Origin of the sequence: Collinsella sp. CLA-ER-H2, from assembly GCF_040092405.1 — a bacterium.
In the GTDB taxonomy this organism is placed as follows: Bacteria; Actinomycetota; Coriobacteriia; order Coriobacteriales; family Coriobacteriaceae; genus Collinsella.
This window is the reverse complement of the sequence record NZ_JBBNLO010000016.1, coordinates 1-56,986: the sequence shown is the minus strand read 5'-3', so window position 1 is coordinate 56,986 and position 56,986 is coordinate 1. Positions and strand designations below refer to the sequence as shown.

At 60.0% G+C, this 56,986-nt stretch carries 49 protein-coding genes, 1 pseudogene and 1 riboswitch (1 of these 51 cut by a window edge); of the genes and pseudogenes, 24 read left to right on the top strand and 26 right to left on the bottom strand.

From position 1 onward, the window contains the following. A protein-coding gene (locus tag AAAX59_RS06105; protein WP_349071121.1) for a transporter substrate-binding domain-containing protein crosses the window boundary here: on the bottom strand, positions 1-1,034 show its 5' end (the start). The gene continues 1,771 nt to the left of window position 1, outside the view; 1,034 of the gene's 2,805 nt are visible here — the first part of the coding sequence; it begins with the start codon at positions 1,032-1,034; the stop codon falls past the left edge of the window. A 199-nt stretch (positions 1,035-1,233) separates the two neighbouring features. On the opposite strand from AAAX59_RS06105, the gene AAAX59_RS06100 reads away from it, so the two are divergent. The 3 genes from AAAX59_RS06100 (at position 1,234) to AAAX59_RS06090 (ending at position 3,644) form a co-directional block, all read left to right on the top strand. Then, a complete protein-coding gene (locus tag AAAX59_RS06100) occupies positions 1,234-1,659 on the top strand; it encodes a potassium channel family protein (RefSeq protein ID WP_035136976.1) in 426 nt (141 codons plus the stop codon). Between the two features lie 36 nt (positions 1,660-1,695). Next, positions 1,696-2,229, top strand: a complete 534-nt coding sequence (locus AAAX59_RS06095) for a TIGR00730 family Rossman fold protein (RefSeq protein WP_349071120.1) — start codon at positions 1,696-1,698, stop codon at positions 2,227-2,229. Between the two features lie 125 nt (positions 2,230-2,354). Further along, the gene (locus tag AAAX59_RS06090) at positions 2,355-3,644 is read left to right on the top strand and encodes a chloride channel protein (protein ID WP_349071118.1); all 1,290 of its coding nucleotides are present in this window, start codon (positions 2,355-2,357) and stop codon (positions 3,642-3,644) included. Positions 3,645-3,726: 82 nt separating this feature from the next. Here AAAX59_RS06090 and AAAX59_RS06085 read toward each other — a convergent pair whose 3' ends face one another. The 4 genes from AAAX59_RS06085 to AAAX59_RS06070 form a co-directional block, all read right to left on the bottom strand. Then, complete coding sequence (locus AAAX59_RS06085) at positions 3,727-4,464, bottom strand: class I SAM-dependent methyltransferase (protein ID WP_349071117.1); 738 nt, start codon at positions 4,462-4,464, stop codon at positions 3,727-3,729. Between the two features lie 281 nt (positions 4,465-4,745). Further along, positions 4,746-5,477, bottom strand: a complete 732-nt coding sequence (locus AAAX59_RS06080) for an ABC-2 transporter permease (RefSeq protein ID WP_349071115.1) — start codon at positions 5,475-5,477, stop codon at positions 4,746-4,748. Further along, positions 5,474-6,355, bottom strand: a complete 882-nt coding sequence (locus AAAX59_RS06075) for an ABC transporter ATP-binding protein (protein WP_349071114.1) — start codon at positions 6,353-6,355, stop codon at positions 5,474-5,476. Before AAAX59_RS06075 ends, AAAX59_RS06080 begins: the two co-directional genes overlap by 4 nt. A 23-nt stretch (positions 6,356-6,378) precedes the next feature. Beyond that, positions 6,379-6,759 (bottom strand): GntR family transcriptional regulator, encoded by a 381-nt coding sequence (locus tag AAAX59_RS06070; RefSeq protein WP_349071113.1) that lies wholly within the window; start codon positions 6,757-6,759, stop codon positions 6,379-6,381. A 215-nt stretch (positions 6,760-6,974) separates the two neighbouring features. On the opposite strand from AAAX59_RS06070, the gene AAAX59_RS06065 reads away from it, so the two are divergent. From AAAX59_RS06065 to AAAX59_RS06055, 3 genes are all read left to right on the top strand, one after another. Continuing rightward, positions 6,975-8,588, top strand: coding sequence for a peptide chain release factor 3 (locus AAAX59_RS06065; protein ID WP_055286676.1), 1,614 nt, complete (start codon positions 6,975-6,977; stop codon positions 8,586-8,588). A 156-nt stretch (positions 8,589-8,744) separates the two neighbouring features. Beyond that, positions 8,745-9,467: a VUT family protein gene (locus AAAX59_RS06060; RefSeq protein ID WP_226812554.1), complete on the top strand. Its 723-nt coding sequence runs from the start codon at positions 8,745-8,747 to the stop codon at positions 9,465-9,467. A gap of 9 nt (positions 9,468-9,476) precedes the next feature. After that, positions 9,477-10,157, top strand: coding sequence for an SDR family oxidoreductase (locus AAAX59_RS06055; RefSeq protein ID WP_349071112.1), 681 nt, complete (start codon positions 9,477-9,479; stop codon positions 10,155-10,157). A 50-nt stretch (positions 10,158-10,207) separates the two neighbouring features. On the opposite strand, the gene AAAX59_RS06050 is transcribed toward AAAX59_RS06055, so the two are convergent. After that, positions 10,208-10,933, bottom strand: a complete 726-nt coding sequence (locus AAAX59_RS06050) for a uracil-DNA glycosylase (protein WP_349071111.1) — start codon at positions 10,931-10,933, stop codon at positions 10,208-10,210. A gap of 88 nt (positions 10,934-11,021) precedes the next feature. Next, positions 11,022-11,924 carry a DMT family transporter gene (locus AAAX59_RS06045; RefSeq protein ID WP_349071110.1) on the bottom strand — a complete coding sequence of 301 codons (903 nt, stop codon included), beginning with the start codon at positions 11,922-11,924 and terminating at the stop codon, positions 11,022-11,024. 158 nt (positions 11,925-12,082) lie between these two features. Between AAAX59_RS06045 and AAAX59_RS06040 the strand changes: the two genes are divergently transcribed. Further along, positions 12,083-12,949, top strand: coding sequence for a LysR family transcriptional regulator (locus tag AAAX59_RS06040; protein WP_117766861.1), 867 nt, complete (start codon positions 12,083-12,085; stop codon positions 12,947-12,949). 27 nt (positions 12,950-12,976) lie between these two features. Here the strand turns inward: AAAX59_RS06040 and AAAX59_RS06035 are convergent, their stop codons facing one another. Continuing rightward, positions 12,977-14,359: an MATE family efflux transporter gene (locus AAAX59_RS06035; protein ID WP_349071109.1), complete on the bottom strand. Its 1,383-nt coding sequence runs from the start codon at positions 14,357-14,359 to the stop codon at positions 12,977-12,979. Between the two features lie 203 nt (positions 14,360-14,562). Between AAAX59_RS06035 and AAAX59_RS06030 the strand changes: the two genes are divergently transcribed. Further along, on the top strand, positions 14,563-15,375 hold the full coding sequence (locus tag AAAX59_RS06030; protein WP_349071108.1) for a putative RNA methyltransferase: 813 nt from the start codon (positions 14,563-14,565) through the stop codon (positions 15,373-15,375). Positions 15,376-15,499: 124 nt separating this feature from the next. On the opposite strand, the gene AAAX59_RS06025 is transcribed toward AAAX59_RS06030, so the two are convergent. Beyond that, positions 15,500-15,901, bottom strand: coding sequence for a hypothetical protein (locus AAAX59_RS06025; protein ID WP_349071107.1), 402 nt, complete (start codon positions 15,899-15,901; stop codon positions 15,500-15,502). 435 nt (positions 15,902-16,336) lie between these two features. Between AAAX59_RS06025 and AAAX59_RS06020 the strand changes: the two genes are divergently transcribed. After that, entirely contained in the window at positions 16,337-17,041 is a 705-nt protein-coding gene (locus tag AAAX59_RS06020; protein WP_349071106.1) for a class I SAM-dependent methyltransferase, read from the top strand. 35 nt (positions 17,042-17,076) lie between these two features. Here the strand turns inward: AAAX59_RS06020 and AAAX59_RS06015 are convergent, their stop codons facing one another. Beyond that, positions 17,077-17,373, bottom strand: coding sequence for a hypothetical protein (locus AAAX59_RS06015; RefSeq protein ID WP_349071105.1), 297 nt, complete (start codon positions 17,371-17,373; stop codon positions 17,077-17,079). Between the two features lie 76 nt (positions 17,374-17,449). Between AAAX59_RS06015 and AAAX59_RS06010 the strand changes: the two genes are divergently transcribed. The 4 genes from AAAX59_RS06010 (at position 17,450) to AAAX59_RS05995 (ending at position 24,004) form a co-directional block, all read left to right on the top strand. After that, a complete protein-coding gene (locus tag AAAX59_RS06010) occupies positions 17,450-17,938 on the top strand; it encodes an N-acetyltransferase (protein WP_117757290.1) in 489 nt (162 codons plus the stop codon). Between the two features lie 305 nt (positions 17,939-18,243). Next, complete coding sequence (locus tag AAAX59_RS06005) at positions 18,244-20,247, top strand: translation factor GTPase family protein (RefSeq protein WP_349071104.1); 2,004 nt, start codon at positions 18,244-18,246, stop codon at positions 20,245-20,247. Between the two features lie 93 nt (positions 20,248-20,340). Continuing rightward, positions 20,341-21,459, top strand: a complete 1,119-nt coding sequence (locus AAAX59_RS06000) for an ATP-binding protein (RefSeq protein ID WP_349071102.1) — start codon at positions 20,341-20,343, stop codon at positions 21,457-21,459. 52 nt (positions 21,460-21,511) lie between these two features. Then, on the top strand, positions 21,512-24,004 hold the full coding sequence (locus AAAX59_RS05995; RefSeq protein ID WP_349071101.1) for an excinuclease ABC subunit UvrA: 2,493 nt from the start codon (positions 21,512-21,514) through the stop codon (positions 24,002-24,004). Positions 24,005-24,033: 29 nt separating this feature from the next. Here the strand turns inward: AAAX59_RS05995 and AAAX59_RS05990 are convergent, their stop codons facing one another. The 6 genes from AAAX59_RS05990 to AAAX59_RS05965 all read right to left on the bottom strand — a co-directional run bounded on the left by AAAX59_RS05990 (position 24,034) and on the right by AAAX59_RS05965 (position 31,377). After that, entirely contained in the window at positions 24,034-24,633 is a 600-nt protein-coding gene (locus AAAX59_RS05990) for a tRNA (cytidine(34)-2'-O)-methyltransferase (RefSeq protein ID WP_349071100.1), read from the bottom strand. 101 nt (positions 24,634-24,734) lie between these two features. Continuing rightward, positions 24,735-25,865, bottom strand: coding sequence for a GTP-binding protein (locus AAAX59_RS05985; protein ID WP_117635529.1), 1,131 nt, complete (start codon positions 25,863-25,865; stop codon positions 24,735-24,737). A gap of 86 nt (positions 25,866-25,951) precedes the next feature. Further along, positions 25,952-26,293 (bottom strand): ArsC/Spx/MgsR family protein, encoded by a 342-nt coding sequence (locus tag AAAX59_RS05980; RefSeq protein ID WP_022093957.1) that lies wholly within the window; start codon positions 26,291-26,293, stop codon positions 25,952-25,954. An 11-nt stretch (positions 26,294-26,304) separates the two neighbouring features. After that, positions 26,305-26,928, bottom strand: coding sequence for a flavodoxin family protein (locus AAAX59_RS05975; protein ID WP_349071099.1), 624 nt, complete (start codon positions 26,926-26,928; stop codon positions 26,305-26,307). Between the two features lie 74 nt (positions 26,929-27,002). Further along, positions 27,003-28,532, bottom strand: coding sequence for a diguanylate cyclase (locus AAAX59_RS05970; RefSeq protein WP_089572908.1), 1,530 nt, complete (start codon positions 28,530-28,532; stop codon positions 27,003-27,005). Positions 28,533-28,659: 127 nt separating this feature from the next. Then, entirely contained in the window at positions 28,660-31,377 is a 2,718-nt protein-coding gene (locus AAAX59_RS05965; protein ID WP_349071098.1) for an EAL domain-containing protein, read from the bottom strand. A 319-nt stretch (positions 31,378-31,696) separates the two neighbouring features. Here AAAX59_RS05965 and AAAX59_RS05960 point away from each other — a divergent pair, with 319 nt between their 5' ends. Continuing rightward, a complete protein-coding gene (locus AAAX59_RS05960) occupies positions 31,697-32,566 on the top strand; it encodes a patatin family protein (protein WP_349071097.1) in 870 nt (289 codons plus the stop codon). A gap of 236 nt (positions 32,567-32,802) precedes the next feature. Here the strand turns inward: AAAX59_RS05960 and AAAX59_RS05955 are convergent, their stop codons facing one another. Genes AAAX59_RS05955 through thiM form a run of 3 tightly spaced genes read right to left on the bottom strand, consistent with a single transcriptional unit; the run spans position 32,803 to position 34,679 of the window. Beyond that, positions 32,803-33,498 carry a thiamine phosphate synthase gene (locus AAAX59_RS05955; RefSeq protein WP_349071096.1) on the bottom strand — a complete coding sequence of 232 codons (696 nt, stop codon included), beginning with the start codon at positions 33,496-33,498 and terminating at the stop codon, positions 32,803-32,805. Beyond that, on the bottom strand, positions 33,495-33,836 hold the full coding sequence (locus AAAX59_RS05950) for a thiamine-binding protein (protein WP_229030451.1): 342 nt from the start codon (positions 33,834-33,836) through the stop codon (positions 33,495-33,497). The genes AAAX59_RS05955 and AAAX59_RS05950 overlap by 4 nt, the downstream gene beginning before the upstream one ends. Before the next feature lie 3 nt (positions 33,837-33,839). Then, the gene (gene thiM / locus AAAX59_RS05945) at positions 33,840-34,679 is read right to left on the bottom strand and encodes a hydroxyethylthiazole kinase (protein WP_233543262.1); all 840 of its coding nucleotides are present in this window, start codon (positions 34,677-34,679) and stop codon (positions 33,840-33,842) included. A gap of 51 nt (positions 34,680-34,730) precedes the next feature. After that, positions 34,731-34,841: riboswitch (TPP riboswitch) on the bottom strand. A gap of 163 nt (positions 34,842-35,004) precedes the next feature. Here thiM and AAAX59_RS05940 point away from each other — a divergent pair. The 4 genes from AAAX59_RS05940 (at position 35,005) to AAAX59_RS05925 (ending at position 39,566) form a co-directional block, all read left to right on the top strand. Further along, positions 35,005-35,913, top strand: a complete 909-nt coding sequence (locus AAAX59_RS05940) for an HAD family hydrolase (protein ID WP_349071095.1) — start codon at positions 35,005-35,007, stop codon at positions 35,911-35,913. A gap of 10 nt (positions 35,914-35,923) precedes the next feature. Next, positions 35,924-36,820 carry a LysR family transcriptional regulator gene (locus tag AAAX59_RS05935; RefSeq protein WP_195404287.1) on the top strand — a complete coding sequence of 299 codons (897 nt, stop codon included), beginning with the start codon at positions 35,924-35,926 and terminating at the stop codon, positions 36,818-36,820. Between the two features lie 155 nt (positions 36,821-36,975). Continuing rightward, the gene (locus AAAX59_RS05930) at positions 36,976-38,109 is read left to right on the top strand and encodes a 5-methyltetrahydropteroyltriglutamate--homocysteine S-methyltransferase (protein ID WP_349071094.1); all 1,134 of its coding nucleotides are present in this window, start codon (positions 36,976-36,978) and stop codon (positions 38,107-38,109) included. Between the two features lie 122 nt (positions 38,110-38,231). Next, entirely contained in the window at positions 38,232-39,566 is a 1,335-nt protein-coding gene (locus AAAX59_RS05925; protein ID WP_349071093.1) for a uracil-xanthine permease family protein, read from the top strand. 60 nt (positions 39,567-39,626) lie between these two features. Here the strand turns inward: AAAX59_RS05925 and AAAX59_RS05920 are convergent, their stop codons facing one another. The 4 genes from AAAX59_RS05920 to AAAX59_RS05905 form a co-directional block, all read right to left on the bottom strand. Beyond that, entirely contained in the window at positions 39,627-40,292 is a 666-nt protein-coding gene (locus AAAX59_RS05920; RefSeq protein WP_349071092.1) for an alpha/beta hydrolase-fold protein, read from the bottom strand. 207 nt (positions 40,293-40,499) lie between these two features. Then, on the bottom strand, positions 40,500-42,284 hold the full coding sequence (locus AAAX59_RS05915; protein WP_349071091.1) for a hypothetical protein: 1,785 nt from the start codon (positions 42,282-42,284) through the stop codon (positions 40,500-40,502). A gap of 271 nt (positions 42,285-42,555) precedes the next feature. Then, a complete protein-coding gene (locus AAAX59_RS05910) occupies positions 42,556-44,328 on the bottom strand; it encodes a hypothetical protein (protein ID WP_349071089.1) in 1,773 nt (590 codons plus the stop codon). 207 nt (positions 44,329-44,535) lie between these two features. Continuing rightward, entirely contained in the window at positions 44,536-45,849 is a 1,314-nt protein-coding gene (locus AAAX59_RS05905; RefSeq protein ID WP_128620468.1) for an NCS2 family permease, read from the bottom strand. A 193-nt stretch (positions 45,850-46,042) separates the two neighbouring features. Here AAAX59_RS05905 and AAAX59_RS05900 point away from each other — a divergent pair, with 193 nt between their 5' ends. Both AAAX59_RS05900 and bsh read left to right on the top strand, forming a co-directional pair. Further along, positions 46,043-46,462, top strand: a complete 420-nt coding sequence (locus AAAX59_RS05900; RefSeq protein ID WP_195919495.1) for a peptide deformylase — start codon at positions 46,043-46,045, stop codon at positions 46,460-46,462. A 131-nt stretch (positions 46,463-46,593) separates the two neighbouring features. Then, the gene (bsh, locus tag AAAX59_RS05895) at positions 46,594-47,559 is read left to right on the top strand and encodes a choloylglycine hydrolase (protein ID WP_117629622.1); all 966 of its coding nucleotides are present in this window, start codon (positions 46,594-46,596) and stop codon (positions 47,557-47,559) included. Positions 47,560-47,640: 81 nt separating this feature from the next. Here the strand turns inward: bsh and AAAX59_RS05890 are convergent, their stop codons facing one another. Together AAAX59_RS05890 and AAAX59_RS05885 are read right to left on the bottom strand one after the other, a co-directional pair. Beyond that, on the bottom strand, positions 47,641-49,887 hold the full coding sequence (locus AAAX59_RS05890; RefSeq protein WP_349071088.1) for a KUP/HAK/KT family potassium transporter: 2,247 nt from the start codon (positions 49,885-49,887) through the stop codon (positions 47,641-47,643). 139 nt (positions 49,888-50,026) lie between these two features. Further along, positions 50,027-50,938: a DMT family transporter gene (locus AAAX59_RS05885; RefSeq protein WP_349071087.1), complete on the bottom strand. Its 912-nt coding sequence runs from the start codon at positions 50,936-50,938 to the stop codon at positions 50,027-50,029. Between the two features lie 118 nt (positions 50,939-51,056). Between AAAX59_RS05885 and AAAX59_RS05880 the strand changes: the two genes are divergently transcribed. Beyond that, positions 51,057-51,914 (top strand): LysR family transcriptional regulator, encoded by an 858-nt coding sequence (locus AAAX59_RS05880; RefSeq protein ID WP_349071086.1) that lies wholly within the window; start codon positions 51,057-51,059, stop codon positions 51,912-51,914. Positions 51,915-52,116: 202 nt separating this feature from the next. Continuing rightward, positions 52,117-53,598: an aminotransferase class I/II-fold pyridoxal phosphate-dependent enzyme gene (locus AAAX59_RS05875; RefSeq protein WP_349071123.1), complete on the top strand. Its 1,482-nt coding sequence runs from the start codon at positions 52,117-52,119 to the stop codon at positions 53,596-53,598. Positions 53,599-53,806: 208 nt separating this feature from the next. On the opposite strand, the pseudogene AAAX59_RS05870 reads toward AAAX59_RS05875, so the two are convergent. After that, positions 53,807-54,067: pseudogene (locus AAAX59_RS05870) on the bottom strand (peptide deformylase); the annotation flags it as partial. A gap of 220 nt (positions 54,068-54,287) precedes the next feature. On the opposite strand from AAAX59_RS05870, the gene AAAX59_RS05865 reads away from it, so the two are divergent. Together AAAX59_RS05865 and AAAX59_RS05860 are read left to right on the top strand one after the other, a co-directional pair. Beyond that, entirely contained in the window at positions 54,288-55,703 is a 1,416-nt protein-coding gene (locus AAAX59_RS05865) for an MFS transporter (protein ID WP_349071085.1), read from the top strand. A 152-nt stretch (positions 55,704-55,855) separates the two neighbouring features. Then, positions 55,856-56,716 carry a hypothetical protein gene (locus AAAX59_RS05860; RefSeq protein WP_117655206.1) on the top strand — a complete coding sequence of 287 codons (861 nt, stop codon included), beginning with the start codon at positions 55,856-55,858 and terminating at the stop codon, positions 56,714-56,716. Positions 56,717-56,986 lie beyond the last annotated feature (270 nt).

Genomic DNA, 56,986 nt, shown 5'->3' with positions numbered 1-56,986 from the left:
ATGGTTCCGTTGGAAAGGGCTTTGATCATTTGCTTGTTGTTCGAGAGTGCGATTGTTTTGACCGTAATGCCAAACTTGTCGTGCAACGTCGTTGCAAGCGAGGCGAGCGACCCTTCCATCTCGCCGTCGTCATTTTGCGTACAGTAGGGAAGTTGGTTTTTAAGATAGCCGAGCGTGATGGTATCGCCGTTTTCTTTGAGCCAGGTGGTCTCGGTGCCGGTGAGCGATGACGAGCCACTGTTTTGGGTCGAGTAACTCGATTTGACTTCCTCGTTATAGCGCGGGTTATCGCGAGCGATGGTCGTCATGGCGGCGTTGATGTCGTTCATCAGATCAGGGCGGCTTTTGGGAACGGCAAAATAGTAGTCGCTCGAGCCTACGTAGAACATGGGTGACGCATCGGGCGACGAAATGGTGTCGTTCATGATGACGGCGTCGACCTCGCCGTCTGCAAGCGCCTCAAAGAGGGCACTGCCGGTGTCGATTTCTTTATAGGTGCAGGTGATGCCTTCGTCGGCGAGCCACTGCTGGCCGACGATAGTTTGCATAACGCCAGGGCTGCAGCCGATGGTGAGGCCTTGGAGCGCTCGGGGGTCACCCTTGGCCAGGTCGTCGCGGTCGGGCCTGGCGTAGATGTAGTAGCGCTCGGTGCCCTCGGGGTTCGAGGAAAAGAGCAGCTTCTGCTCGCGTTCTGCCGAATACGAGATGTTGGGCATGAGGTCGATTTCGCCTGCCTCGAGCATGTCCATAAGCTCGGAGAAGGTGCCGCTGACGTATTCGTATTGCCAGCCCTTTGTGTAATACGAGAGGGTCTGGAGGTACTCGTAGCCCCATCCCGAGAGGCGCTCGCCCGGCGTGCCCTCCTGGAAGCCTTTGTTGTTGACGAGCCAACCAACGCGGACCGTCTTGACCTGCTGGTCGGAGTCGGTGGCAAAGGCGGGGGCGGGCATGATGGTGCTCAGTATGGCGAGTGCGGCAAGCGCGACGGCCAGGGTGCGGCGTAGGGCTAAGCGAAGGACGGCGGAAGGTTTCACATGAAATCCTATCGAGTTGAGATAGTTTCGCATAAGGATACCAGCTCAGCATGCTTAGTCGGCAGCTGAGCCGCTAAACGGTTCCGCCCGGCAGTTGGGGAACAGTCCCTTTCTGCCGGCACAAAAGGAACGTCCCTAGCTGTCGGTTGTGGGACAATACCGAGCAAACGTGATTGGGCGTCTGGGAAAAGGGGTCGCGATGAACAAGTTGAGGACGCTTGCCGATGTTTTGCGCCAGGCTGGCTTTGCGCGCATCACGGGCCTGTTCCTTATCTTCTATCTGCTGTGCTCGACGGCTGTCTGGCTGTCCGAGCCCACGACCCTTACGTTTGGCGATGGTCTCTGGTTTAGCTTTGAGACGGTCTCGACCATCGGCTTTGGCGATATCCCGGCCGAAACGCCGGTCGCCCGCGCTATTACCGTCGTCCTGAGCGTCATCAGCATCTTCTACATTGCCATGCTCACGGGCGTGGCGGTGAACTACTGCAATACGCTCATCAAGATGCGCCAAAAGGACACCATGGCGCGCTTTATGGACGATCTTGAGCATTTGGAAGAGCTCGATCGTGACGAGCTTGCCGACCTATCGCGCCGTGTGCGCGAATATCGCCGACGCCAACGCTAGAACGGGCGCTGCGCGTCACGATGAGGGGGACTGAATATGAATATCACGGTATACCTGGGCGCCAGCGTTGGTAGCGACCCGGCGTTTCTGCCTGCGGTGCAAGAGCTGGGCAACTGGATTGGCTCCAACGGGCACGCGCTGGTATACGGCGGCTCCAAGTCGGGCCTGATGGGCGCGCTTGCCGATAGCGTGCTCGATGCTGGCGGACACGTGACGGGTGTTGAACCGAGCTTTTTTATCGAGGCCGAGTTTCAACACGACGGTATCGATGACCTCATCGTGACGAGTGACATGGCCGAGCGTAAGGCCAAGATGATCGAGCTCGGCGACGCGTTCATTGCCTTTCCCGGTGGGACGGGTACGCTCGAGGAGATTGCCGAGGTCATGTCCGCCGTGTCGTTGGGACATCTCGATGCGCCGTGCATCCTGTACAACCTGGATGGGTACTACAACGACCTCAAAGCCCTGCTCAGGCACATGATCGATAAGGGCCTGTCGAGCCCGCAGCGCCAGCAGGGCATCTACTTTGCCGACGATTTGCGCGAGATTGCCTCGATTATCAACGGATAAGTCTTGAGCCTGCCCCACTATGACGCCCAATGGTGCCGTTTGCAGCGCAGACGGTTGGCTCGTTCGGGCAACGCTCGCTCTACAATAAAACGTATCTATGCCGACTTTGACCACGGGAGGCCCCGATGGATAACCTTGCAAAACCGAAAAACCGTGCGCTGTTTTTAGTTAGCGTTGCCGTGACCGGTGCGTTCGCAGGCGCCGCGGTCTGGCTGTTCTTTTTCGCGATGGAGCACGGCATTGATTATTTGTGGACCGAGGTCCCGCATATGCTGGGCGTCGCCTCGCCCGAGCTTGCCAGCGGCCCGTTTGGCTTTCTGCCGTACCCGTTTTTCGTCTGCTTACTGGGCGGCCTGCTGATCGGTCTGTACGAAAAGATTACGGGCACCAAGACCGACGACCTTAACCAGGTGATGGCCAAGGTCAAACAAGACGGACGCTACCCGTATGACAATCTGGGCAAGCTTTCGCTCGCGGCATTGCTGCCGCTGCTGTTTGGCGGAAGTATTGGACCGGAGGCCGGCCTGACCGGCGTTATCGCGGGTCTGTGCAGCTGGGTCGGCGACCGCATGCGTCGCTTTGGCGCCGAGTTTAGGGAGCTCACGCTGCTGGGCACCCAGGCTGCCCTGACGGCGCTCTTTACCGCGCCCGTCTTTGGCTTTGTGGCGCCGCTTGCCGGTGGCGCCGACGGCGACGAGGACCCCGCATCCGACGAGATCACGATCAAGCTTCCCAAGGCGCAAAAGACCGTGGTCTACGGCATTGCGATTGCCGGCGGTCTGGGCACCTACCTGCTGCTTGGCCAGCTTGTGGGCGGCGGCATGGGCATGCCCAGGTTCGAGTCCGCCGAGGTGGGCAACCTGGAACTTGTCTGGCTCATTCCTCTGTCGCTGATCGGAACAATCTGCGGCTGGCTATACTTTGTCTCTGAGCATGCAAGCGAGGCACTGTCCCATGCCATAGGGGAGCGCCCTGTCGTCAAGGCAATGCTGGCTGGTCTGACCCTCGCTATCTGCGGCACGGTTTTGCCCTACACCATGTTTGCCGGCGAGACCCAAGCCGACGTGCTTATGGAGACCTATCTGACCATCCCCGCCGGCGTGCTTATCGCGACCGGTCTTGTTAAGGCCATGCTGACACCCGCCCTCATCAACCTTGGTTGGCGCGGCGGCCACTTCTTCCCGGTTATCTTCTCGGGCGTAAGCTTGGGCTACGGCCTTGCCATCCTCACCGGTGCCGATCCGGTCTTTTGCGTCGCCGTCTGCACGGCATCGACGATGGGCGCGGTCATGCGTCAGCCCGTCATGGTCGTGGGCCTGCTGCTCATGTGCTTCCCGCTCAAGGGTATCGTCTGCATGATCATCGCCGCCGTTATCGCCGCCGGCATTCCGCTGCCCAAGCCGCTGCGCAAGTAGCGTATTGCGCTTTGTGTTTGTTCAGAACTCGTTTTAAAGAAGCCGCGCGAGGCCGTTTGTTTATGGCTCGCGCGGCTATTGTTTAGAGCTTCCTCAGCACAATGGCGATGGTGTTGAGGTATTCGAGCGCGCCGGCTTCAACGGCAGCGCGGTCGCCTGCTGCGTACTCGTTGTCGCAGGCGAGCCAGTCTTTCCACGCTTCGTCCGTGCAGAGCATAGGGTGCATCGAGACAATCTCGACGCCGGGGGTCGGCTCGATCATGGCGCGCCACCAGGCTATGTCGTGCATATAGTCGAGCTGCTCGGATGTCCAGGATTTGAGCAGGCAGGCGGGCAGGTTGTCGTGGCAGTCGCGAACCATGCCGGGGATGCTTACGTAGAGCATCCCGCCTTGCTTTACGTAGGGGAGTAGGCGCTCGCCCAGATAGTGCGGGTCGCGACCGTAGTAGTTGTACGAGTCGATGCTCACGACCGCATCAAAATAGCCGTGCTCAAACGGTAGACCCTGTGAGGCGTCCGCCTTAACAGGGTGAATAGTGTTGCGGGGAATGCCGAGCGAATCGAAGAACGCGCGGTTCTCGACGGGGTCGCTCCACAGATCGACGGCGCAGGTGTCAAACCCGTATTCGCGGGCGAGCAGGGCGCTGGTAATGCCGGTGCCCGACCCAAGGTCGCAGACACGGGCGCCGCGGGGAATGCTCGCATCGCAAAGGAGCTCTTCGCAGAGTTTGAGGGGGTTCGGCCCCATAATCTTAGAGCGTACGAGTGCCGTGTCGAAGCTGGTGGCTTTTGGGAAGGATTGAGATTTCGCAGAGTTCATTGTTCTTTTCTATCAGGTGCATATGTGGCAGATGATGGAGACGGAACGGCGCAACAAACCACGGCCGCAAGACGGCCGTTTTTCGTGGTTCTATGCGATTGACCGTTCCCTAAAGAACAATGACCAAAAAGACATTCCCTTGGATGATCGAAATTGGGCCGAGGCCCGTGACGCTTTGATTATAGAACGTTGCGCACGGGCCGGGGACATGCCATTTGTCACGGATTTACGGATGGGCGATTGCGACCGATTGTGGCCTGCGTGGGCTGAGATCCGCTTGCCTACAGGTCGCGTGCCCGGTAGACCTTGGTGCTGACGATGCAGCTAAGTGCACATAGCACGAGGGCCAATACCGCGATTCCTGTACACAGGCAGCCGAGGACGGCGGGATCGGGATTCGCCCCGGCAATCGACATAAGCCAGTTGCTGATGGGGTTGGAGGAGCTCAGCGCTGCCATGGCAAGGCACCCGAGCAGGGCAAACAGGCCGACGGAAAGGCGCAGCGCCTCCATATGTCCAAATCGAAAGAACAGCGGCTGTGCCAAAAACACCATCATGAGGGAGATGAGCATCGATGCGGTGGAGGCTATTGTGGTCTCAAAGACAACCTGTCCCGTCGAGGGCATGCCCGTGTGATCGAAGAACGGAAGGGCGAGAATGCCCGTGTGATCGAAGAGCGGGATGGAGACGATGCTCAAAAGCGCGGCGGCGCAGGTCATAACGGCCGAGAAGGCAATGATGCTCAGGTAGCGTGCGCAGATGATGTCTTTGCGCGAGAGGGGCAGCGTTGCCCGATAACGCTCCCATCCGTTTTGATTGTCGAAGCCGGCCAGCGAGCTCATGACCATGATGGGTGACATGGCACTGACCGCGCAGGCGCCGGCACTCATGCCAGAGTCACCGTCCGATGCGTTGGCGAGGGTCAACACGACGAATATGAACAGACCGACACCCGCGATGCTCGGGACAAGCGTGCGGACGATGGCGAGCTCAGACATAAAGGCGCGTTTCATTTCGAAGCCCCTTTCAGCATGAGGCGAAGATAGTCATCAATGGTTGCCCGGTCGCAGGGAATCTCGGGGAAGGCCTCGAGCACATCGCGACGGTTGGGCACGAGCACGTCCACGCTATAGGCGTGGTGGGCGGCACGGGCGCCTTCGACGCAAGCCATGAGCTCGGCGGTCTGTGCCTGAGTGCAGTGAGCGATGCCAGCACGGTCAGTAATGTCCTCGCGCGGCAGGTCAAACACAATCGAGCCGTTATCGATGCAGATGACGCGGTCAGCAGTGCGATCGAGGTCGGATGTAATGTGGCTCGAGAGCAGCACGCTGTGCTGGCCGTCGGCGACAAAGGTAAGCAACTCGTCGAGCAGTTCCTCGCGCGCCATGGGATCAAGGCCTGCGGTGGCTTCGTCCAAAACGAGCAGCTTGGCATTGTGGCTGAGCGCACAGGCGAGCTGCAGCTTCATGCCCATGCCGCGGGAGAGGTCCTTGACCTTTGTCTTGGGATCGAGGCCAAATCGGTCGATGAATCCGGCGAACGTTTCGCAGCCCCACGTGGGGTATGCCGGGCCTACGAGCCTCTCGATCTGGCCCACCTTGAGCGTGGAGGGGAAGGGGCATGTGTCCAGGACAAGACCGACGCGGGAGCGCAGATGGCTTTGCGATTCATCGGGCGTGTCGGCGCCATAGCGCTGCCCAAACAGGTGTACCTCGCCGGCATCGAGCTTTATAAGCCCGAGTGCGGCTCGAATCGTCGTTGTCTTGCCGGCACCGTTTGCTCCCACAAAGCCGACAATTTGGCCGGGCTCCACAGCAAGCGTGACGTCGCGCAACGAAAAACGGTCGCTCACGCGGCGCGATACGCCTTTGAGTTCTAGCAAATTTTGCATGGTATAGCCTTTCTTGCAGATGGCTACTGCATGGTTTCGGGGGCTACGAGGTCGAGCATCTCGTGCAGCTTGTCGCGCGTGACGCCCAAGGCTTCGGCTTGGTTCGCCGCTTTCGCAAGCAGCTCTTCGATATGGCAGAGCTGGTTTTCGCGCAAGAGCTCCTGGTTGCCCTCGGCGACAAAACAGCCCTTGCCCTGCACGGTGCAGATAAACCCGAGCTGCTCCAGGTCGGCGTAGGCGCGCTTGGTGGTGATGACGCTCACACCCAAGTCGCTCGCGAGTGCGCGGATGCTGGGGAGTTTGGCTCCCGCAGCGAGCGTGCCCGAAAGGATCTGAGCTTTGACCTGCGAGGATATCTGTTCGTAGATAGGCTTATCGCTCGAATTGGATAGGATGATGTCCACAGCGGCTCCTTAGCTGTTGGGCTACACGTGTATATAACCGGTAAGCACAGTATATATACACTATGCACAGTTACGCAAGAGACAAATTCGGATTGGGCCGGCTGCCCGGGCCTTGACTGATGAATTTGTCCTGATAGGCGCCCTAGATCGGGATTTCGCGGCTACAATAATGCGGTTACAACGACGTAATGCACTCAATGCAAGAAAGGATCCGCATGGCAAGCCTGTCGGATGAAATCTCGTCGCGCCGCACATTCGCGATCATCAGCCACCCGGACGCCGGTAAGACCACGCTTACCGAGAAGCTGCTGCTCTATACCGGCAGCATCCAGACTGCCGGTTCGGTCAAGGGCAAGAGCTCGGCCAAGCACGCCGTCTCGGACTGGATGGACATCGAGAAGGAGCGCGGCATTTCCGTTACCTCCTCGGTGCTGCAGTTCACCTATAATGGCGCCTGCGTCAACATCCTCGATACCCCCGGCCACCAGGACTTCTCGGAGGATACCTACCGTACCCTTATGGCCGCCGACGCCGCAGTCATGGTCATCGACGGCGCTAAGGGCGTCGAGGCCCAGACCAAAAAGCTCTTTAAGGTCTGTACGCTGCGCCATATTCCCATCTTCACCTTTGTGAATAAGCTCGACCACGAGGCTCGCGATCCGTTTGAGCTCATGGAAGAGATCGAGAACGTCCTGGGTATCAATACGTATCCCATGAACTGGCCGATCGGCAGCGGCCGCAACTTCCGCGGCGTGTTCGACCGTCAGACCCGTCGCGTTATCGCCTTTGAGGGCGACGGCCACGCCAACGCCACCAAGAAGGTCGCCGAGGTCGAGGCCGAGCTGGGCGATCCTTCCATGGACGAGCTTATTGGCGAAGAGAACCATAAGAACCTGATGGACGACATCGAGCTGCTCGATGGCGCCGGCGACGAGCTCGACTTGGATGCCGTGGCCTGCGGCAAGCTGAGCCCGGCGTTCTTTGGCTCGGCGCTCACCAACTTTGGCGTGGAGCCCTTCCTCAAGGAGTTCCTGCGTCTGGCCCCGACGCCGCGCGCCTATACCGATACGCTCACCAGCGAACCGGTCGATCCCTGCCGCGATGACTTTAGCGGCTTTGTGTTTAAGATCCAGGCCAATATGGACAAGAACCACCGCGACCGCATCGCCTTTGTGCGCATTTGCTCGGGCAAGTTCGAGCGTGGCATGGACGCCTTCCACGTGCAGGGCAACCGCAAGCTCAAGCTTGCCACGGGCACGTCGATGATGGCCGATGACCGCGCCATCGTGGACGAGGCGTACGCGGGCGATATCGTGGGCCTGTTCGACCCGGGTATCTTTAGCATCGGCGACACCGTGTGCTCCGGCAAGCGCCACGTGCAGTATCCGCAGATCCCGACGTTTGCCCCCGAGATGTTCGCTCGCATTACGCAGGTCGACACGCTCAAGCGCAAGCAGTTCGTCAAGGGTATGGAGGAGCTTGCCCAGGAGGGTGCCATCCAGATCTTCCGCGAGCTGGGTGCCGGCATGGAGAGCGTCATCGTGGGCGTGGTCGGTGTGCTGCAGTTTGAGGTACTCGAGCGCCGCCTCAAGGCCGAGTATCGTGTTGAGGTCCGTCGCCAGCCGCTGCCCTATACGGACATCCGCTGGATTCAGAACGACCCCGATACCATTGATATCCCGGGCCTTTCGCTCACGCGTGACACGCTGCGCGTCGAGGACATGCGCGGCGGTAAGCTGCTGCTGTTCACGAGCCCGTGGAACGTGGATTGGGCAACCGATCACAACCCCGATCTTATCCTGTCGGAGTTTGGCAACGTAGCCTTTTAATGCATCGGCGCGGTGGCCCTGTGGGGCTGCCGCGTCGTTTGCTTGCCTGATGCCGTGTGAGCGGCTATTATACCCATTGTCGTCTCAAGCCCGTGACGTCCGAGCAGTTCGGGTCCGATATCCTGCTCGTTAAACCTAAAACCAAAGGAGTACATAATGATCAAGAAGGTCATGGAGGACTACAAGGTCCTGTTGCGGAGCATTCCCGCGGCAACGGTTTCGCTGTTTTTCGTGAGTGTCATCATGATGAACCTGCTGGCCAACAAAGAGCTTATCAGCCTGCCGTATCTGGCACTCGATTGCGGCTTTGTGGTGAGCTGGGTTTCGTTTTTGTGCCAGGACATGATCTGCAAGCGCTTTGGCGCCAAGGCATCCATCAAAATCTCTATCCTCGCGCTGCTGGTCAATCTGGCCGTGAGTCTGTGCTTTTGGGCATGCTCGCTCACGCCCGGCATGTGGGGCGCCTACTACGACACGGGTATGATCGAGGTCAACACCGCCCTTAACGCCACCATCGGCGGCACCTGGTACGTGGTGCTGGGCTCTTCGCTGGCAATGCTCGTTTCTGCCGTGGTTAACTCCACACTCAACCAGTCGCTCGGTCGTATGCTCAAAAAGAATAACTTTGCGAGCTTTGCCTTCCGCTCTTATGTGTCCACGGGTGTTGGCCAGTTTATCGACAACTTGGTCTTTGCCATTGTGGTGAGCCACACGTTCTTTGGTTGGACCTGGGTGCAGGTTCTTATGTGCTCGCTGACCGGCGCTGTTGCCGAGCTGCTGTGCGAGGTCTTCCTGAGCCCCGTGGGCTACAAGGTCGTGCGCGGCTGGGAGCGCGAGAATGTGGGTGCCGAGTACCTCGAGCGTCACGCAACCGCCTAAGGAGCAAGCATGCGGGTTTTGATCACGGGCGCTTCGGGCGGTATCGGAGCCGCGTGCGTGCAGCGCTTTTTGGACGAGGGCCACGAGGTCGTGGGCTTTGACCTGCTGCCGGCGGCGGTCGAGCACGAGCGCTACCGCCATTTGATCGTTGATGTCCGCGAGCCTGACTCGTTTCCAGGCGACCTTGAGCCTCAAGTAATCGTGAACGTTGCCGGTACGCAGGATTCGGCCGACGACATTGCCGCCAACCTGTGTGGCACCATCAACGTGACCGAACGCTACGCCTTTGTGGGGGAGGGGCTTGCCGCCAAGCCGGCGCCGACTATCAAATCCGTGGTCAATGTGGGGTCGGCGAGCGGACATACGGGATCGGAGTTTCCCGCCTATGCCGCCAGCAAGGGCGGCGTTATCGCCTACACCAAAAACCTTGCAAACCGCCTAGCACCGCAGGCCATCGCCAACAGTGTGGACCCGGGCGGCGTTATCACGCCGCTCAACCGTTGCGTGATGGAAGACGAGCACCTGTGGAACCAGATTATGGAGCTCACGCCGCTTAAACGCTGGGCCACCGCCCAAGAGATCGCCGAGTGGATCTACTTTGTGGGCGTGACCAACCGGTTTATGACCGGGCAGAGCCTGCTGATCGATGGCGGCGAGGCCGGCCGCACCCAGTTTATCTGGCCCGAGTAGAAAACGCGCCCGATGGAAATCCGTCGGGCGCGTTTTTGATGTATTGATTTTTAGCCGAGGCAAGTCCAGTTGACGGGGGTCGAGCCGTGCTGTTCGAGTAGCCGATTGGCTGCCGAGAAGGGGCGCGACCCTATAAAGGCGGGGAGTTCTGCCGTGGCGCGGTTGGCCGAAAGCGGCGAGGGGTGCGTAGAAGCTAGGCAGAACTTGCCGGTTGCCTTGCCCGCGCCGATCGCGTCGAGCTTGCCCTCAACCATTTGCTGGGCAAAGCGGCCCCATGCCAAAAAGACGACCGGTTGGGGCAGCTGACAGCAGCGTTCGATAACGTAGTCGGTGAGCGTGCTCCAGCCCAGTTTGGCGTGCGAATTCGCGGCATGCTCACGCACGGTGAGCGTAGTGTTGAGGAGCAGGACGCCCTGTTGTGCCCATGGGGTTAGTTCTCCCGTGGCGGGAATGGGGCAACCCAGATCGGCGTTGAGTTCCTTATAGATGTTGCGCAGGCTCGGCGGCAACTTGGTTTGCGACGCGGGGACCGAGAACGACAACCCCATTGCCTGGTTGGGTCCGTGATAGGGGTCTTGACCCAAGATGACAACCTTGACGTGGTCTGCCGGCGTGTAGGCGAGGGCATTGAGGATGTCGTCTTGTGCCGGGTAGATGGTCTGCTCGGCACGCAAAAGGGCGATGCGCTCGAGCAGCTGGTTCGTCGTGTCACGTACCGGCTGCGGCGCATCGCCCAACCAAGCTGCTATGTTGCGGTCGCGCGTTGCGGTGTCCATGGAACTCCTTTATGGCAGATGCTATGTCGGCATCTATTGTAAAGGCGCACCGGTTGCCTTTATGCCGCGGCTGTATGAAGAGTGGGGTCTACGAGACGCGCTCGGGTGCTCCTGCCATGTGAGCGTGTCCTTGCGAGCGAAGGCGCGGGAGCTCGACGGTTGCCACCATGACGCCGGTGAGGATGAGGGCGGCGCCAAAGAAGGCGATGGGGCTCAGGACCTCGCCAACCAGGAAAAACGAGAAGACGGCGGAGCAGACCGGCTCGAGCGAGAAGGCAAAGCCCGTGGTCTCGGCGGGCACGTGGGGCTGTACGAGCGTCTGGGTGATAAAGCCGTAGGCAGAGCAGATGAGTGCGAGCGCGATGACGACCACGACCTCGCCCGGCGTGCCGGGAAGCGTGAAACCGCCAAAGGTGAATGCGGCGATACCCGAGAATAAGCCGCCGAAGCCAAGCTGCCAACCGCCCAGGGCCAGCGGGTCGACTTCTTCGACAAAGCGCTTGGCTACGATAATGTGGCTGGCATAGATAAAGGCTGAGAGCAACATGATGAGCGCGCCCGGGTTCAGGCTGGTGAAGTCGGCGCCCGAGAGCAGCAGCATGCCACAGGTGACGATGGCGGTGCCGACGAGAACTTTGCGCTCGGGGGCGCGGCGCAGCAGGGCGGCGTTGGCAAACGGCACGATTACGACCGTCAGGCTCTGCAAAAAGCCGGCGGTTGAGGCGGAGGTGAGGCTGGAACCCAGGCACATGCAGGTGAGCTCGGTTGCCATGATGGCGCCGATGATGGCGGCGCGAACCATAAGGTCGCGGTTGATGCGGAAAGCGCGCTTGTGGAAGAGCAACAGGCAGGCCGCAAAGGCGATGATGCAGCGCAGCGCAACGATGCTCGTGGCGTTCATGCTGTCCATGCCGATCTTCATGAGGGGGTACGAAAAGCCCCATGCGACGGGAACGGAAAACGAGAGCGCGATTGCTTTTTTGCGATCCATGGGACTCCTTTTGTTACAGAACGGTTTCGCAAAAAGGATTCTGCTCCCAGATTTAGATGTAGTAAAGCGAATGTATCTTCAGTATGATTAAGTAATACTAATGTAGGCGGGAAAAGCGCTGGCAAAACGTTTTACGGCTACGTCGATGTGGAGGTACGATGGCATCGCGGTATCAGATTGTTTGTATGGTGGTCGATCGCGGCAGTCTTAAGGGTGCAGCCGATGAGCTGGGCTATACGCAAAGCGCGGTGAGCCAGGCCGTCAAGGCGCTCGAGCGCGAGCTGGGTACCACGCTTATCGAGCGCGGTAAGCAAGGTGTCTCGCTTACGCGCGACGGCAAGCAGTACCTGCCGTATCTGCGCCAAATCGTAACTGCCGAGGCCGAGCTTGAGGGCAAGCGCCAGGAATTGCTGGGACTCTCCTCGACTGATATTCGTATCGCAACGTTTACCAACGTGAGCCGCACCGTGTTGCCGCGCGTGATCCGCGACTTTGGTGCCCTGCATCCGGGTGTACGCTTTACGCTCAAACAGGGCGATTACACGCGCAATGCCCAGTGGGTGCACGATGGCGTGGTTGATTTTTGCTTTACGGCACGCGGATTTACTGCTGGGCTCGAGAAGCGCGTGGTCTATCACGATGAGTTGGTAGCACTGTTGCCGGCCGCGCATCCGCTGACGGCAAAGGAAAAGGTGACGCTCGCCGACCTGGCGTCCGAGCCGTTTGTGCTGCTGGATGAGGGCGAACAGAGCCTGGTGCTCGATGCATTCGCGGCGCATGGGCTGTCGCCGCACGTGACGAGCGAGGTGACCGACGACTACACCATCATGGCGATGGTGGAGGAGGGCCTAGGCGTGAGTATGCTGTATCGCCGTACCGTCGAGGGCATGAGGGCCGATATTCGCGTGCGTCCCATCGTGCACGCTCCCTCGCGCGACGTGGTGGCGGCCTGGCGCAGCTGGGACACCATGCCTATCGCCACGAGGCACTTTATCGACTATATGAGCTCACATATTGTCAATTAATGACTGGCATGGCGTTGAGTGCGGTGTTTAGCGGGCTGTCGCTTTGGCTTGGGCGGCGCGATAGGTGCGTGCCGGGTGGCAGAGTAGTACCGCCACGACCATAAAGAACGCCGTGGTGCCCAGGCTGATGGGGTAGACCATCATGATGTTCGCAAAGGTGCGGAAGTGCGGGAACACGCAGAATACCCAATAGAAGCGAATACCGCAGACGCAGATCATGGTGATGAGGGCGGGCATGAGCGAGATGCCAAAGCCGCGCAGGTAGCCGGACATGTTTTCGTAGAACATGCTAAAGGCGTAGGCAGGGAAGATCGAGCACACGCGGATATAGCCGATCGAGACGATGTTGGGGTCGCTGTTGAACAGCGCCAGGATTTCGCGTCCCAAGCCTACGATGATGACGATGGTGGTGAGCGCGACGATACCGCCTTCGATCAGGCAGACCTTGAGCGTCTTGGTGCAGCGGTCGATCTGGCGGGCACCGTGGTTTTGTCCCACAAAGGTGGTGCAAGCCTGGCTAAAGCTGTTGAGCAGGTTGTAGCACACGTACTCCAGGCTCATGGCGGCGCTCGAGGCCGCCATGACCTCGGTGCCCAAGCTGTTGATGGCGGACTGGATGATGATATTGGCGACGGCAAAGACGGCGCTTTGGATGCCGGCGGGCAGGCCGATCTTGACGATGCGCTTGAGGGCGACGGGGTCGATAGCCAGGTCACGCGGGGTGACGCGGACGACGGAGTCGGTCTTGAGCAGACGGATAAAGAGTGTAGCGGCGCTGACGGTGTAGGCGATGGCGGTGGCGATGGCGACGCCCGCGACACCCCAGTGGAGCACGGGGACAAAGATGAGGTCCAGGCCAATGTTGAGGACGGTGGACACGGCAAGCGCCTGCAACGGCATGCGGGTGATGCCGACGGAGCGGAAAATCGCGGCCTCAAAGTTGTAGAGCAAGATCGAGGGCATGCTCAGCAAAAAGACGCGCAGGTAGAGCGAAGCGAGCGGCATGGTTTCGGCGGGAACGTTGAGCGCGGCGAGCATGGGCTCGGCAAAGATCTCGCCCAGTGCGATGACGACAAAGCCCACGAGCGCCATTAAAATCGAGGTATGGACGGCGCGTTTGATCATGTTCTGATCGTTGCGGCCGATAGCGTTGGCGATGACCACGTTGGAGCCAAGCGACATGCCAATAAACAGGTTGAGCATAAGACTGGTAAGCGGAACATTGGAGCCGACCGCCGCCATGGCGAGGGTCCCCTGGTCGCCCGAGAAGTTACCGATGATGACCGTGGCGATGAGGTTCGACAGCTGCTCCAAGATACTCGTGGCGGCCACGGGGAAGGCGAACAGGGGAATATTGCGCCACAGCGAGCCGGTGGTCATGTCAATGTGCTTAGATGCGGTGTCTGCCATACGCTCTCAATCTCTAATATGCTCTTTCGTGCTTATTTGCGCAGACGATGATACTCCTAATGCAACCAGCCGGCACTTAGGGACGTTCCTTTTCTGTCGGCAGCTGGGGACACTCCTTAGTCATTCAAGAACGTCTCCAATGACTAGTTGGGGAAGGCGTGCGACAATGGTGGGCGTTGTGTTGTCCGCGCTAAGGAGTTGCCATGTTGTTGTGTCCCGTTTGCCATGAGCCGTTGGTGGACGACGAGCGCGGTGCTGCATGCGCGGGCGGACACCGGTTTGACCGTGCGCGCGAGGGCTATCTATATCTGCTGCGCTCGTCCAAGAGCGGTGACTCCATGGGTGATCCCAAGTCGCAGGCGCGCAGCCGTCGTGACTTTCTGAACCGCGGATACTATGCGCCGTTGCGCGATGCGATGGTCGAGCTGGTGCGCGAGCGGGTGTCTGGTCGTGCCGTGTCAACGAACTGCCCCATGACGTTGCTCGATATTTGCTGCGGCGAGGGCTACTACACCAGTGCCATGGGCGCGGTTTCGGGCGTGGATGCTTACGGCTTTGACCTGGGTAAAGAGATGGTGCGCCTGGCCGCCAAGCGCGGCGATGCGACCTACTTCGTGGCCAACATGAAGGACATCCCCGTGGCCGATGGCGCCTTCGATATGGTGACCGAGCTCTTCGCTCCCTTTAACGAGCGTGAGTTTGCCCGCGTGCTGGCGCCAGAGGGCTCGCTCTACACCGTGGTGCCGGGTGCCCGTCATCTCTTTGGGCTTAAAGAGGTGCTCTACGACACACCGTACCTTAACGATGAGAAGCTGCCGAAGACCACCGAGCTCGAGTTGGTCGGAACGCAGCGGGTGTCTGCGAACATTACGCTTCAGGCCCAGGCTGACATCGAGGCGGTGTTCCAGATGACGCCGTACTATTACCGCACGCGCCCTGCCGACAAAGAGCGCCTGGCAAACCTGGACACCCTTCAAACCGACATCGACTTCATCATCGCCGAGTACCGCCACTAACCTACCAAAAAGGGACAGGTTTATTTTGGCAGGTTTTATCTGGGCAAACGTAAAGGGCCGACCGCGGGGATGCGCGATCGGCCCTTTTAGTTGCTTGATAGCAGGGGTTATGGGAGACAGGTGCCTACAGGCGGTCCTTGTTTTCGGCCTTAATGTCGTGTGCCTGCTGAATAAAGAACAGGTCGTACACCACGATGACAAAGGCGCCATAGTTGATGGCGTCGCCGCCAAACGCGGGGAGCGTGAGCACAGCCTGCGCAATCGTGGCGATTGCGGCGACGATGCCGAGCTTAAACGCGCCGCCTACCTGCGAAGGCTTGTTGGCGCCCTTGATGCCCGCAACACCTGCGGCGAGATCGATGAGGCCCTTGGCGACAAGCACGACCGTGGCGAGCATGGCGTTCGGCCCGTAGGTGGACTCGAACTTGCCGGTCGCGATGCCGGCGATTCCAATGACGAGACTGGCGATGCCCAGAACAAAATAAATCAGGGCAAGGATTTTGAGTGTCTTGCGAGCGGGGCTCATAACTGGTCCTTTCGATGCAGGGGCGGTGAATCTGTCGCGCCCAGGTTGCGGCATATATGGTGAAGCACATTGTAGTTCAACGCGGCGATGCATGCGCCTGAAAGCGACTCTTGCCTGTGCGGTCCAACCTTTCAAAAAGGAAAGCTGGACGTAAGTCAAATCGATGGCAGCGTATGCGCGGCGCTGCGATGATGAGGCCATGGTAAGAGCTGGACCGAAGGAGGAGCCGTGATGTACGGAGCCAAGCAAGTGCGTGAGCCGCGTTCGTTAGGAAGGCGTATGGGCGATTCCGTGATCGCTGCCGTGTGCACGGGATTGATGGCGGTGCTTTGCATTGGGATGCTGTGGACCATGTCGCGTGTGGGACAATAGCGGACGGTTGGGTGCCAACTGAGGTGGCGCTCACGTATTCGTTTTGCTTGCTAAGGAGTGTCCATGGGCGTCGTCGATCCCTTTTCTGTTGCTCGGGCTGCTGGGCTCGAGCTCGTGCGGACGTCCGAGGGCCTCACGCTCACCGATGGCACGATGGAGCTGCGTGCCGATTTTGGCCGCATGCTTCCGCGGCTCAAGCAGGGTCGTCTGCAGCAAGAGCTGCTGGTGAAGGCTGCGCGCACAAAGGGCGTCGAGCGCCCATGGGCGATTGACGCCACGGCAGGCTTTGGCGAGGATTCGCTGCTGCTGGCTGCCGCGGGTTTTGCGGTCGATTTGTATGAGCAGGATTGCGTGATCGCGGCGCTCCTCAAGGATGCTTTGGATCGCGCGGCAGATGATCCGGCGCTTGCGACAGCCGTGGCGCGCATGCGCTTACGTGCGGGCGAGGACAGCATTGCCGGCCTTCGCCATACAGCTGAGCTGATCGGGCAGGGCGAGCTCACCGCTCCCGACGTGGTGTATCTGGACCCCATGTTTCCCGAGCGCACCAAGAGCGCGGCGGTGAAAAAGAAGTTCCAACTCTTGCACCATCTGGAACAGCCGTGTGCCGATGAGGAGACGCTGGTCGAAGCTGCGCTTGCGGTGCGGCCGCGCAAGGTCGTTATCAAACGGCCGGTGAAGGGGCCGCTGCTTGCCGGCGTCAAGCCGAGCTATCAACTTGCGGGCAAGGCCGTTCGTTACGATGTTTTGGTGCCGCCTCGCCCGTAGCTTGCGCTTCGCCAGCCATCGTGCCGATGCGAGGTCTATTTCCAAGGGTGTGACGTCAGATGCCATCCGCCGCAGTGTTCGCATTTGTAGCAGGCTAAACCGCGTCGTCCGCGGTTTTCGCAGTCGGCCATAACGGCCTCGGCCTCGGCGCGTGTGTCGTACCGGTTTTTGCGCTCGCACGACTTATAGCGCCAAGCCTCATCGCGCTCGGCGCCCAGGGCGTCGCGGCGCTCGTCCTCGCGCGCAAACAGGTCGCTCATATCGCCGCCGGTGGCAGCGCCCAAAAACTCGCTTTTGGCCTTTGACCAGGCGGCTCGCTTCTTGCTCCCCATCTGCTTCGCACCCTCTCCAAACGTTGGTATCATTGCTCAATCAAAGTGATACCAATAAACGTGAGGTCGCCGTGTGATGATCAGAAAAACCCTCGATACCGACATTCCCGCCGTCATGGCTACCTATGACGCGGCTCGTGCCTTTATGCGCGCGCATGGCAACGCCACGCAGTGGCCCGAGGGCACGCCTTCGGTCGAGCAGGTGGCTGCCGATATCGCCGCCGGTGGCAGCTATGTGTGCGAAGTCGACGGTCGCGTGGTGGCGACGTTTGCCTTTTTACCGGGTCCGGACGAGTGCTATGACGTCATCGAGGATGGCGCCTGGCGCAGCGACGCTCCATACCATGTGCTGCATCGCGTGGCGTCGGACGGCACCACGCATGGCGTCGCTGCTGCGATGTTTGCCTTTGCCAAGGAACGCACCGACCATCTGCGTATCGACACGCACCAAGACAATCTGCCCATGCAGGGCGCCATCACCAAGGCCGGGTTTAAGCGCGCCGGTATCGTATATGTGTCGGACGGTACGCCGCGTGTCGCGTTTGATTGGCTGCGCGAGGTGTAGGAGCCAAGGCACGTATCATCACCCAGCTCAAATAAAAAATGGCCTCGAGTGGGGCCATTTTTGGTAAAACGCGTCGTTGTGGGGCTCGCGTTGTCACCGCCCAGATGAGTCCGGGCGGACAAAAAGGGGAGGTGCCGGCTTTCGCAAGGCGCGAACCTACGAAAATCGCCGCGCGGCAACGCAGGGCGATGAGCTCGGTCGGGGGATAGGGCCCGCTTCGCCCGCCGGCCCGTAAATTGTATCATCCAGTGTGGAACGAGGATGCCCGTTGCCGCGTGCGATGGGCTTGTAATAAGAGGAGAGCCATGTCGAAGCAAGCGGTCGTTGGAATCTTGGCACATGTCGATGCCGGCAAGACCACGCTGGCCGAGGCTATGCTGTTCAACGCGGGCCGCATTCGCAAACGCGGCCGTGTGGACGATGGCGATTCTCACCTGGACACTAACACGATCGAGCGCGAGCGTGGCATCACGATTTTCTCGTCGCAGGCCGTGCTCGACCACGACGATACCCACGTCATGCTCGTGGATGCACCCGGCCACGTCGATTTTTCGGCCGAGGCGGAGCGCACACTGCGCGCGCTCGACTACGCGATTTTGGTTGTGGGCGCCAACGATGGCGTGCAGGGGCACACCGAAACCCTGTGGCGCCTGCTTGCGCGCTATGACATTCCGACGTTCATCTATATCAACAAAATCGATTTGGAGAATCCCGGCCGCGATGTTTTGCTGGCACAACTCGGGCAGCGTCTTTCCGAGGGCTGCCTGAATGCCAACGAACTGCTGGCGGGCGGTGCCGTTCAGGAGGATGCTGCTGCGTTGGACGAGGCGGCGCTCGAAGAGTTTCTTGAAGCGGGTGAGCTTTCCGTCGCAACGCTGTCGCGCATGGTTGCCGAGCGCAAGCTCTTTCCCTGCTTTGCCGGCTCGGCGCTCAAGGACCAAGGCGTGGACGAGTTGCTGGACGGCATATGCGCGCTGATGCGTGAACAGGCGTGGCTCCCGGAGTTTGCCGCGCGCGTCTATCGTGTCAGCCGCGGAGATCACGGCGAGCGTTTGGCTTGGGTTAAAGTGACCGGCGGCACGCTGCACGCCAAGCAGATGATTGACGGACGTTCCGGTGCCGAGGCATGGGAGCAGAAGGTCGATCAAGTGCGCATCTATAACGGTGAGAAATACGAGCTTGCCCAGGAAGTTGCCGCTGGCGGCATCTGCGCCGTGACGGGCCTTGCGCACGTTCGCCCAGGGGACGCCCTGGGCGCGGAGTCCGCGGGCGATGCGCCCGTCATTGCGCCAGTCCTCACCTATACGGTGCTGCCGGGCGAACACGACATCCATACGGTGTTCAAAGCATTGACTGAGTTGGCGGACGAAGATCCCATGCTCGGCGTAAGCTGGAATACGCATCTTGAGCAGATTCACCTGCAGTTGATGGGCGCCGTGCAGCTCGAGGTCGTGCAGCGCGTGCTGGCCGATCGTTTTGGCCTTGCGGTCGAGTTTGAGCCCGGCGGCATTCTCTATAAGGAGACTATCTCGCAGCCGGTTGAGGGTGTGGGCCACTTTGAGCCGCTGCGTCACTATGCCGAGGTGCATCTGCGCCTGGAGCCGTTGCCAGCAGGTTCGGGCGTGCAGTTTGGCACCTTGACCTCGACCGACGAGCTCGATCTTAACTGGCAGCGTCTGGCACTCACCAACGCCATGGAGCGCGACCACCTGGGCGTGCTGACCGGCTCGCCCATCACCGATGTGCGCATTACGCTCACGGGCGGCCGCGCGCATGCCAAACACACCGAGGGCGGCGATTTTCGCCAGGCCACGTACCGCGCGATTCGCCAGGGTTTGATGCAGGCGCGCGAGGCGGGCGCGGCGGTGCTGCTGGAGCCGTGGTACCACTTTGAGCTCGAGGTGCCGGGGGAGTGTGTGGGCCGGGCGCTCTCGGATGCCACGCGCATGAGTGCCGAGTACGAGCCGCCGGCGATGGCGGGAGACCGGGCGAAGCTTGTGGGTCGCGTTCCGGCATCCGAGGTACAGGATTATGCGCTGGAGGTGGCTGCCTACACGAGCGGTCGCGGGCATCTGTACCTAGAGTTCGCCGGCTATGCGGCTTGCCATGATGCCGAGTGCGTCATCGAGACGGCCGCCTATGAGCCCGAGGCCGATCTGCCCAACACGCCCGATTCGGTCTTTTGCTCTCACGGCGCCGGTTACACGGTCAAATGGTACGACGTACCCGCCGCGGCGCACGTAAAGGTCGATCCCGCCACCTTCCGCCCTTGGCGAGCAGCAGACGCCGAGTTTTTCGGCCATAGGTGATAGAGGTTCAGTCTCTTTGTCGCATCCTGTTGGTATAACTCGGTATAAGTTGGTATAACTGTTACCAGGGTTTGCCAATCCGAGGAGGCCGATATGAATCCAAATCCCTTTAAGCCCACAGCTGGTAAGCGGCCCCCGATACTCATCGGTCGCGAGTCGGTCATTGAAGATTTTGAGGAAGGGCTCGATAACGGCGCCGGAGCGCCGGGCAGGCTCATGCTCATTACGGGAAACCGCGGCTGCGGCAAGACGGTTCTCCTGCGGGAGCTGCAACGTCTAGCCAATGAGCGCGGATGGGCGGTTGTCTCCGATTCCGCTTCGCTTGGCTTATGCGACCGCTTGGCCGACGCGCTTCGCTCGAATAAGCCCGTTGTGTCGTCAATGGAATTCGGTCCGTCGTTTGGCCGGATGTCGGTCGAGGCGGCGCGAGCAAAGGGCGAAACGTTGCGAGGGCTGGTCAACGAGCGCCTCAAGAAGCTCGGTCCAGGCAAGGGCATGCTGTTTGCGATTGACGAGGCGCAATCGGCGTCTATCGAGGAACTGGCGGCTCTTGCCGTCCTCTATCAACAGGTGCTCGGAGACCAGGATGCCACGGGCTTGTCCGATAGCGACCAGCGCGGTCTTGCGCTGGTGTTCGCTGGCTTGCCCAGTATGGTTGACGACCTGCTCGAAGAGCCGAGCGTGACGTTTTTGCGGCGTGCCCAGCAGCGTACGCTGGGGGCGATATCTTTGCCCAAGGTGCGTGATTCATATATCCAGACGGTCAAAGACGCTGGTCTTTACGTTGACGCGGAGACGGCGGACCTTGCGGCACACAAGAGCATGGGGCATCCCTATATGGTTCAGCTGGTGGGCTATTACATGTGGCGCTCTGCCGTCCGGCGTGGCTCGCAGGTCATCGAAAGGCACGATGTCGAGGCTGGCCATGCGGATGCCATCTCTGAGTTCTACGAAGCGGTCGACGCGCCCCTGTATTATGGATTGCGCAGTCCGCAACGCCTCTTTATCGAGGCTATGGCTGCTGACGAGGGTGAGCCGACGCGCATGGCGGATATCATTGAGCGCTGCGACCGTACTCAGAGCTGGGCGAGTAAATATCGCGCAAGCCTGATTCGCGAGCGCGTCATCGAGGCTGCCGGATACGGCCTCGTCCGGTTTACCGTGCCCATGCTGGGCGAGTACATCCGCGACCGCGTTTTATGGCACGAGTAATGTGACAAAGGGACAGTCCTCTTGTCATATTCGATTAACTGAAAGGGGAGCGATGACGGTGCCGCAACAACCAAGTGCTATCGAGGTGCGTGGCGCGCGCGTCCACAACCTCAAGAACATCGATATCGATATTCCGCTGGGAAGGCTCGTGGGCATTGCCGGCGTATCGGGTTCGGGCAAGAGCTCGCTGGCGCTGGGAGTTCTTTATGCCGAGGGCTCGCGCCGTTACCTGGAGGCGCTCAGCACCTATACCCGCCGACGGCTCACCCAGGCCGAGCACGCCCAGGTGGACGAGGTGCTGCACGTGCCGGCGGCGCTCGCGTTGCATCAGCGTCCCAGTGTGCCAGGCGTACGCTCGACCTTTGGCACCATGACCGAGCTCAACAACAGCTTGCGCCTGCTCTTTAGCCGTTGCGCCCATCACGTGTGCCCGCATTGCGGGGCGCGCGTGGAGCCGAGCCTTAACGTGGCTGCGGGCCTGTCGCTCACGTGCCCCGCATGCGGCCGCGAGTTCTACGCGCCGAGTGCCGAGGATTTGGCTTTCAATAGCGGCGGCGCGTGTCCCACCTGTGGCGGCACCGGTGTCATGCGCGAGGTAGACGAGGCGAGCCTGGTGCCCGACGAGTCCAAGACTATCAACGAAGGCGCGGTGCTTCCCTGGGGCACGCTCATGTGGGACCTGATGAAGCAGGTGGCCGGCGAGATGGGCGTGCGCACCGACGTGCCGTTTAACCAGCTCACGCCTAAAGAGCGCGACATCGTGTTCCATGGTCCGGCGGTTAAGAAGCACATCCTCTACGTTCCCAAAAACGGCGAGGGCGCCACGCCGCTTGACTTTACCTATTACAACGCCGTCTATACCGTCGAGAATGCGCTCGCCAAGGTTAAGGACGATAAGGGGCTTAAGCGCGTTGCACGCTTTTTGCGCGAGGGCCCATGCCGCGATTGCGGCGGCACGCGCCTCTCCGAGGTTGCGCGCCAGCCCCAGGTGCGCGGTATCAATCTGGCGCAGGCCGCGGCCATGACGTTGGGTGAGGCGATTGAGTGGGTGCGCGGGGTGCCCGCATCCTTGCCGGCCGAGATGCAGCCCATGGCAGTGGATATCTGCGATTCGTTTTTGAGCACGGCTCGTCGCCTGGTCGACCTGGGGCTCGATTACCTCTCGCTCGACCGCGCCGGTGCTACGCTCTCCACGGGTGAGCGCCAGCGTGTGCAGCTCGCCCGCGTGGTGCGCAACCGATCGACGGGCGTGCTTTATGTGCTGGACGAGCCCTCGATTGGCTTGCATCCTGCCAATGTCGACGGCTTGGTGGGCGTAATGCGCGATCTGGTGGATGACGGCAACACCGTGGTTGTTGTCGACCACGATACGCGCGTACTAGCGGAAGCCGACTATCTGGTCGAGATGGGCCCCGTTGCCGGAGCAGGCGGCGGTAATGTGATCGCTGCAGGTACGGTGGACGAGGTCGAACAATCGCAGGGCAGCCGCATCGCGCCGTTTTTACGCGCAGACCCCAAGCGCTTGCGGCCGCAGGTGGCTGACGACGAAATGTTCGACCAGGGCCATATCCGCATGGCGACCGATACCATTCATACCGTCAAGCCGCTCGAAGTCGATATCCCGCGCGGCCGCCTTGTCGCGGTGACGGGCGTTTCGGGTTCGGGTAAGACGACGTTGGTGCTCGAGACGCTCATTCCGGCGCTCAAGGCGCAGGCGGCCGGCGAGCGCCTGCCAAAACATGTGCGTTGGGTCGATGCCGAAGGCATTGCACGTGCCAACCTGATAGACGCCACGCCCATCGGTGCCAACGTGCGTTCGACGGTAGCGACTTATGCCGACATCCATGACGAGCTGCGTCGCGCCTTCGCCCGTACGCCCGAGGCCAAGGCAGCCGGCTACAAGGCGGGCGCCTTTAGCTACAACACTGGCGCTTTGCGCTGCCCTACGTGCGATGGCACGGGCTCGATATCGCTCGACGTGCAGTTTTTGCCCGACGTCGAGATCGTCTGTCCGGCATGTCGCGGCTCACGTTATGCAGACGCGGCTTCGCATATCCATCGCGAGGGCAAGGACGGGAGCTTACTGACGTTGCCGCAGCTCATGGACATGAGTGTGGACGAGGCCCTCGACGCCACGCTGGGACTCAAAAAGGTACAGGCGCGCTTGCAGACCTTGCACGACCTGGGCTTGGGTTATCTCACGCTCGGTGAGCCCACGCCGGCGCTTTCGGGCGGCGAGGCGCAGCGTCTTAAGCTTGCGAGCGAGATGGGCCGCGTGCAGGACGATGCCGTATTCGTATTTGACGAGCCCACGATCGGCCTGCATCCGCTCGATGTTCAGGTGTTGCTGGGTGTGTTTGACGGCCTTGTCGCCAAGGGCGCCACAGTTGTCGTGATCGAACACGATCTCGACCTTATCCGTAATGCCGATTATGTGATCGATATGGGCCCGGGCGGTGGCGATGCGGGCGGGCGAGTCGTCTGCGCCGGCACGCCGGGCGACATCGCGGCCTGCTCCAAGAGCATCACCGGTCGCTACCTCTAACCGAATGTGACAAAGGGACAGTTCCTTGGTCACATTCCCGGAAAGCCTGTTTGGCGCAGGGCCTCGTAGAGGACGATAGCAGCGCTGTTGGAGAGGTTGAGTGCGCTGATGCGGTAGTCGTCCGGGTCGACGAAGTTGCCGCAGATATCCTGTTGAAGGATGGCTTTGTGGCTGTTCTCGGTATGTCCGAGCGATTCCTCGTGGGCTTCCCAGGCCTCGGCGTTGTCAAGCGAATCGCAATCGCGCAACATGGGGATGCGTTCGCAGCGCTCGGGCGCCGCGGCAAGCAGCGGCTCGGGAATCCCCGAGCTCTCGCTGCCAAAGACCAAGTAGTCGCCATCGCGGTAGGTACTCTGCGCATAGGTGCGGCGTGCCTTTTTGGTCAGCAGATGCAGGCGCTCGTCGGCGGGGGAGAGGCCGCTGCGTGCAAGGAAATCCTCCCAGCCGGCATAGGTCGCCACGTCCAAGTTTTGCCAGTAGCCCAGGCCGGCGCGACGTACCGTCTTGTCATCGAGCGAAAAGCCCAGCGGCTCCACCAGATGTAGGCGGGCGCCGGTGACCACGCAGGTACGGCCGATATTGCCCGTATTGGCCGGAATCTCGGGCGCATACAGCACAATGTTGAACATGAATCTCCTTGGCTCAGAACGAAAAACCACCACGAAGGGGACAGGCACCTTCGTGGTGGTTTGGCGGTTACGTAGGCGGAAAAATGCCCGCTTGGATAAACCTAGGCGCGGTGCCAGTCGGTCAGGCAGGCATCGAGGGAGGCGATGAGCGCATCCTTGTCCATGTGACGGCCGATGATGCACAGGCTCGTCATGCGGTCGCCCGTCTCGTCGTCCCAAATCTGCATGATCTCAGGGTTCTCGTCGATGATCTTCTGCTTCTCGCCCTCGGGCGCCGAGTCGACAAACAGGCCGTTCTCCATCAGACGCATCTGGTGGCCGGCCTGCTCAAACATGTAGCACATGTCCGGATCGCCGGTCTGCCACAGCGGACCCTTGACGCGGATGACCTCGTCGGGCCACTCCTGCTCAACAAAATCGGTGAACTTCTGCAGGTCAAACGGCTTGCGGCGCGAGTACACAAAGGTCTCGATGTCGTACTCGAGCACCTCGGGGTCGTCGTGCTCCTCGGGATGCTCCATGGCCTCGATCCAAGCGGCGGAGTTGTAGGCGCGCATAAAGTCGAAGCGGTCGGTGTCGAGCAGCTCCTCCATGGGAACCTCGCCGTTTTGCGCCTCGACGATCACGGCGTCCTTCTGCAGGCTGCGCACGATGGCCTTGAGCTCGGCGATCTGCTCAGGCGTCACGGTGTCGGTCTTGTTGAGGATCAGCGTGGAGCAGAATTCAATCTGCTGGATGAGCAGGCTTTCGATGTCGTCCTCGTCGATATCCTCAGCCAGCAGGTCGCGACCGCCGTTGAACTCGTCGTACATGCGGGCACAGTCGACCACGGCCACGATGTTATCGAGCGCGAGCTTGGGCTCGCCGCCTACCTTGGCCTCGTCGCAGAAGCTCGAGATGGTGTAGGCGATGGGGATGGGCTCGCAAATGCCCGATGCCTCGATGATGATGTAGTCGAACTTGCCCGAATCGGCGATGCCCTGCAGCTGGTTGGCCAGGTCATCCGAAAGCGTACAGCAGATGCAGCCGTTGGTGAGCGGGATGAGGTCGTCGGTCTCGGAAAGGCCGCCGTCGGCGATGAGGCTGGCGTCGACGTTGATCTCGCCGATATCGTTGACGATCACGGCGGCGCGGATGCCGCCGTCGTTAGCGAGGATGTGGTTGAGCAGCGTGGTCTTGCCGGCACCGAGGTATCCGGTAAGCATGATGATCTTCACGGGTTTGTTGGGCATGTGCCCTCCTTTGTTAGACATGGCTTACAGTTGAATCTTATGCCAAACGCCTGCTCTTATACCCACGCGCCGGCAAATAACACAGGCTACTCCCAGGCTCCCCATACATCGGGGCAATAACCGACGGTGGCCTTTTTGCCGTTGCGCACGATGGGCTCGGCTAGAACCTGCTGGTTCTCGAGCAACTTGTCGAAGCGCTGGCTAGGGGTGAGGTGCTGGATGAGCGCGAGCGTCTCCTCGTCCTTGGCCTTGGGGTTGAGCAGCTTGTCGATGCCGCCGACCGCCTGCATCACGCTCGTGAGCTCGCCTTTGCTCATCTCCTTTTCCTTAAGGTCGATAAACTGCACCTTGATGCGGCGCTCCTTAAAATAGCGCTGGGCCTTCTTGGTATCGAAGGACTTCTTGGTGCCAAAAATCTGGATATTCATGTTCCGCCGTTCTAACGAATGAAGTTGGTCCTGGCGCGGTCGGCCTCGGGGGCTTCGATGCCGGCGGCCTGTCCTGCCTCGATACAATGCAGGAGCCAGGCCATGTTCTTGCCGATGTTGCGCATGGTGGCCAGACCCTCGGCATCTCCGTCGGCGTCGCCGGGCACGCAGCCAAACACGTTGTTCCAGTACGTGGACGCTACCACAGGCATCTGGTTGATGGTGAAGTACTTATTGAGCACGTCGAAGGTCGTCGACGTACCGCCGCGACGGGCGACGGCGACGGCAGCGCCCGGCTTGTGTGCAAAAGCTTTGCTACCGGCATAGAATGCGCGATCGAGTGCCGAGAGAATGCGTCCGCTGGGATGCGCATAGTAGACGGGGGAGCCAAAGACAAAGCCATCTGCCTGCTCGGCGGCAGCGATGAGCTCGTTCACCACGTCGTCGTCAAAGGTGCAGCGACCGCCAAGCTTGCCGCACTGACCGCAGCCGATGCAGTCGCGGATGGGCTTGGCGCCCAGTTGGAATACCTCGCTGTCGATGCCCTCGGCTTTAAGTTGCTCGGCGACTTCGGCGAGCGCGCGAGCGGTGTTGCCGTTTGCCTTGGGGCTGCCATTGACCAAAAGAACCTTCATCACAAACTTCCTCTGCTGTTGGTGACTTCTGCAGAGGATTATCGCACGATGGGGGAGGCGGTGCGGGCGTGGTGCTAATCCAGTTTGGTACCTGGCACCTGCACGGCTTTCCCGAGCAACACTTTGAGCTCGTTCAAAATGGAAACGGGCTGTCGGTCGACGGTATCCAGATGAAGCGTGGCCACGCGAAGGGGCGGCTGATATTCAAACGAGCCAAAGAGCACGGGAGAGCCCAGGAACCGCTCGATTTCCTTTGCGATCGCGTCGGTCTCTTCGGGATCGAATTCGTCGAAAAGCGCCACGAACATCGGTCCGGTCGAGCGGAACAGACGACCCTTACCGCGCGAACAATCCATGAGGCAGGCGGCGCTCTCCGCCAAAACGCGGTCGCCCGCATCAAAGCCAAAGCGGGCATTGACCTGAGCGATATCGTCGATTTTAATGGCGACCAAGCCCGCCTTGCGCGCGACGCGACGCATTTCGCCAATGGCGTTGACCAGGGCGTGGATGTCGCCCAGGCCGGTCACGGAATCGGTCGTATCTGCCAAGCTGCGGTTGATAATCATGCCCACGTACATGTTGGGCTCGGTATCGGTGCCGTCCAAGCGGTAGCCCGTGCAGTCGCAAAGCACGTATGCTTCGGTGGCATCCATCACGCGATACTGCATGTAGTGGAAGTGCCACGTACCGTTTATCACCATGTCGAGCTCGGCGCGTACGTTGTCGCGGTCCTCGGGGTGAACGCGGGCAAGCCACAAGTCGAGTGAGTTGTAGGGATGCTGGGAGGGCAGGTCAAAATCGCGTACGGCATTAACCGACCATTGTGATTCGCCCGTATCGAGATTGAGGATAAACGGATAGCGCGTCTCGGAGCTCATAGAGATCGCTTGGAATACGCGGTCGTTGCACGGAAGCTGCTCGGCAATTGGGTGTGGCGGCGCGTCATTGTCTTTCGGTTGCTGCACACGATGCATAAGCTTATAGCGATACATCTTGCGATCGGCATCCATCGTCATCTGGCGACGCGTGTCGCCGGCAAGTGGATTGACGCGCGAGCAGCCAAAGCTAAAGCTAGCGATCATGGGCGCCTTGCCACCTGAGCTCGCCTCGATCAGCCCGGCACGTACCTGCTCCAAGCGCTGCTCGAGTTCAGTCTCGTTTGCAGAGAGCGAGATAAGCACAAACTCGTCTCCACCGATACGGAACAGCATCTCATCGTGCTCCATGGTTTCGGAGAGCGTGCGACAGATGCTCAGAATATAGCGATTGCCTTCGGCGTGGCCAAACCTATCATTGCAATGCTTGAGATGGTCGATGTCAATATAGGCGCAGGTGAAGGGGTCGCCTTTGCGCCAGAGCTGCTCGACGTGACGGTCGAGTCCGCCACGGTTGTCCAAGTTGGTGAGCGGATCGATATAGGCGTTGCACTCAAGCAGCTGGCGCTCTTGTTGCAGGATGGCATGCGTCTTTTGCAGTTGCTCACCAACGGCGCGTAGCTCAGCAGGCAGCACGGAAACATCGAGTTCGGCGGTCGAGACACCATTCGCAAGTCGCTGAAGATAGGCAATAATCGATTGCTCGCCCAAGCGATATGACTCGTTCATGATGGATAACCTCCTTGGGTGACAGGATGCTCCGTATCATATCCCCAATTCGGTTTGAATTGGGGATATAAGTTAGCTAATGGAGACAAATGTCCCCTTCGGCGGTGGTGTTTTGCGCGCGAGCGTATCAGTTGTTTTTGCCACCATCGAGCAATGCCTCAAAATCATTCGCCGGCATGGGGCAGTAGTAGAGGAAGCCCTGAGCGTAGCGGGCGCCCATGTGGCATAGTATGTTTGCCTGCTCATTTGTCTCGACGCCTTCGACCACGACGGGCAGATGGAGCGACTGCGCCATCTCGAGCATCGATGACACGATCTGCGCGCTGCGGCCTTGATCGCGGTCGGTGGGCACAAAGGTGCGGTCGAGCTTGATGACGTCGACGTTGACGTTCTTGAGCATCGCGAGCGTGGACTGGCCGGTGCCAAAATCGTCCATATAGGTCGAGAAGCCGCGGGTGTGCAGGTCGGCTGTCAGTTTGTCCACGGCCTCGGACTCCCCCGTATAAGCCGTCTCGGTGATCTCGATACGCATGAGCTCGGGCGGTAGGTTGTATTGGGCGGCGAGCGCCTCCATATGTTCGGCAACGTCGCAGGCAAGGATATCCACGCGCGACACATTAAGCGAGACCGGAACCACGCAAAGTCCTCGATCGATGCGCTCGCGCAGCCACGAGGCGACACCCTGCCAAATGTACTTGTCGAGCGTCACCACAAAGCCGCTTTCCTCGAGCGCCGGGATAAAGGACGCAGGTGGAATCAATGATCCATCTTTGTCAATCCAGCGGGTGAGTGCTTCGGCGCCAATGATCTCGCCGGTTTCCATATCAACCTGGGGCTGCAGGTAGTAGGTGATGCGGTCGTTTGAGAGCGCATACTGGAACTCGGTGAGGGTGCGGTGAAACGCCACCTCGCGCTTGTATTCCTCGGGGCGAAAGACGGCGATGCGATCCTTAAAATCGTTTTTGGCGCGCCGATTGGTAAACATGGCCTTGGCCTGCGCGTCGATGGTGATTTCCTCGTTGGGGTCGATGGGGCAAACGCCCATGGACGGCCAGAAACCCACGCCGTCATCATGCTTGGCCACGGCGGCGCGAACGCGGTTATAGATTTGATGGACGGTGTCGTGCTCAAAGGGGATGAGAATGCAAAAGTCGTCTTGGCCCCAGTATCCTGCGACGCCCATCTCGGCATTCTCGATGTCTTTGAGGACCGTGCCCACATCGGCGAGCACGCGGTCGCCCTCGGCCTGTCCGTGCCATTCGTTAAACAGTCGCATATGACCCATGTCGACGGTGGCGATACACCAAGCGCCGCCGTGCCTTGTCTTAAGAAATGCGTTGGCACGCCGCATAAACTCACTGGGTCGATAGAGGCCCGTGAGCGTATCGATGCGTTCGGCGACGGCGCTTTTGCGCTCAATCTCGGGTATGGGGAGGCTGTCGTTGGGTGCAAGCCCGCCGGCGGTGCGAAGACGACGGTCGAGTTCGCCTAAAACAGCGGTCGCTTGATTGATTAAGCGCTCGTAAAAGGCCGGGACGACAAGACAGACGGGGGTAATGGTGTCGTTCGCGATTCGAACAGGAGCGAAAACGGCCTCTTTAAGATGATGGGTCAGTTGCTCGAATGCCTCGTGGTCCAGATCGTTGCTGAGCACGACGAACTGGGCGTTTCGCGAGCGGAAGACGCGACTTCTGCCGCGGGTGATCGATAACATGCGGCCTGCGTATTCGGCGAGCATGTTGTCGACAGCCTCGGCCCCGTAGAGCTCGTTGAACTTTGCCGTGCCACAAACGCGGACCGCTATAAGCCCCGTCTCGCAACGGTCGCGACGGCAGGCATCGATAGCGTTGATCAGCATACGCTGTGTTCCGAGGCCCGTGGCGGCGTCGACGGTCTCGGCGAGTGAGTGGTTAACAAGTTCGCCGACATAGAGCGAGGGGGTATTTCCGTCGCCGTCGATGCGAAACCCGCGAGCGCGGCAGAGGACGTAGTCGCCCGCGGCATTGCGCATGCGGTACTGCATGACGCGGCGGTGTTTGGAGCCATTATAGATTTGGTCGATGTCGTTGATGTAGGCCTCAAGGTCATCGGGGTGGACGCGCGTTTTCCAGTAATCGTGGCAGTTGTCTACATGCTCAGAAGGAAGACCGAGATCGCGCAGGGCGCCTTGTGACCATAGGGTGCGATGTTTGTCCAAGTTCTCGATAAAGCAATAACGGCCTTCGTTGAGCATCGAAAAGGCGTCAAAAACGCGATCGCTTATTTCGAAGTCGTCGGTGTGGACTTGCGCGATATTGCGTCGATCAAGATGCATGGCATGGCGTAGCTTGTAGTCGTACATGCGATGGTCGGCATCGAGTGTCATGCGATTGGAGACTTCACCCAGGGCGGGGTCGGCGTGCGACACTCCGTAGCTAAACGAGTGAGGCATCTCGGAATCGTTGTTTTTGAGTAGGACCGTTCGGCAGTGTTCCAGGCGCTCGGCGAGGTCGTCCTCGGTCGCAATCGTAGACAGGATGGCAAACTCGTCGCCGCCTATGCGAAACGCCGCCTCGTCCACTTTCATATACAGCTTGAGATAGAGACTTACCTGCAAGATATAGCGGTTGCCCTCGTCATGCCCAAAGACGTCGTTGCAGTGCTTAAGGTTATCGATGTCGATAAACGCCATGGTCACGGGCAGTTCCTGCTCCCAGATTTCCTCTAGGGAACGGGCAAAGCCGCCGCGGTTGCCAAGTCCGGTGAGCTGGTCGGTAAAGGCCGTCCTAATCAGATCATCCTGACGCTCGAGAAGGTCACGGACGGTCTTTTCGAGCGTTTCGGTGTAATTGCTGGCGGTGTCCATGTTGTAAGCGGCTTTCTGAGGTCGGGGCGGATGGCGTCGGGCGAGCTCGTAGTGTACACGCGTCGTTGCTCGGCGCCTTGCGTGTATCCAGGCCCCCGCCTTGCTGCGTTGTTGAGTTACTTTGCCGGCTAATGTTCGCTGTTGATAACAGCTGAGTAGTATAGACAACAGTGCACAATTATATATGGGCGCACATGCTGTGGGCGGCTATTATTCGCCAAACGGCAACGCCTGGGTGCGCATGAAAAATGCGACTGAGTCGATATATGTTGACGGGTATACTTGTCCCGTTTTAAAACGCAGGAACGGAGATGGTCACATGGCACAGCCGGATACGACGCGCACGGTGGGGCTTGCGCTCGAGGGAGGCGGCTACCGCGGTATGTATACGGCGGGCGTGCTCGACGTTTGGATGGAGCGCGGTTTGACCTGCGACCATATGGTGGGTGTCTCGGCGGGCGCGGCGTTTGGCTACAACTTTAAATCGCGCCAGATCGGCCGTGCCATTCGTTACAACAAGGCTTATTGCGCCGACAAGCGCTATGCGAGCGTGACCAGCTGGCTGCGAACCGGCGATATGTTCAATGCCGATTTTGCCTATCACGAGGTGCCTATCGAGCGCGATCCCATCGACTTGGAGGCGTATCGCGCCTGCCCCATGCGATTTACGTGCGTGTGTACCGATATCGAGACGGGCAAGGCCGTCTACCACGATCTACCGTATGGCGACGAGCGCGATATCGAGTGGATCCGGGCGTCGTCTGCCATTCCTGTGGCGACGCGTCCCGTTGCTATTGACGGGCATAAGTATCTGGATGGTGGCGTGGCTGATTCTATTCCCAGCTCATGGCTGTTTGCGCAGGGGTATGACCGCAATATCGTGGTACTCACGCAGCCGGCGGGCTTTGTGAAGCAGCCCAACAGCGTGATGCCCATGCTGCGGCGCGTGTTCCGTCACTATCCGGAGTTTGTTGCAGCGCTTGAGCATCGGCATGAGGTCTACAATGCCACGCTCGATGACCTGGCACGTCGAGAGGCTGCCGGGGAAATCTTTGTGGTGCGGCCGAGCGAATCGGTGAAGGTGCCGTCGCTGTGCCGCGAACCGGATGAGCTCGAGCGCATCTACCAGGTCGGCCGCCACGATGCAGAGGCGACTTTGCCGGCGTTGGAAGCGTATCTGGCGGGGTAGGACAAGCTGCCGCGGACTCGGCGGAAAGCGCGTCCCAGAATGAGCGCTCAGAACGGGCTACAGTTTCCCAAACGGTGGGGTTTCGGAAAGTTCGTCCCGGAATATGCGTTCAGACTGGGATGCGGTTTCCCGTTAAGCCTCTATATGGAAAGCGCATCCCAGAATGGGTGTCCAAACTGGGATGCGCTTTCCATTGCTGAAGATATGAAGCTGCAAATCGGCTGCTCGACTTATGCTTATGCCTGCTGCCAGGTATCGACGAGCTCCTTGGCTGCGGCGTGGGGGTCGTCGGCACTGCAGACGGCGCTCACTACGAAAAAGCCGTCGACGCCAGTGGCCTTGAGCTGCGGTAGGTCGGCCGTCTTGACGCCGCCGCCCACCACGATGGGCACGGGGCTTGCCGCGTGGAGTGCGGCCAGGTCCTCAAAGCTCTTGGTGATGATGGAGCCGTCGGCCGCGCGTCCGCAGTCGCGCTTGGTCTCGGTCTCGTGGAGCGGGCCGATGCCCAGGTAGTCGACCAGGCTCATGTCGGCGGTCTTGACGTACTCGAGCATCTCCTCGCAACGGGCCGAAAGGCCCACAATGGCATCGGGGCCCAGCAGCTTGCGGCAGACCTCGACGGGAATGTCGCTCTGGCCTACGTGCACGCCATCGACGGCAATGCCCTGCTCGCGCGCGGCAAGCACACAGTCCAGACGGTCATCGATTAACAGGGCGACCTGACCGGTCTTGCCGGCCTGTGCGATTGCCTGTGCGGCGTCGTCGGTCAGCGCAATGATCTCGCGGGCGCTTGCCACCTTGGAGCGCACCTGGATGCAGGTAAAGCCGGCGTCGAGTGCCTGGGCCACCACATCGCTCACGGGGCGTCCGAGGGTGTTTTCGGGGCCGAGTACCAGATAGGCCGAGATATCAAGGTTGTCGCGGATGCTCATTGTGCTTCCTCCTGCTTTTTGATCTGTGCTTCCATGCGCTTGAGTTTGCCGGTCATGGTGTCGGTAAATCCGGGTCGAATATCGGCTTTGAGCACGACTTCGGTGCGGATGCCCTTGCTCGCCAACACAAAGGTCGCGTCGCGCACGACCTGCATGACCTCGTCCCAGTCGCCCTCGATCTCGGTGAACATCGAGGTGGTGCGGTTGGGAAGGCCGCTCTCGCGAATGACGCGCACGACCTCGGCGACCTCGGCGGACAGCTCGTCGCCGGTGCCGCATGGGGCGATGGCCACGGCGACGAGCGTGTTCATGCCGGCATTGGTTGCGGGTTCGGACATGGCTTATGCCTCCTCGAGCTCGAGTCGGTTGTCGGCAATATCCTGGGCGGTTGCGCGGTAGAGCTCGTCGATAAAGGCGACCTTAAAGCTTGCCGGGGCATCGGCGACGGCGGCGGCACGCGTGCCGGCAACGTTGTAGACGGCGGTGCCGCAGACTGCTGCCGTAAACGGATCGGTAGCACAGGCGTACACGGCCAGCACGCCGCCCTGCGAGCAACCGCAGCCGGTGATCTTGGACATGAGCGGGCTGCCGCCGTGGGATTTGGCCACGGTCGTGCCGTCGGTAATCAGGTCGACTTCGCCCGAGACCACAACGGCGCCGCCGGTGTAGCGAGCGAGCGCCACGGCGGCATCGCGGGCGGCGTCGACCGTGTCGGTGGTATCGACACCACGTACGCGGCTCAGATCGGCCGACTCGCCCTCAAGACCCCACAGGCCGGAGAGTGCGATGATCTCGGAGGCGTTGCCGCGTACGATGGCGGGCTTGTACTGCTTGAGCTCGTTTACCAGCTGGGTGCGCAGGCTACCGATGCCCAGACCCACCGGATCGAGCACCCAGGGCTTGCCGGCGTCGTGTGCCGCCTTGGCCGCGCGGGGAATCGTCTGCTCGTAGATGGGGAAGAGCGTGCCCATGTTGAGATAGATGGCGCCGCCGCCGGCAACGAGCGCCTCGCCCTCGTCGGGCAGATAGACCATGGCGGCCGAACCGCCCACGGCGAGCTGCGCGTTGGCGACAAAGTCGATCGTCACCGTGTTGGTGATGGAGCCGGCCATCGGATTGGTGGCGCGAATCTCTTCCACGGCCTTGACCATATGTTGCTTAAGCTGTTCCGAATCAATCACTGCACATGCCTCCTTGGCATAGAAAAGGGGCGCTGTGCATAGACAGCGCCCCTGTAAAGGCGGCATGCTCCCTACGCCAGCATTAACTGACAGGTTCAAAGGATTGGGCCCTATGCCCTCTCAGCCTTGTGGTTTGCACCGCCGGCACTCCCGCATCGAATCTGTTGTTCCCTATACTAGCGCACCTGCCAATATGGGACAGGTTTATTTTGGCAGGTGGCAACAGGGGCGCTGCATTTTCCCAGATAAAACCTGCCAAGATAAACCTGTCCCTTATTGGCAGGTCGTTACAATAGACGGGATAAAGAATGACCGAGGGGACCTTATGATCAAACTTGTGCTGACCGATATGGACGATACGCTGATTCCTGCTGGACACGATGGCGCCAGCGACTGCGCCATCGAGGGCATTCATGCCATGCAGGCGGCGGGCCTGCATTTTGGCCCGGTTTCGGGTCGCCAGCCGTCCGCGATGAGCTGGATGTTCCGCAATCGCTCCGAGTGCTTCTCGACCGGTGCGTTTTGCAACGGCCAGGTGATGTTTGTCGATGGCGAGGCGGTTGCCTCGCGCGCAACTGATAACGATGCCCTTATGCGCCTGGCCGACTACCTGGAGCAAGAGACCGACGATACCTATTTGAAGGTCTACCGTCTGGGTGATGACTTTTGGGACAACGACGCCTATTGCGTGACAAGCGATCCCGAGCGTGTGCGTCGCGCCATGGAGTCAGGCGGCAACGCGTGGCTCAAGGGCGAAGAGGCTCCCTGTCGCCCTGTCGTTGACGATGCCCCGGTATACAAGGCGAATATCTGGAGTACCCGTTCGCGCGAGGAGCTCGCCGGGCTGCGCGAGCGTGTTGCCGCCGAGGTGCCGGAGCTCTCGCTCGTGTTTCCCAACAACCGCGTGCGCCTGTTCGACGTTCTTCCGACCGGCTGGGACAAGGGCTGTGCTGCGCTGGAGCTGGCGCGCGCTTTGGGCCTGACGCCCGACGAGGTGGCCGTATTCGGCGATTCCGATAACGATTTGCCCATGATCGATGCCGTTCCCAATTCCGTTGCAGTCGCCAATGCCAACGAGGCCGTCACGGCTGCCGCGCGCTGGCATATCGGCGCTGCGGCAGATGATGCGGTTGCCGGGGCTCTGCATCAGATTGCCGCCTGCGCCGCGACGGGGGAGATGCCGTCGTTTATGCGTCAGATGGACGCGACGGGTTTCGACGTCACGAACGTCTAGGGAGAAAGCCATGAAGCTCCAGCAGCTCAGATATGTCGTCAAAGTTGCCGAATGCGGCAGCATCACCGAGGCCTCGCGCCGGCTCTTTGTGTCGCAGCCTTCGATTACCGCGTCAATTCGCGATCTCGAAAACGAGATGGGTGTACACATCTTTGAGCGCACCAACAAGGGCGTCATTGTGTCCGAGGAAGGCGAGACCTTCTTGGGCTACGCGCGCCAGGTGCTCGACCAGGCCGACCTGCTCGAGGGCAAGTACAAAGGCACGTCCGAGCAGGTGCCGCACTTTAGTGTGAGCTGCCAGCATTATTCCTTTGCCGTTAATGCATTTGTCGATGTGATCCGCGAGTTCGATGCCGCGCGCTACGACTTTACCCTGCGCGAGGAGCAGACCCACGAGATTATCGAGGACGTCGCGCATATGAAAAGCGAGCTCGGCATCCTGTATCTGTCGGAGCACAATCGCGAGGTCATCGAGCGCATGCTGGCGGCCAACGAGCTCGTATTCGAAGGACTCTTCTGCGCTACGCCGCATGTCTTTGTGTGCTCCGACCATCCGCTGGCGGGTCGCTCGAGTGTGACGCTCGAGGACTTGGAAGACTACCCGTTCCTGTCCTATGAGCAGGGTAGCTACAACTCGTTTTACTATTCCGAGGAGCTGACCTCGACCTTTGAGCGCCGCAAGAATATCCGCGTGCGCGACCGTGCGACGCTGTTCAACCTGGCCATGGGCCTCAACGGCTACACGGTCTGCTCGGGCGTGATTAGCCACGAGCTCAACGGTCCCGGTATTATCTCCATCCCGCTCGATGTGGACGAATACATGGAGATTGGCATCATCACACGCAAGAACACGACACTTACGCGCTACGGTCGGGCCTATATCGACGCGATTCGTCAGCATATCTAGGGTGCTGTGCTCCGCACGGTTCAAGTCTCTTTATGGCAATCCAGACTGATATAGGAAGCATCTATATCAAACTGTTATAAACATATATTTTACGATGTCCATATGAGCGCTCATACTCTGTCCCAGTAAAGCAACCAATGCAAAGGGAGATATCTATGAGCACTTCGATTCAACCGAACGCGCCGTTTCGTGCCGATATCGTCGGCAGTTTTCTTCGTCCGCAGGCTGTAAAGGACGCCCGTGCCGCCTATGTCGCGGGTAAACTCGACGCTTCCGGCCTTAAGGCCGTCGAGGACGAGGCCATCCGCGACTTAGTGGCCAAGCAGAAGGCTGCCGGCCTGCAGGTGATTACCGATGGCGAGCTCCGCCGCAGCTACTGGCACCTCGATTTTATGTGGGGCCTCAACGGCATTGAGCGCCGCGCCTCGCGCACGGGCTACATGTTCCACGATGAGGAGACTACCGCCGACACCGCCGTGGTAACCGGTCCCATTAGCGGCGAGAATCATCCGTTCGTCGAGCACTTCAAATTTATCAAGTCGCTCGAGGGAGAGGGCCAGGTCGCGCGCCAGACCATTCCGGCGCCGATCCAGACGTTCTCCGAAGTCACACTCGACCGCTGCGATGGCCAGCAGGAGAGCCTGCACGCCGTCTACAAGACCGACGAAGAGCTCGTCGATGCCATTGCCGCAGCATACCGCACCGTGATTGCCGACTTGTATGCCGCGGGCTGCCGCAACATCCAGTTTGATGACTGCACCTGGGGCATCTACTGCGATACCGATTTTGTTGCCAAAACCGGCATGAGCCCGGTCGACCTACAAAAGGTAAGCGAGCTGGGCGTGGCGCTCAACAATGCCGCCATCGAGGGCAAGCCCGACGATCTGGTTATCAACACGCATGTATGCCGCGGCAACTACCACTCCACCTACGCTTTTGAGGGCGGCTACGACCCCATCGCGCCGTACCTGTTTGCGCATGAGGACGTTGACGCGTTCTATCTGGAGTTCGACACGCCCCGCGCCGGTGGTTTTGAGCCGCTCAAGTACGTTGCTCCCGGCAAGAAGGTCGTGCTGGGCTTGGTGACCACCAAGGCGGCAGAGCTCGAGAACGAGGATGTTATCGTCGAGCGCATCCGCGAGGCGGCAAAGTACGTGCCGCTCGAGAACCTGTATCTGTCTCCGCAGTGTGGCTTTGCCAGCTGCGAGATTGGCAATAAGCTGACCGAGGACGAGCAGTGGGCAAAGATTGCGCTGGTCAGGCGTATTGCCGAGCGCGTTTGGAAATAGCGCTAGCGTTTGCAGGTGGCGGCGCGTGCGAGGTACTGCATATCGCGTACAATGGTTCGGATCGTATCGTTCGGGCAGGTTATCCGATATGCCTGATCGCCCTTCCATTCGAAAGGACTTCCATGTCCCAGTCTTCGACGCCCGCCGTCACCGATGCCATCTACGATGCATCGTCGCTCGGCCGCCCGCGCATGTTTGTGTTGGGTTTGCAACACATGTTTGCGATGTTCGGAGCCACGGTGCTCGTGCCCGTGCTCACCGGCCTTTCCGTTTCGGCGACGCTTCTGTTCGCCGGCATCGGCACGCTGCTGTTTCATTTTCTATCGCGCGGTAAGGTGCCCGCGTTCCTGGGCTCCTCGTTTGCCTTTATCGCGGGTTATGCCGCCATTGCGCCCAACGGCGAGGCTGAGCTTTTGCCCTACGCTTGCCTGGGCGTAGCTTGTGCCGGCCTGCTCTATCCGGTGCTTGCGGCCCTGTTCCGCGCCTTTGGCGCCAAGCGTGTCATGCGTTTCTTCCCGCCGGTGGTGACCGGTCCCATCGTCATTTCCATCGGCCTGATCTTGGCAAGCTCTGCTATCGCCAACTGCCAGACCAACTGGTTTGTTGCTGCTATTGCCGTTGCCGTGATCATCATCTGCAACATTTGGGGCCGCGGCATGGTCAAGATCGTGCCGATTCTGCTGGGCGTTGTGGTGAGCTATGCCGTTGCGGCGGTGCTGGGCGAGGTTGATTTTTCGGGGGTTGCCGCCGCGCCGTGGGTCGGTCTACCTGTCGTGTGGGACAACACCGTGTTCGCGCTCTTTGGACCGCAGTTCGATAGCAGTCTTGCCACGACGGCCATTATCACCATCATGCCACTGGCCTTTGCGACCATGATTGAGCACATTGGAGATATTTCCGCCATTGGCTCTACCTGCGAACGCAATTACATTGCCGATCCCGGTCTGCATCGCACGCTGCTCGGCGATGGCCTGGCGACTATCTTGGCATCGCTCTTCGGCGCCCCTGCCAATACGACGTATGGTGAGAACACCGGTGTGCTTGCCCTGACGCGCGTGTTCGACCCGCGCGTGATTCGCATTGCCGCCTGCTGTGCCATTGTACTTTCGTTCTGCCCCAAGTTCGCTGCTGTGATCGCTGCTATGCCGGCATGCGTTATCGGTGGCGTGTCGCTTGTGCTCTACGGCATGATCAGTGCCGTGGGCGTTCGCAACCTTATCGAGAACCAGGTTGATTTCCAGAACAACCGCAACGTGCTGGTGGCGGCTCTGGTGCTCGTGCTTTCGCTCGGCATTGCCTACAGTACCGCCGGTGCCATCGTGCTGGAGCTGGGCGGCGTGACGATTTCGCTTTCGGGCCTTGCCGTGGGCTCGCTGGTGGGCATTGTGCTCAACGCCATCCTGCCAGGTAATGACTTTGAGTTCGATACTTCCGAGCTTGAGGAGACTGCTGAATAGTAGCTGCGTTCAGCCAAATTAAAAATGGCGTCCATGCGTATGTACGCGTGGGCGCCATTTTTAATGCGTCAGTATCCAGTGGATGCCGCGCGCCATGCGCAGGTCAGTTTGGGTAAAGTGATTGCCGGGGTTGAGCTCCAGCATTGTTGGAATGTCACGCTCGATAAACAGCTCTTCCATCGCGCGCGTATCGTCGAGTACGTGCCGCATCATGCGGTTGGGCGTCTTGGTTTCCTTTTTACCGAGTGACAGATAGACGGCGTCGGGCGTAGCTGTCATCGTGCGCTCGCGCGCGTAGTCGATAAAGCCGGGGAACCACAGCGACCCCGATGCACTCGCCGCGCGCTCAAAGACATCTGTTTGCCAAAGTGCCCACAGTGCAAAAAGACCCGCCAAGGAGTAGCCGGCAACGCCGCGCCAGGCGGGCGGTTGCGGGAGCGATGATTCGGCCTCTGGGATTATCTGCTTCAACAACTCGTCAAGAAAACCAGCGGCCTGTCCACCAAAGGGCTCGGCATCGCGCACGGTTCCGTCGCATCCCCAGGGGCTCAGCTCGCGATTCCAGTTGAGGCTGCCAATGCCGACAAGCGTGAAGGGCGGGCAGTTGAGCTCTCGGCAGCGTTCATAAACCTCCGTGCCGTCGCCCATGACCACGGGAAGATAGATGACTGGTGCGCTTTCGGCATGCTGTGCATGAACGGTTATCTGCTTTTGATGCGCTTCCATGACGGGCTTCTCTCGGCGTTGTGATATCGACGGCCCCCATTGTCGCACGCCGGCTCATGCAGGTTGGGCTAGACCAAAGACAATCTCGTGCATACCCTGCGGACGCATATGGAAAACGCCACCGCCGGAGGGGAGCTCGGCGGTGGTGTTGTTAAACGGTGCTGGGACTCGGGGCCTTCGCGGGAGCTGCCATGTGCGCAGAGGCGTCTAAGAGCGCTTGCGGCTCGCCATGGTGCCTGCGGCGATAGCGGCTGTTCCCGCAAGGACGGTTGCCACGATGGCCGCACCCGAGGTGTCGCCGGTTGCCGCGAGCACGCCGGTAGTCTTGGCTTTCGTGATTGAAGCCGCAACGGCCTTGGTCGGCTTTGAGCACTCAGGCTTGGGGTTCTGCTTGGACTCCGCGGGCTTGCTTTCTGCGGGCTTGGTCTCGTCGGGCTTGGGGTCTTCCGGCTTGGCTACCTCGGGAGGTGCGATGACCATGCTCTTGGCGACAGCTTCGTTATAGGGGGAGTCGATCACAGCGTCGCCCGTGCCGATGGCTTGGCCTGCCTCGTAGATGCCGTCACGGAGCTTGCGATAGTCAATGACCTTGCCGCCTTCGGGCGTCTGGATGGCGGCGTTCTCAATCTTGATGGTGCCGATTGTCTTGCCGTCAGCGCTCATGGCACGGGCAAAGATTGCCGCTGTATCTCCTTCGGCCGTTACCTTGCTGCGGATGATCGAGATGACTGCGGGTGTGACGCCCTCGCTGGTCTGGGCGATGATGCCGATGTTCTCGCCTTGGGGCTCGGGGCTCGTCTCACCATCTTGGTTTTCGCTGTAGGGGATGGGGCCGTCGCCGTTCTCGACATAGCGGGCTATGGCCTTGACAACGGAGTCGCTGATGTAGGTGTGGCCACCCTCCTCGTTGGGTCGATCGTTTCTGGTGGAGAATGCAGCCGAAACCTCGCCTTCCGCAAACGCGTCCACGGTGGAGCCGTTCTTGACGACGATGTCGTCTTGGTAGGTGAAGAGGGCGATGGCGTCACCGTATCTGCCTTTACCTGCACGGACCGTCACGTTTGCATGATCGAGGGTGATGCCCTTGTGGGCATAGACGCCATATTCAACACCGTTTACGTTGAGGGAGGCGTTTGTGGCTGCGAGGCTGCCCTTGGCCTCGACGGCAGCGTCTTTCTCGGAGCTTGCCTTGACCTGGCTGCCGTCCGAGATGTTGATATTGCCGCCGCTCCAAAGGGCCTCACCATCAGCTGAGCTTGCCTCGACCGTCCCGCCACCCTTGATGGTGAGGTTCTTGTCGGTTCCAATACCCTTGTCCTCGGTAGCCCTGGCGGTGACGGCTCCGCTGTCGTCAATCGTGATATTGCCGTTTGCCCTGATGCCATCCGATGCACCCGTGGCGTTGACGTTGCCCGAACCTTTGATAGCGAGATCACCCCCGGCATTGATGGCATCAAACCCAGTGCTCGTGGCGTTGACGGATCCGGCTCCGTCGATGTTGATATTACCCGTGGAGAGGATAGCGTCCTCAGTAGATGTCACGCTGAGCGTGCTGCCCGCGTCGCCTTGGATATTGAGCTCGGCATTCTCGTTAGTGCCATGAGAAACGTTGATGCTTTCGATCCATTCGGCAGTGACGATGTTGGTTCCCGAGTAATTCACGTTGAGCTTGCCTGCGGCCTGGATCTCGCCGCCGTTATAGTTGTTGAGCTTCAAGTCGTCGGCGCCGTCCCACGACCAGGTACCGGCCTCGTCGCTCGCCGCGGTGTTGTACTTGTTGCCGCCGACCTTGACCCATTCCGCTGCGAGCGAGACGCTCGGCATGAGCAACGAGCTCACCGTGAGCGCGCACACGGCGCCCGCGACGATGCGGCGCGTCACGCGGCGCCAGCTGCCGTGCGCGAGTCCTATGCGACGGCGAACGTCGGGTTCGGCAACATGGGTTCCGGCGGTAGCGTCATTGCGTTTGGGGGTCGTGAACAAGGCTGCCATGGCTGCTCCCGTTCTCATAGGGCCTATACGACTAGATTCAGCGTATCTGCTGGATGTTGCCGGCGGTAGTGCCGTTTGGAGGGCAAAATGGCCAAAATGGGGGAGAAATAGGCCGCACGCCGGCGCAGGGACCGGCGCTAAAAGAAAAGCGCGGGGCCGCATGGCGACTCCGCGCTTTATTGTTCAGCTTTTGCAGCCTTGCCCTCACGCTACGAAGAAGTAGACGAGGAAGGCAAGGGCCGCGACCCACCCGTCCTGTGCGAAAAAGTGTTTACGAGCGTTTGCGACTCGCCAGGGCGCCTGTGACGATAGCGGCCGTTCCTACAAGGGCGGTCGCTATGATGGCTGCGCTCGAGGCGTCGCCGGTTGCCGCGAGTTTGCCGGCGGTCTTGGCTCCCGTGGCTGCAACTGCAACGGTCTTGATCGTCTTCGCGCCCTCGGACTTGGAACCCGGCTTGGTCTCGCCGGGCTTTTCCTCGGGTTTGGTCTCCTCGGGAGGCGCGATGAGCGTGTGCTTGGCGACTGCTTCGTTGTAGGGGGAGTCGATCACGGCGTCGCCCGTGCCGATGGTTTGACCCGCCTCGTAGACGATGCCGTCGCTGAGTTCTTCCTTGTTGCGATAGTCAATGACCTTGCCGCCTTCAGGCGTCTGGATGGTGGCTCCTTCGATTTCGATGGTGCCGATCGCCTTGCCGTCCGCGCTCATGGCAAGGGCGAAGATTGCCGCCGTGTCTCCCTTGGCCGTGACCCTGCTGCGGACGATCGAGATGGTCGCGGGCGTGATGCCCTCGCTGGTCTGCGCGAAGATGCCGATGTTCAGGCCCTCGGACTCAGGGATGATTTCGTCGTTTTGGTCTCCACTGTAGTGGTCGGGGCCGTCGCCGCCGGTCTCGGCATAGCGGGCTATGGCCTTGACAACGGAGTCGCTGATGTAGATATGGCCACCCGCTTCGCCGGAGTAGAAATTACTGGTGGAGATTGCAACCGAGAACCTGCCTTCTGCGAGCGCATCCACAGTCGAGCCGTTCTTGATGACGATGTCGTCCTCATCGGTGAAGAGTGCGCTGACTTCCCCGCCATCTGAGCTTGCGCGGACCGTCACGGTCGCGCCATCGAGCGTGATGCCCTTGTAGACATAGATGCCATACCCAACGCCACTTGCGTTGAGGGAAGCGTTCGTGACCGTGAGGCTGTTTTTACCGTCGATGGTGGCGTCTTCCTCGGAGCTTGCCTTGACCTGGCTGCCACCCGAGATCTCGATACTGCCGTCGGCCCAAATCGCATTGTCCTCGATAGAGCTTGCCTCTACCTTGCCGCCGCCCTTTATGATGAGGTTCTCGTTAGCATCGATACCCTGATCCTCGGTGGCCTTGGCGGTGACGGTTCCGCTGTTGTCGATCGTGATGTTGCCGTCGGCCCTGATGCCATCCGAATCGCCCATGGCGTTAACGTTTCCCGAGCCCTTGATGGTGGCATCGCCCCCGGCATCGATGGCATCGTGCTCGGTGCTCGTGGCGTTGACAGTGCCAGCGCCGTCGATGTTGATGTTGCCGACGGAAGTGATGGCGTCACGAGAAGATGTCACGTTGAGCGTGCTGGACGCGTCGCCCTGAATATTAAGCTCGGCGTTCTCGTTCGCGCCATCCTTAACCTTGATGCCGCGGCCGTCGTCGTTAGTGACGGTGTTGTTGCCCTCGTAGCTCACGTTGAGCTTGCCTGCTGCCTCGATCGCGCCGCCGTTATAGCCGTTGAGCTTCATGTCATCGGCGCCATCCCATGACCAGGTACCGGCGGCGTCTCCCGTGGGGCCCGCGGCCGCTTCGTGGCGGACGCTGCCAACGTCCACCCACTCGGCTGCGAGCGAGATGCTCGGCATGAGCAGCGAGCTTACCGTAAGCGCGCATACGGCGCCTACAACGATGCGGCGCGTCACGCGGCGCCAGCTGCCGTGTGCGAGCAGCGTGCGACGGCGCAGGTCGGGCTCGACAAAATGGGCTCCAGAGGTTTTGTCATTGCGCTTGGGGGTCGTGAACAAGGCGGCCATGGTTACTCCCATCCTCATAGGGCCTATGCGGTTATATCCAGCATATCTGCAGGATGTAGCCGTCGGTAGTGCCGTTTGGAGAGCAAAACGTCCAAAACTTGCGAAGCAATACATCGCGCGTCCGTGTGGTGCCTGGTTTTAAAAGCAAAGCGCGGAGCCGCTCGATGCGACTCCGCGCTTTGCTGTTTGGTATTGCGAATCTTGCGCCTACGCTACAAAGAAGTAGACGAGGAAGGCGAGGGCTGCGATCCACATGAGCGGCTTGATCTTGGATGCCTCGCCCTTAAAGAGCGCGACGACCACGTAGGCGATAAAGCCCAGACCAATGCCGGCAGAGATGGAGTAGGTGAAGGGCACGCCGGCGACAATCATGAACGCCGGGAAGCCCTGCGACACGTCGGACCAGTCGATCTCGGAGGCCTCGCTCATCATGAGGTAGCCGACGTAGACCAGAGCACCGCAGGTGGCGGCGCTGGAAACGATGGTGACGATGGGGGAGAAGAACGCGGCGAGAATGAACAGCACGCCGGTGGTGACGGAGGTGAGGCCCGTGCGGCCACCGTCGGCAGCGCCAGAGGTGGACTCGACGAAGGTGGTGATGGAGGAGACGCCCATAAAGCCACCGGCAGCAGCGGCCACGGAGTCGACGACCAGGATGGGACGGATGTCCTCGACATTGCCGTCCTCGGTCAAGAACTCGCCCTGCTTGGCGACGGCCATCGCGGTGCCCATGGTGTCGAAGAAGTCGCTCATGAGCAGCGAGAAGGCAACGACGAGCAGCATCGGGTCGGTCAGGACCTTCACGATGGCAAGGTTGCCGTCGGCAGTGCTGGCAAACGGGGCGCCGAAGGTCGAGAAGTCGAGCGGTGCGATGAGGCCCTCGGGCGCATGGGTGACGCCCAGCGGGATTCCGGCGATAACGGCGACGATGATGCCGATGAGCAGCGAGCCCGGCACGTTGCGGGAAGCCAGGGCAACCGTCACGACGATGGAGATGATGCCGACGATAAAGGTGGGGGAGGCGATGTCGCCCAGGCCGACGAGCGTACCGGCGCCAGCGGTGATGATGCCGGCGTCGCACAGGCCGATCATGGCGATAAACAGGCCCAGACCCACCGAGATGGCGTGGCGCAGGACCACGGGGATGGCGTCCATGATGGCCTCGCGCAGGCCGCACAGGACGAGCAGCAAGATGACGATACCCTCGAGGAAGATAACGCTCATGGCCACGTGCCAGTCGCCGCCGCACATGGTGGTGGCGATGCCCGCGATCATGGCGTTGATGCCCAGACCCGACGCGCAGGCGAGCGGGCGGTTGGCGAAGATGCCCATGCAGATGGTCATGATGCCGGCGCCCAGGCAGGTGGCGCAGGCGAGCGCTCCCGCATCAATGCCAGCGCCCGAGAGCACTGCGGGGTTGACGGCGATGATGTAGGCCATCGCCAGGAATGTTGTCAGTCCAGCGCGAAGTTCGGTCCCGATTGTGGACTTGCGCTCACTGACGTGAAAAAGTTCGTCCATGCATACCCTTTCCTTGTTCAGCCCCGAGTTTAGGCCGATTGACACGAACTCACTTACTATATCGTCTTTACAACCTTGCTGTTCCTCGCATGTTGATGTTCGGCGCTTTGTAACAGACGGACGGTATTTATCGCATGAAAATGTGTGGGTACCGTATACTTAAGCGGTTACAACGACCCCTATGGAGGAACGTATGATTAAAGAGCTTTGCCACGACGAGGCTATCCTGTCCCAGCGTTGCGAGGTTGCGACCGTCGAGGACGAGTCGGTTGCTCAGGACCTGATCGATACCATCAAGTCGCTCGACGATGCCGGCTGCCTTGCCGCTAACCAGATTGGCGTTACCAAGAAGGTCTGCGTCTACCTGGACGACGCCGGCGAGCCCCACGTGCTCTACAACCCCCGTCTGGTGTTTGGCCTGGGCGCCAGCAAGATGGAGGAGAGCTGCCTGACGCACGAGGAGGTCACCAAGTCCACGCGCTATATCAAGTGCAAGGTTGCCTTTGACCAGATCGTCGACGGCAAGATGAAGGAGTGCCGCCGCGACTACGCGGGCTTTGAGGCGCAGATGGTCCAGCATATGATCGACCACTGTCTTGGAAAGTTGGTCTAAGGGGACCAAAGCACCGCACTTCGTCTCTTTTGGTCCGGGCGTGACATTGTTGTCATGTCCGGGCTTTTGTGTTTAGCGCCTTTTTGTTTGGTGACAATAACCTTAGCAGGACCGTAAAGCTAGGAGGCGCTATGTGCACGAGCATTCGATTTACCGATAATTCTGGCCACATGTATCTGGGCCGCAACCTCGACTGGAGCTTTGACTACGGCCAACAGGTTCGCGTGATGCCGCGCGGGTTCCACATTCCGTATTCGTTTATCGACGATGCGTCGGCGGCACACGCGGTAATCGGCATGTGCATCGATTACAAGAACTATCCCATGTTTTTCGACTGTGGTAACGATGCGGGTCTGGCTGTGGCGGGGCTCAACTTTCCCGGCTATGCCGAGTATGCCGAGGGTCCTGTCGACGGCAAGAACAATATCGCGGCCTATGAGTTTCCCCTGTGGGTGGCAGCGACGTTCTCGACGGTCGATGAGGTCGAGGCCGCGCTGCGCGACACGGTGATTGTCGCCAAATCCGCCGGAGAGGGGCTGGGCGTGTCGCTGCTCCATTGGATTATCGGCGACAGCCAGCGCAGCATCGTGGTCGAGATGATGGCTGACGGCCTGCATGTATACGACGATCCGGTCGACACCCTTGCCAACCAGCCGACCTTCCCGTGGCACATGGAAAACCTGCGCACCTATATCACCGCCACAAGCGATTTTCCGCAGACGGCGACATGGCGTGGCGCCGAGCTTAAGCCCTATGGAGCCGGTGCCGGCATGCGCGGCATTCCGGGCGATTGCTATTCGCCGAGCCGTTTTGTAAAGGCGGCGTACCTCAATGCCAATTACCCGCAAAAGGAGAGCGAGACCGAAAACGTCGTTCGCATGTTCCGCTCGCTCGAGGGCGTGGTGATGATTGAGGGGGCGTCCAGGATGGGCGATGGCAAGTTCGAGAAGACTATCTACACCGGATGCTTTAGCGCGCGCACGGGCAATTATTACTACGCGATGTATGGGGATCCGTCGATTCGTTACGTGAGCCTGATGGATGCCGAGGGCGCGAGCCCCGATAGGCTCGTGGTTCCCGAGCCGCGTCGTTCGTAGCTCACTGGTCCGTTGCGACATAAAACGGCCTCGCACCTCTTATGAGATGCGAGGCCGTTGTCGTCAATGGCTGGTGGCGTGTTAGAAGTTGGCGTCGTTGAACTGGGTGCTCTCGAGTCCGTCGAGTTGCTGTTCGGGCGTATCGGCGACGCTCTCGAGCAGCTCGGTGGGATCGACGTTCATGCTCTTGCCGGCCTCGTTGCCGTTGACCAAGTCGTCCGAGAAGATGTCGACCTCCATTTCCTCGGCCTCTTCGATCTGAACCTCGAGCGGCACCTGGGTGCGCACAAGTTTGACGGCCGGGCGCATGCGGGCAAAGAGCGGTACGTACTCGATGATGATGGCCGAGTTCTCGAGACCGTACCAGCGTGCCGGGCTTCCGCAGGCGCGGCGGACGGCGTACTTGATGGCCATCACGCGGTGGTCATTGCGGTTGATGTCCGTTTCGGGGGCGAGCATCTTGCGCAGCATGCAAAAGCGGAAGTCACCTACGTTGCCGCGCGTCTCGTAGATGGAGTAGGTGTGATGTTGCGGCGGCAGCTCGCCCGATGCCATCAAGTCGCCGACGATCTGACGCAGATAGGCGTTGACGCGCTGGTTGACCTTAAAGCCCAAGTCCAGGCGCACGCGGAACAAAAAGTCCGTGCCAAAGGTCTCGACGGAATACTCGTGCGTATAGGGTTCGTCGGTAACGTGCACGTTGATGAACCAATATGCCTTGGCGCGCTTGGGGTGCTTGTCCAGGATGGAATAGAGCACGTCGCGGTCGAGTGTGAGCGGGTCGGGGCTGTTGGTGAGAAATACCAGATTGTCGGCGAGCACGGGATAGGTCTCGGCATTGCGCAGGCGATTGAGCTGGTCGATGTACTTGGAGACGGGCAGCAGAATCGTCTGCGTGCGCTCGATGGCGGTGCCGCGACGCCACACATACATAAGGCCAAACAGCAGTGCGGCCAAGAAGATCATCACATAGCCGCCGTCAAAGAACATGGTGAGGCACGAGGCGAAAAAGCACAGCTCAATGGCGCCGAAGAGCAGGGCGAAGACGCAGGCGCCCAGCTTGTGCTTGAGAATGCCGGCGATATAGCTCGTCAAAAGCGTGGTGGTCATAAGCATGGTCACGGTAATGGCGAGGCCGTAGGCACTCTCCATGCGCTCGGAGTTTTGGAACAGCAGCACGATGAAGATGCAGCCGACCCACATGATGTTATTGACGAGTGGAATATAGAGCTGACCCTTGGTGTCGCTGGGGTAGTGGATGCGCAGGTGCGGCATAAGGTTGAGGCGCGTTGCCTCGGATACCAGCGAGAACGAGCCGGTGATGAGCGCCTGTGAGGCGATGATGGCCGCCACGGCCGAAAGTACGATGGCAAAGGGGCGTAGGGGCTCGGGGAGCATCATATAGAACGGGTTGACGATATCCATCGCGAGCATCTGGGGGTTGGAGTTATTGGCGAGTAGCCAAGCTCCCTGACCCAGATAGTTGAGGATAAGGGCCGCCTTAACAAATGGCCAGGATGCATAGATGTTTGCCTTGCCCACGTGGCCCATGTCCGAGTAGAGTGCCTCGGCACCGGTTGTCGACAGGAAGACAAAGCCGAGCACCATAATGCCCGAATGGTTGATGGGCGAGAACAGGAACATAATGCCGCGGATGGGGTTGAGCGCGCGCAAGATGGACAGGTTGCCGAGCATGTTGAACAGACCGGCGCCTGCCAGGAACAGGAACCACAGCGTCATGAGCGGGCCGAAGAGCTTGCCGATTGACGAGGTGCCGGCGCGCTGCATGGCAAATAGGCCGCAGATAATGATGATGGTGATGATGATGACGTTGGTCTGGCCGTCGCCCAGCAGCGCATGGCCCCATTCGATGGTGCGTAGACCCTCGATGGCTGTGGTGACCGTGACGGCGGGGGTGAGGATGCCGTCGGCGAGCAGCGCCGCGCCGCCGATCATGGCGGGCAGAATCAGCCATGGTGCCACCTTGCGTACGAGGCTGAACAGGGCGAAGATGCCGCCTTCGTTGTGGTTGTCGGCCTTCATGGCGATTACCACGTACTTGACCGTGGTCACGAGCGTCATGGTCCAGATGACGAGCGAAAGCGCGCCCAGGATCATGTCCTCGCTGACGGTACCGATGCCGCCGTTGTTGGCGACGATTGATTTCATGGTGTACATGGGGCTCGTGCCGATGTCGCCATAGACGACGCCGAGCGTTACGAGCAGCATGCCAGCGGAGAGGGGGATGGCTCCGTGCCCGCCTTGCCCGCGCTGGTCTTGGAGGTTTGCCTCCAGTTTGTTGTGTGCCACGAGGACTCCCTTAGACATCCGGTTATCTGTCTAGGACAAAAAACTTTATGCCGTCTTTATACATACAAGAGCAGTTTGGCACATCGGGTTATTTTAGACAATAATCCTCAGCTGGGGATTATTTATCTACGCAGGTAGCATTTCAAAGCAGGGGCTTTTAAGCACGTGCTGTCTGGGCGATGCCAGCCTTGGCGTTTGCGCGTTTGCCGGCGAGTTCGCAAAAAATCGCGCCGCCGATGATAAGCGCGGCGCCCATCAGGCGGACCGGTGTTATGGCTTCACCCAAAAGGGCGGCCGAGAACACGACCGCCGAAAGCGGCTCGAGGTAGCCGACGACGGCGACGGTCTGGACGGGCAGCTTGGCGACGGCGCTAAAGTAGAGCAGGCAACCAATGCCGGTGTTGACGACGCCGAGCATAGCGACGGCGCGCCAATCAATGCTGGCGGCGACGCCGGCGGACAGGAACGAGGGAGCGCCCTGCGTGATGAGCGTGAGGGCCAGTGCGATCACAAAGGCGGCGCTCACTTGGAGTGCGGAGTTCTCGAGGCCCTCGATGTGCGGCGCACCCTTGCTGGCGATGACCATCAATGCATAGCAGAAGGCCGAGGCGATTCCACAGACGATGCCCGCAATGGGCATATTGCCGCCTAGACCTTGCGCTGCAATGAGAAAAGCACCACAAGCAACGGCGACAAAGCCGGCGATTTTGCCGCCGGTCAGCTTTTCGCCAAAGATGAGCGGGGAGAGCGCCATGACAATGATGGGGCCGCAGTAGTACAGCAGCGAGGATACGCCGACGCCGATCGTCTGGTAGGCGCGGAACAGAAAAATCCAGCTGGCGCCCAGCGCAGCTCCCGAGAGGAGGAGGGCCGCGGCTTCGCGGGGACGAGATGGCGCCTGCAACTTATGGTGTTGGGTGATGGCGAGGATAGTGACAAGCGAGAGAGCGCCCAAAAACGTGCGTAGCAGCACGATATCGGAGCTCGGCAGCGCGATGGCAGCGGCGATGATGCCGTTGGAGCCAAACAATAGCAATGCTGCTAAGTACGTAAACAGTCCGTTGTTCATGCGCTGACATCCCCTCTATATCTGAGCATGTTCACTATGGGTGAACTGGCTCTAGAAGAAAAGCGAATATAATGCATGGAGAACATGACAAAAACTCATGCAAAGGTGGAAGGGTGCCGTGGAAACGAATATTCAAAAGATGCAGGTGCTGCTGGAGACGGTGCGCGCCGGAAGCTTTACGCGTGCTGCCGAGCGCCTGAGCTATTCGCAGTCGGGCGTGAGCCGTATGGTGGCCGATCTTGAGGCCGACTGGGGTTTTAAGGTGCTCGACCGCAGTCGCGAGGGCGTGGTTCTTTCTGCCGACGGGCGGCAGGTCATGCCGGCTGTCGAGGCGCTCTGCGAGGAATTCACTCGCTTGCAGCGACGGGTGGATGAGATGCGTGGACTCATGCGCGGCAAAATCTGCATCGGTACGTTTTCGAGTGTGGCGACCCACGTGCTGCCGCCGGTGATTGCGCGCTTTCGCGCCGATCATCCGGATGTCGATTATGAGTTGCTGATGGGCGACTATTCAGAGATCGAACAATGGGTGGCAGAGGGCCGCTGCGACCTGGGCTTTATTCCGCGCGAGCCACGCGGCGCCGGCATGGCGTCGCGACCGTTGGTGCAAGACGAGCTGATGGCCGTGGTGCCAGCGGACTCCTCGCTTGCCACCGCGGAGGTCGTTTCCCTTGCCGATTTAGCCAACGAGCAGTTTATTCTGCTAGAACGCGGCACCGATGACGAGATTACGCCGCTGTTCCGTCGGGCGGGGCTGGCGGTGCGCTCAAAACTGTCGACTTGGGATGACTATGCGATTATGGCTATGGTCGAGGATGGCCTGGGCGTGAGCATCCTTCCGGCGCTCATCTTGCGTCGCTGTCAGTTCGATGTTGCCGTGCGTTCGCTCGAGGGGCATCCCCATCGGCAGATCAACGCCATATATCGAACGGCCGATGTTTCGCTTGCCGCCGCTCGTTTCCTCGAATACCTCTAAATGCGTGCACGTCGTTATCGCCTTGGGATAAATCTCGAGGTCTTGCTCATTTTATTTTTGAAATTGAACTTTTCGAAATAGCACGGCGCTATACTGCTGCCTAAATTGAACTCAGGTTCAATTCGTGTTGTATAAATTGAACTTTGCCAGCAAGGAGGTTCTAGTGGCCCAAGAGACGTTTAGCGATCGTCTGCGACAGGCTATGTCCGATTGCGACGTTCGCCAGTCGGACGTGATCCGCGCATCGGAGATGCTCGGCAAAAAACTCGGCAAGAGTCAGATGAGCCAATATGTGAGCGGCAAGACGATTCCGCGGCGCGATGTGGCTGAGCTGCTCGCCCGTATTTTGGAGGTCGATGTTACCTGGCTGCTTGCCGGCGACGCCGATCAAGGCGAGGCATCATCACCCCGCAACGATTCCAAGCCCGAACCCCATCCCTCAGCTCAAATTGCAAGGAGCACCACCATGCGTACTTTTTCTAAATCCACCAAGCTCGATAACGTCCTGTATGACGTGCGCGGTCCCGTCGTCGACGAGGCCGCCCGTATGGAGGACGAGGGCGAGCGCATCCTCAAGCTCAATATCGGCAACCCGGCGCCCTTCGGTTTCCGCACGCCCGACGAGGTCATCAAGGACATGCGCCAGCAGCTGCCCGACTGCGAAGGCTATTCCAACTCGCGTGGCCTGTTCTCCGCGCGCAAGGCGATCATGCAGTATTCGCAGATCAAGGGCCTGCCCAACGTTCAGATGGAGCATATCTACACGGGCAACGGCGTGTCCGAGCTCATTCAGCTTTCGATGAACGCGCTGCTCGACAATGGCGACGAGATTCTGATCCCCAGCCCCGACTATCCGCTCTGGACGGCGTGCGCAACCCTTGCCGGCGGTCATCCTGTGCACTATCTGTGCGATGAGCAGGCGGATTGGTATCCCGACCTGGAGGATATGGAGTCCAAGATCACGAGCGCGACCAAGGCCCTCGTCATCATCAACCCCAACAACCCCACGGGTTCCGTCTATCCGCGCGAGGTGCTCGAGGGCATCGTCGAGGTTGCACGCAGGCATCAGCTGATGATCTTTGCCGATGAGATCTACGACCGCCTGTGCATGGACGGCTACGAGCACGTCTCGATTGCCTCGCTCGCCCCCGACCTGCCCTGCGTTACCTTTAGTGGCCTTTCCAAGTCGCACATGATTGCGGGCTATCGTATTGGCTGGATGGTGCTCTCGGGCAACCAGCGCTGCATGAGCGACTTCATCATGGGCATCAACATGCTTTCCAACATGCGCCTGTGCTCCAACGTGCCGGCTCAGTCGATCGTTCAGACGGCACTCGGTGGCCATCAGTCCGTTAACGACTACATCCGTCCCGGCGGCCGTGTCTACGAGCAGCGCAACTTTGTGTATGAGGCACTCAGCAAGATTGACGGCATCTCGGTAGTTAAGCCGCGTGCGGCGTTCTACATCTTCCCCAAGATGGATGTAAAGAAGTTCAACATCACCGATGACGAGCAGTTCGCCCTTGACCTGCTGCACGAGAAGAAGATCCTGATCACGCGTGGCGGCGGCTTCAACTGGGCTGAGCCCGACCACTTCCGTATCGTGTACCTGCCGCGCATGGAAGTACTCAAAGAGTCCCTCGAAGACCTCGCCGACTTCTTCGATCATTATCGCCAGTCGTAGGGGATAGAAACTCCGCACTATGAAAAGCTCCCTGCAGTTGTTTTGCTGCAGGGAGCTTTCTTGAATCGGCGGAACTAAATAACAATCCCGTTGCAGTGGTCGATTTCGTGTTGGATGATCTCGGCGGTGTAGCCGAGAAGTTTTTGATGCGGTGGACGAAGTCCTCGTCCAAATACTCAACCTTAATGCGGCGATAACGGGTACAGGGACGCTCGCCGACGAGCGAGAGGCATCCTTCGCTCGTCTGATAGGCATTGACCTGCTCAAGAATTTGAGGGTTGTACATCAGGAGTGTCCTGTTGCCGTCCTTTACGCAGATGATGCGTTTGCGCACGCCGATCATGTTGGCGGCGAGGCCCACGCACTCGCGCTCATGCTCGTGGAGTGTATCCAGGAGATCCTGCCCGGTTGCGGCATCGTCGGGTCCCGCGTCTTCGGAAGGCAGACGCAAAAAGAACTCGGACTTCATGATAGGTTTAATCATGGCGGGCTCCTCATGTCTTATGCTTTCGTGGACTTTTAATAATAGCGCGGAAGGAAAGCTGTGCGTCCGCGTTACAATCTTTCGATGTTGGACCATGTTGCCAGATTCGTCGTGTACGGCGTCTGGCGTAAGTCTAGGGCTCATTTTTCGCCCTGGACTGTCCCTCTGGGGCGATGCGACTGTCGTTCCAAGAGGAAGGAAATGCATGGGGAGCAAATCTCAGCAACAAGTTCAAGTAACGCCATCGGCCACTGCGGCGATTCTCGTCGTAATGTATATTGCAGCCTTTGTTGCCGCGTTTAACGAGAACATCATTAACGTGGCGTTGCACGACATTATGGCGGCCTTTTCGGTGAGTGCCACCACGGCACAGTGGCTCGTCTCGGGCTACATGATCGTGACGTCGATTTTTACGGCCATCATGGCCTTCCTGTCCGGCCGTTTCTCGACGCGCAAGCTGCTGTTTTTCGCATGCGGATGCATGGTCGCCGGCGAAGTCCTGTGCCTGGTCGCTCCGTCGTTTAGCGTTTTGCTGCCAAGTCGTATTTTGCAGGCTGCGGGATCGGGCATCTTGTTCCCGCTCATGATGAACGTGGTGCTGTCTTGCGCCCCGCGCGAGAAGCTCGGTCTGTATCTGAGCCTGGGCGGCGCCTGCATTACGCTAGGGCCGGCGTTTGGACCCGTGATTAGCGGTTTTATGTGCACGTTATTTGGCTGGAGGGCGGTGTTCGTAGTGCCGCTGGTGGGCGGTATTGCGGTCGCTGCGGCGGGCGTAAAGCTCGTTCAGAATGTCGGAGAGCGCTTGAACACCACGCTTGATATTCTGTCGGTTGTTTTGCTCGCCGCCGGCATTACGGCATTTGTGTATTCCGTAGGCGAGTTCTCGACCAATCTGATTGCCGGCATCGTGACGCTTTTCGCTGCCATTGTGCTGCTCGGCCTGTTTGCGGCCCGCCAGCTTAAGCTCGAGCATCCGGTGCTTAACGTGCGTCCTATGGCGAGCGTTCGTTTTTGGCCTGCGTGCCTGCTCGTGGTGGTGTCGATGACGACGACGTTCTCGATGAGCGTTTTGTTGCCGCTCTATTTTGAGGGCGCATACGGCATGACCGCACTTGTTGCGGGTTTGCTCATTTTGCCGGCGATCGCCTGCAACGCCGTGACCTCGATTGTGGGCGGACGCGTGATGGATGCCCGTGGTGCGTGGCCGCTGCTGCCGGTCGGCTTTGCCCTGATCGCTGTGGGGCAGACGGCAATCTCGATGACCGCGGCAAGCATGAACATCGGCGTTGTCGTGCTGCTGACCGTTGTGGTGTATGCCGGCGTCGGTTTGGTACTGAGCCCCTCGCAGACCGCCGGTTTGGAGACGCTCCCCGCCGCTGAGCATCCTCACGGAACGGCATTGCTTAACACGTGGAACATGATTGCCGCGTCGTTTGGTCCGTCGCTGTTTATCGGCCTGCTTTCGAGTTCTGCGGTGGCTGCTGGCGCCGCAGGCGTTGCGTCGGACGTTGCCCAGGCGATAGGATTTGCAGCCGCCGTGCGCGTGGCGGCCGTGATTGCCGTTGTCGGGTTCGCGGTGTCGCTGGTGTACGCTCGCCGCGAGTCGCACATGTCGCATTAATGTGTGCACATAGATTCTGCAGTTAGATTGGGTGACGACACCATAAACTAATGGACGTTTTGCCGAGAGGCATGAATGTTTAAAGCGCAAAGAGTGCGCGACGGGCCCCGCGAATGGGGCGATGATGCCCGAGAGGGCCAAGAAGGAGTCTCATGTCTGAGAACGAAGAGATCATGAACGAGACCGAGAACGAGACCATGGCTGCCGAGGTTGAGGCAGTCGAGACTGTGGAGACCGAAGCTGCCGAGGTTGAGGCTGCTGACGAGGTTTCCGCCGAGGAGGCCGAGGTTGTCGAGGCCGCCGCTGATTACGATGACGAAGAGCTGATGGACAAGATGCAGAAGGCCGCCCGCCTGCTGCGCAGCCGTCGCTTTGCTATTTCCAAGGAGGAGGAGGCCAAGGCCGAGCGCATGGCGAACATCGAGCGCGCCATCAAGCTTCTTGACCTCAAGCCCAAGATGGAGCAGAAGGAAATGTCCGACCTGCTGGGCATGCGCCTTCGTGAGCTCGATGGCCTGATGGCCGAGGCCGAGGCTGCCGATCTGGTCGGCCGCATCGACGACGCCGAGGGCGATATGCGCAAGATCGTTGTCTTCGCTGCCGAGGATGCCGCTGAGGGCCTGGTCGAGCTTGCCAACAAGAAGGAGAAGCTCCTGCCCGAGCTTTCTTACGAGGAGGCTACCGAGCTGATGGCCGCTCTCGATAAGGTTATCGCTCCGCTCGTCGCCATGGGCCTGGACGAGGACCGCGGTCCTCGCGGCGGCCGTGACGAGCGCGGTGGCCGTGGCGGCGACCGTGGCGGTCGCGGTGGCGATCGCGGTGGCCGTGGCGGCTTTGGCGACCGTGGCGGCGACCGTGGCGGTCGCGGCGGCTTTGGTGGCAACCGTGGTGGCTATGGCGATCGCGGTGGCAACCGTGGTGGCTTCGGCGGCAACCGTGGTAACGACCGCGGCGGTCGCGGTGGCGACCGTGGCGGCCGCAACGGTGGCGGCTTCCGCGGCAACCGCTTCTAGTTGAGTTACGGCGTTTTACCAAACGCCGTAACTGCTCGACGCTGCAAACCCGCCAGGGCGGCAATCTGCCTTTCAACTTCGGCGGCATGACCAAAAGATCAATGCCGCCTCGTTTCAAGGCACCTTGCTCGCTCTGGCGGGTTTTCGCTCATATGACCCAATCCGCTGTCAAGAGCCACAATGGCCCCGCCGACCGCTTGCAATCGGTCGGCGGGGCCTGCCGTTAACCCGTCCCGGTCCGCCCCCGGCATGTCATCGACGCCTTCGGCT

Excerpts from the sequence above, each read along its gene's own strand:
- AAAX59_RS05920 (WP_349071092.1), bottom strand. The coding sequence starts at position 40,292 with ATGGAAGCGCATCAAAAGCAGATAACCGTTCATGCACAGCATGCCGAA.
- AAAX59_RS05865 (WP_349071085.1), top strand. The coding sequence starts at position 54,288 with ATGGGGAGCAAATCTCAGCAACAAGTTCAAGTAACGCCATCGGCCACT.
- AAAX59_RS06065 (WP_055286676.1), top strand. The coding sequence starts at position 6,975 with ATGGCAAGCCTGTCGGATGAAATCTCGTCGCGCCGCACATTCGCGATC.
- AAAX59_RS06000 (WP_349071102.1), top strand. The coding sequence starts at position 20,341 with ATGAATCCAAATCCCTTTAAGCCCACAGCTGGTAAGCGGCCCCCGATA.
- AAAX59_RS06055 (WP_349071112.1), top strand. The coding sequence starts at position 9,477 with ATGCGGGTTTTGATCACGGGCGCTTCGGGCGGTATCGGAGCCGCGTGC.
- AAAX59_RS06005 (WP_349071104.1), top strand. The coding sequence starts at position 18,244 with ATGTCGAAGCAAGCGGTCGTTGGAATCTTGGCACATGTCGATGCCGGC.
- AAAX59_RS05915 (WP_349071091.1), bottom strand. The coding sequence starts at position 42,284 with ATGGCAGCCTTGTTCACGACCCCCAAACGCAATGACGCTACCGCCGGA.
- AAAX59_RS05930 (WP_349071094.1), top strand. The coding sequence starts at position 36,976 with ATGAGCACTTCGATTCAACCGAACGCGCCGTTTCGTGCCGATATCGTC.
- AAAX59_RS06020 (WP_349071106.1), top strand. The coding sequence starts at position 16,337 with ATGGGCGTCGTCGATCCCTTTTCTGTTGCTCGGGCTGCTGGGCTCGAG.
- AAAX59_RS05900 (WP_195919495.1), top strand. The coding sequence starts at position 46,043 with ATGATTAAAGAGCTTTGCCACGACGAGGCTATCCTGTCCCAGCGTTGC.
- AAAX59_RS05925 (WP_349071093.1), top strand. The coding sequence starts at position 38,232 with ATGTCCCAGTCTTCGACGCCCGCCGTCACCGATGCCATCTACGATGCA.
- AAAX59_RS06040 (WP_117766861.1), top strand. The coding sequence starts at position 12,083 with ATGGCATCGCGGTATCAGATTGTTTGTATGGTGGTCGATCGCGGCAGT.
- AAAX59_RS05940 (WP_349071095.1), top strand. The coding sequence starts at position 35,005 with ATGATCAAACTTGTGCTGACCGATATGGACGATACGCTGATTCCTGCT.
- AAAX59_RS06085 (WP_349071117.1), bottom strand. The coding sequence starts at position 4,464 with ATGAACTCTGCGAAATCTCAATCCTTCCCAAAAGCCACCAGCTTCGAC.
- AAAX59_RS06010 (WP_117757290.1), top strand. The coding sequence starts at position 17,450 with ATGATCAGAAAAACCCTCGATACCGACATTCCCGCCGTCATGGCTACC.
- AAAX59_RS05875 (WP_349071123.1), top strand. The coding sequence starts at position 52,117 with ATGTCCGATTGCGACGTTCGCCAGTCGGACGTGATCCGCGCATCGGAG.
- AAAX59_RS06075 (WP_349071114.1), bottom strand. The coding sequence starts at position 6,355 with ATGCAAAATTTGCTAGAACTCAAAGGCGTATCGCGCCGCGTGAGCGAC.
- AAAX59_RS05980 (WP_022093957.1), bottom strand. The coding sequence starts at position 26,293 with ATGAATATCCAGATTTTTGGCACCAAGAAGTCCTTCGATACCAAGAAG.
- AAAX59_RS05905 (WP_128620468.1), bottom strand. The coding sequence starts at position 45,849 with ATGGACGAACTTTTTCACGTCAGTGAGCGCAAGTCCACAATCGGGACC.
- AAAX59_RS05995 (WP_349071101.1), top strand. The coding sequence starts at position 21,512 with ATGACGGTGCCGCAACAACCAAGTGCTATCGAGGTGCGTGGCGCGCGC.
- AAAX59_RS05885 (WP_349071087.1), bottom strand. The coding sequence starts at position 50,938 with ATGAACAACGGACTGTTTACGTACTTAGCAGCATTGCTATTGTTTGGC.
- AAAX59_RS05975 (WP_349071099.1), bottom strand. The coding sequence starts at position 26,928 with ATGAAGGTTCTTTTGGTCAATGGCAGCCCCAAGGCAAACGGCAACACC.
- AAAX59_RS05890 (WP_349071088.1), bottom strand. The coding sequence starts at position 49,887 with ATGTCTAAGGGAGTCCTCGTGGCACACAACAAACTGGAGGCAAACCTC.
- AAAX59_RS06025 (WP_349071107.1), bottom strand. The coding sequence starts at position 15,901 with ATGAGCCCCGCTCGCAAGACACTCAAAATCCTTGCCCTGATTTATTTT.
- AAAX59_RS05950 (WP_229030451.1), bottom strand. The coding sequence starts at position 33,836 with ATGTCCGAACCCGCAACCAATGCCGGCATGAACACGCTCGTCGCCGTG.
- AAAX59_RS05965 (WP_349071098.1), bottom strand. The coding sequence starts at position 31,377 with ATGGACACCGCCAGCAATTACACCGAAACGCTCGAAAAGACCGTCCGT.
- AAAX59_RS05970 (WP_089572908.1), bottom strand. The coding sequence starts at position 28,532 with ATGAACGAGTCATATCGCTTGGGCGAGCAATCGATTATTGCCTATCTT.
- AAAX59_RS06080 (WP_349071115.1), bottom strand. The coding sequence starts at position 5,477 with ATGAAACGCGCCTTTATGTCTGAGCTCGCCATCGTCCGCACGCTTGTC.
- AAAX59_RS06035 (WP_349071109.1), bottom strand. The coding sequence starts at position 14,359 with ATGGCAGACACCGCATCTAAGCACATTGACATGACCACCGGCTCGCTG.
- AAAX59_RS06015 (WP_349071105.1), bottom strand. The coding sequence starts at position 17,373 with ATGGGGAGCAAGAAGCGAGCCGCCTGGTCAAAGGCCAAAAGCGAGTTT.
- bsh (WP_117629622.1), top strand. The coding sequence starts at position 46,594 with ATGTGCACGAGCATTCGATTTACCGATAATTCTGGCCACATGTATCTG.
- AAAX59_RS05860 (WP_117655206.1), top strand. The coding sequence starts at position 55,856 with ATGTCTGAGAACGAAGAGATCATGAACGAGACCGAGAACGAGACCATG.
- AAAX59_RS05985 (WP_117635529.1), bottom strand. The coding sequence starts at position 25,865 with ATGCCCAACAAACCCGTGAAGATCATCATGCTTACCGGATACCTCGGT.
- AAAX59_RS06050 (WP_349071111.1), bottom strand. The coding sequence starts at position 10,933 with ATGGACACCGCAACGCGCGACCGCAACATAGCAGCTTGGTTGGGCGAT.
- AAAX59_RS06100 (WP_035136976.1), top strand. The coding sequence starts at position 1,234 with ATGAACAAGTTGAGGACGCTTGCCGATGTTTTGCGCCAGGCTGGCTTT.
- AAAX59_RS06060 (WP_226812554.1), top strand. The coding sequence starts at position 8,745 with ATGATCAAGAAGGTCATGGAGGACTACAAGGTCCTGTTGCGGAGCATT.
- AAAX59_RS06095 (WP_349071120.1), top strand. The coding sequence starts at position 1,696 with ATGAATATCACGGTATACCTGGGCGCCAGCGTTGGTAGCGACCCGGCG.
- AAAX59_RS06045 (WP_349071110.1), bottom strand. The coding sequence starts at position 11,924 with ATGGATCGCAAAAAAGCAATCGCGCTCTCGTTTTCCGTTCCCGTCGCA.
- AAAX59_RS05910 (WP_349071089.1), bottom strand. The coding sequence starts at position 44,328 with ATGGCCGCCTTGTTCACGACCCCCAAGCGCAATGACAAAACCTCTGGA.
- AAAX59_RS05960 (WP_349071097.1), top strand. The coding sequence starts at position 31,697 with ATGGCACAGCCGGATACGACGCGCACGGTGGGGCTTGCGCTCGAGGGA.
- AAAX59_RS05935 (WP_195404287.1), top strand. The coding sequence starts at position 35,924 with ATGAAGCTCCAGCAGCTCAGATATGTCGTCAAAGTTGCCGAATGCGGC.
- AAAX59_RS05955 (WP_349071096.1), bottom strand. The coding sequence starts at position 33,498 with ATGAGCATCCGCGACAACCTTGATATCTCGGCCTATCTGGTACTCGGC.
- AAAX59_RS06090 (WP_349071118.1), top strand. The coding sequence starts at position 2,355 with ATGGATAACCTTGCAAAACCGAAAAACCGTGCGCTGTTTTTAGTTAGC.
- AAAX59_RS05990 (WP_349071100.1), bottom strand. The coding sequence starts at position 24,633 with ATGTTCAACATTGTGCTGTATGCGCCCGAGATTCCGGCCAATACGGGC.
- AAAX59_RS06030 (WP_349071108.1), top strand. The coding sequence starts at position 14,563 with ATGTTGTTGTGTCCCGTTTGCCATGAGCCGTTGGTGGACGACGAGCGC.